This window comes from Alteromonas sp. 4NH20-0056 (genome assembly GCF_057539655.1).
Map to the genome: position 1 here is coordinate 1 of NZ_BAAJLS010000014.1, position 57,671 is coordinate 57,671.

Sequence of the window (57,671 nt, forward strand, 5' to 3'; positions counted from 1 at the left end):
TTGGTGGCTAACGTGTTGATACATATAGGTTAGGTGCAGTATTAGCGGTGGGTGTCTTACAGAATTTAATGAGTATCCTAGTGTGAATAATAGCCAAAAGTGTGGGTGTCTACGTCTCAATTATGTTCGGCAAAAACAAAAAACCAGGTGTAATACCTGGTTTTAGTAATTTCAAATATGAATGCTAGTGCGACTTAAAGTGGCTTGAAACTTCCATTATCTGTTCCCTCATCCACATATGGGCATAATCATGATCGGCACTTACATGCCAATACAGATAGTATTCCACAGGGGGTAAATCAAAGGGCATTTCATAAATAGCCAAGTCGTAATGCTTCGCAAGGTGAAAAGGTAAACAGGCAATAAGGTCTGTTTTGACGATGGTACTTGGTACAGTAAGGAAGTGTTGTCCGCGCATTACTTCCTTTCTACGTTTCCCCATCTTATCTAACGCTACGTCTATCGGGCCTGCGCCAGACTTTCTTTGAGACACATTAATATGGCCAAGGCGTAAAAACGTTTCCAAATCTAAGCCGTTTTTAAGAGCAGGGTGGTTTTTGCGGGCAAGTACCACAAACCGGTCTCTAGCAATTATTTCTTTGCATAAATGGGGGTCGGTAAACGTGGAAGCGTCAGCGAAAAAGTCTAACGTTCCCGCGGCCATAGCAGATACCACTTGGCTTCTTGGTATTTCATAGTTCGTTAAGCCGATATTAGGTGCAAGATTTTGAAGTCTGGCTACTAGCCGGGGCATAATGCTTGCCTCCAGCAGATCTCGACTCGCGAAATTAAAAGCCTTTTCTGCAGTCAGAGGGTCGAATGTATGGCTCTCTTGCACACTTTTACGTAAAAGTGCTAATGCTTGTCTGGCTGGCACGATAATATTTTGTGCCACGGGAGTGGGTGTCATACTGTGTCCCGTTCTCACAAACAGTGGGTCGTTTAACATTTCTCTAAGACGGGCTAAAGAATTACTAACTGCCGGCTGTGTTATGCACAGTACATCGGCAGCTTTGGTCAAACTGCCGGCGGTGTATATCGCGTCGAATACAGCGAACAAATTCAGGTCGATTCTATTCAAATTCATATGCATTCCTTGTCTGACGAGTGTCAGTATGAAAACCTAGTGCCGAATGCTCAACGACACATATTTAAACGAAATATTTACCGTAGTGTAACAAAACTGTTTATAAATACCTATTATTAAAAGTTAATTGAATTATTCAACAGGTTGATAGTACATTGGCATCAAGCGACGCAAACAAGGAAAAGCGAATGAAGGCTCTCATTGACTTAAATATGGGCGATACATTGTCCCAAGAGGATTGGATTGAGGTGACTCAGCCAATGATAAATCAATTTGCAGAGGCTACCGGTGATCACCAGTGGATTCATTTGGATCAGGCTAGGTGTGAAGCAGAGAGTCCATTTAAGACAACTATTGCCCACGGTTTTTTAACAGCATCCCTAATGCCGAAGGCGTTTGCAGAGGTCATAGCGCCCTCAGATAGAATTGCATCAACCATTAATTACGGCATTGATAAACTGCGCTTTTTAGAGCCCGTAAAAAGCGGAGACAGTATAAAATATCAGTTCGAGGTTGTTGACATTGTTGATAAGCCACAAGGTAAGCTTTATCGCGTTCAAGCGCAGTGTTTATTAAAATCGTCTGGTAACCCAGCCCTTGTAGGTACTTTTTTAATGCTGGCTGTACTCGCTTAATAAATGAAAGAGCCGACATTCCGTCGGCTCTTTTTTCTATCAACTTTCACTGCAGTCTATTAATTAGAAGCTTCTTCGGCGCCTTCTTCAACCGCTTCCCCAGCGCTTTGAATATCTTTACCTGCGCCCTCAATGGTAGCGCAGCCTCCCACGAAACCTAAAAGCCCTGCTAACATCATTGCATTAAACGCGTTACGAAGTTTTTTTGATTCAATTAAATTAAGCATATTCAATTTCCTTGTTGTTAAAAATTGGTGTTATTCGTCGTTACCTGTTTCACTTGCATCACTAGACATTGTCTTGTTTCCACTGTGACTGTCCTGCTCCGAGTCGCTAGCCGACTGGTTGTCGCCTTGTTCAGATTCGTGGGCGTCTTTACTAGCGCTTTCTTTGCTGTTTGCGCTGCGCTCGGTAATCATGCTGTTAAGTTTTTCGCCGCCTTTTGCGTTGAAATCTAATGTCCTGATTGGGAATGGAATAAGGATATCGTGCTCATCTAAAACGCGCTTGACCGTGCACACAGCATCGTGTCGTACTTGCATAAAGCCAGGCTCGCCTGGATATCTTATCCAAAACCACAGCAACAGGTTTATGCTAGAATCACCAAACGACTCTGCATATACGGCAGTCTCGTCTTGCTTAATAACGTACGACTTCTCATTCATCGCATCTGTGATCAAACTCGCCGCTTTTTCAATATCATCCGCATATGAAATACCTACTGGTACTTCAATTCGTCTATGTCCGAGTGCTGAATAGTTGGTGAGAATATTTCGAAATAAAATTTTGTTGGGAATAACTTCTTGCTGACCATAAAACGTTTCAACGAGGGTGTTGCGTAGGTTTATTCCTTGAACAACACCAAATACGCCTTCTGCTTTTACTACATCACCAATTTCAAAGGGTTTTCTAATGCCCATCGCGATACCAGCAATGAAGTTTTCTGTCATGTCTTGGAACGCGAAGCCAATCGCGAGGCCTACAATTCCTGCTCCAGCCAATAGCGATGTAACTGTGCCTTTGAGACCAACGAAATCGAGCGCAATGAAAATGCCCGCGAGTAGTATCAATGCTTTGATAATGGATGTGAGCAAACTAGCAATTTGACGAGACTCAAAGGTTTTGCGCATTACCGCGCCAACAAGATTTCCAATAACTTTTGCAGCAATACCGAACGCTATTGCGATGAGAAACGCGACAACAATGTTAGGGAGTAACTTTATCGCGCCTTCCATCCAACTCTCTAATTTACCGCTTAAGAGTTCATACGCGTCTTCGACCTTCGGGATTTTCATTCAATACACACTATGCTGCTACCTAATAATTCCTAACCTTCAAGAAGTATACCGATTAAATCATTTTCCAAATAATTGATTATTATTGATTTTTTATTTCATTTTCTCAGCATCAGGTTGTGTTTTAAGAAAGAATTACATGAGTAAGAAAAGAATACAGACTATTTCTTCACCAAAACTGGTTGGTCTTAGGTCTATCTGGTCTGACCATATGTGAAATTAATGTAAACATATTGTTCACAATAAATTTACAAACTGGTTTTTCAAGCATAACATGAAGTTGTGAGCTTAATTTGTAGGCTTGCTAACATAACAATGAGAAATCGTACAGCAATTTGCTAGCGGAATGTAAGGGTTATGCCGGTAGTGATGCGCCCAGATTTGGAATCACACTATGAAATTTAATACACGTAAAACCGCAGTCGCTGCTTTTGTAAGTTCTGCGTTATTGTGTTCAACGTTTTCTGCATTTGCGCAAGAGGCGGAGGATTCGCAAGAAGAAGCAAAGAAAAAGGATGTTGAGTTAATTCTCGTTACGGGTAGTTTTGTTCGCCGCAGTGAGAACTTTGAATCTCCGTCACCACTCGCCGTCGTTGATAGTGTCGCCATAGACTCTATTGGTGCAAAGAATATTGCCGACATCACGCAAACGCTAACGATAAACACCGGCGCTGAGAATAATCCCGATGCATTCACTCAGAATGCTACAGCCGGTACGTCAAATATTAACCTTCGAGGCTTAGGTGTTGCATCGACACTTGTGCTTCTTAATAATAAACGCCAAGTTGTTACCGCACAGCCGACTAACCAAGGTCTAAACTTCGTAGACACAAGCTCTCTTGTACCCATGATAGCCATCGATAGAATGGAAGTGGTAAAAGATGGTGCCTCTGCACTTTATGGTTCTGACGCCGTAGCAGGTGTGGTTAACTTCATTACAAAACGCAATTATGATGGTGCGATGGTAACCGTTGATTATCAAGACGGTGCGCATGGCAACAACAAAGAATATATTTTGCAAGGTTTGTGGGGAGCGTCGGGTGATAACGGTAACGTTATGGCCGCGATTAGCTATACCAACCGCTCACCACTTTTCTTAAGTGATCGACGTTTAAGCCGACCACAAGATGATACAAGTGCACTGGGTAACCCAGGTTCGTATTTCTTAAATATTCCTGGTGTAGGTGCGTTACCAATTATCGACCCCTATGGATGTGAAGAGCAAGGTGGTACACCAGATTTACGTGCACCTAGCGGCACTATCCCTGGCTTAGAAGTGGGTTTCTGTGGCTTCGATTTCGGTAAATTCTATTCTTATGTAGCAGACGAAAGCAGAATTAATACATATGTTAGTGCAAACTATGAGTTTGATAACGACATTACGTGGACGGCTGAAATCGGCATGGCGAGAAACCGTGCACAACGCGGCGGCGCGCCAAGTTTCCCAATCTTAACGTCACCTGTTGTACCTGATTACCATCCACAAAACCCGTTTGGTACGGGCGTTGCGTTCTTTGGGCGTGCAGAGGGTAATGGTTTCGATGGCGACCCAGCAAATACTGAATCAGATACCTTTAGATTCAGTACAAATCTTCAGGGCGTAACCGATTCAGGTTTCTGGGAAGTTAGCTATACTCGTGCAGTCAATGACTTCTTGTTCCAAGTTCCAGATGTATTAAATACAGAATTCCAGCTTGCGTTATTAGGTTTCGGTGGTTCAGATTGTAATCCGGTAACAGGAAGCCCTGGCGCTGGTCCATGTGAATTCTTTAACCCGTTCTCTACATCTTATAGTTCTGCGCCAAATTCGCAGTACGTAGTAGACTCGTTTACTGCCAAGCAGGTTATTGACTCGAAGTCTGACCTTGAAGTATTCGAAGCGTTTACTTCGTTTGACGTTTTTGAGATGGGCGGGGGCTTTGCGGCGTTGGCGCTTGGCGTTCAGTATAGAGAACAGCAATTATCTATCGATTACGATCCATTATCGAACCAAGATAGCTTTACGTTTGTTATTGGTAACCCAGACATAGATGGCAGTCAAGATGTATGGGCCGCGTTTGGTGAGCTTGCATTACCGATTAATGACGACTTAGACGTCCAATTAGCACTTCGTTATGAAGATTACGGCGGTGCAATTGGCAGTACGGTTGACCCTAAGCTAGCGGTCTCTTATCGCGCTACCGATGAGTTCTCACTACGTGGCTCAATTTCAACGTCGTTTAGAGCGCCAACCGTATTCTTAGCAGAAGGTGGGGCGACTACGCTTCAGCAATTACTTGACCCTGTGCAAGGCGCTGTTGCGTTTGTAGCGGTAAGAACATCAGGTAATGAAGATTTAAAACCGGAAGAGTCTACTGCTTACAACGTTGGTTTCTCTTATGAACCGTTTAGAGACTTCTCTATTGAACTAGACTATTGGAACTTTGAGTTTGAAGATCTAATCATTCAAGAGAACGCACAAGCGGTACTTAATTCAGGCCCTACTGATCCCGACCGTGTTATTCGTGCAGGCGACCCATTAACTGGTCCAGTGTTACAAATTAACAATACTTACGTGAACGCGAGTTCGCTTGAAACGTCGGGTGTTGATTTCGTAACTAGCTACAAAATGGAAACGGAACTGGGTAACTTTACGCCAACATTAAACGCTACTTACATTACTAAGTACGATCTCTCTGACCCTCAAGCAGGTGATATTGACGGAGCAGGGCGCAGAAACTTCAACAACATTGGTACATCGTCACCTGAGTTGAGAATGAACTTAGGTGTCGCGTGGAGAAATGATATTCACGCTGCGAACGTATTCGTGCGTTATATCTCTTCATATGATGACGACCAAAACTGTGCTGACGGTTCGGCCAACGTAACTGGATGTGCAAACGGTTTCTTTGAAGTTGATAATCATGTAACGGTAGATGCGCAGTACAACATCGACCTAGGCGCAATGTTCGAAACTCAACAGAGTTATGTACTAACGGTTGGTGGTATTAACTTGTTTGATAGAGATCCACCGCGTTTGTTTACTAACAGTGGTTTCGATTCAAAAGTACATGACCCACGCGGTCGCCAAGTGTACGCAAGGCTTGCGGTTGAATTTTAAATAACCTCAAGGTAATCCAATACAAAGGTCAGCGTATGCTGGCCTTTTTTTTTGTAAACATTTCTCACCGCAACACTTTTCTTGTTTATGGGCTAAAGCTGACCTCCTACGTAATCTTCGGTACAGTTATTCGTATTAAATAGTGAAAAAGGCGTAATTATGACAACCAAACTGAGTAATCCAGAAATTGAATCAAAACTCTCACTGTTGAATGAAGCATTGGCTGATGAGGAGAAGTGGGTTCTTGAAGGGAATGCAATCAAGAAAACATTTATGTTTAAAAGTTTCATTAGGGCGTTTGGCTGGATGTCACAAATGGCGATTTGGGCAGAAAAGCTTAATCACCACCCGGAATGGTTTAATGTTTACAACAAAGTGGAAGTAACACTAACCACTCATGATGTGGGTGGATTAAGTGAATTGGATTTTAAATTTGCAGATAAAATGGAAAAGTTTAAGCCATAATCGACATTAGACGACTCGTTCATCTGAACTTAAGGAGATTTCGTTATCTTTATTACGGGGTAAATAGGGAATAATCGTTGTTATTGTAAGCAGGTTGAACAATAAACCTGCAAACAGTCAATAAAATGAAATATTTCGTCAATCATCGCTTGTGTTAGAAAAGTCCCTATGTATAATACGCCCCACGTTGAAGGGGAGAACAACAACTTCTCAGTAAACGGTAATTTTCTGGCGCGGGATGGAGCAGTCTGGTAGCTCGTCGGGCTCATAACCCGAAGGTCGTAGGTTCAAATCCTGCTCCCGCAACCACAGAAAATAGCGTTAGAATTTTATTGGCTTGTGTTTAATACGTAAGTTAGCAACAGTTCAGGCGCGGGATGGAGCAGTCTGGTAGCTCGTCGGGCTCATAACCCGAAGGTCGTAGGTTCAAATCCTGCTCCCGCAACCACATTCAAGCCTCAGCATTAGCTGGGGCTTTTTTGTTTTCATAGCAGTAAAAAATTACGGCTTCTGCTTTACGCCACCTCATTACTTTTCTCAGTATGTTTTCTTGTTCTTGCTTTCTACAGCCCCTTTTTGGTTTTCAGAAAAATGTAATAAAAGGAGCCATGCCACCAAGCATCTATCCGTACAAAAAAGCGCATCAACGATGCGCCATTAAATATTTAGCAACTGCGTCATAGGCTGGCAGCGATGTCGGATCGATAAAACCGTTTTGGGCCTTTGGATAAGAAGCAAAACGCACTAGTACCATGTCAGCGGTTGGGTCGACATAGATTGTTTGTCCATGCACGCCTCTTGCCGCAAACGCTTGATGTTCGTTATGAAACACCCACCATTGACTGGTATAGCTTCCGCCTTTTAACGTCGGAAAACCATCGCCAAATTTTTGTTTATCGCCGCCTTTGCGGATATTAGCGACTACTTTAGGCGCGAAAAGCTGTTTGCCGTTGATTTGACCATTATTTAACATCAGTAAGCCTATTCGTCCTAAATCTCTTAGCCCAGCAGTTAAACCTCCGCCGGCGAACGGAACGCCTTTGCCATCGACTGTTTGATAGGCGCTTTGCTCAGCTCCCATCGGCCGCCACAATACGTCAGATGTAAGTTGAGTAATTGATTTGCCGGTAACACGACTCACTATCCAACCTAGCATATCTGAATTGATGGTTTTATAATGAAACTCCTGACCATGCTCTCCATCACGCTTCACTTGCTGCAGGTACTCCCAGTATCCATTCGGACCGACATAGTCTGCAGGCTTTGGCAATGGGCTAGCTGCTGCCGAATACAACCAGATATCGGCATTGGGATCAGCATAGTTTTCGGAATACTTTACGCCGGTCGTCATGTCCATAACTTGTCTTACAGTAGCATCGGCAAATGCACTATCGCGAATTTCTGGGATAATATTTTTTACCAAAGCATTTTCGTCTAGCTGATTATTTACAACGAGTATTTCAGCCAGCAAACCGGTGATCGATTTAGTCATCGACATTGCTGCATGCTTGCCGTCCTCTTGCAGACAGCCAAAGTACCTTTCATAAACCACTTGGTTTTTATGGATAATGAGCATTCCATCAGTATAATTCTCGTAAAGAGACTGTTCCCACGTCATCGTTTGGTTACTACGCATTGGTGTGAATGCTATAGCATCAATCTTTTGCCGCAAATCTGCAAAATCAGCCGGTGAAACATAGTCAAGGGGCATTGGTGCTTGTATACCACGGCTTATTTCTTCAGTAGGTAAAAACTCACGTAAATGGCAAACTGACCAACGTAACTTAGGAAAACTGAAATAGTTCGAATCGGGCTGGGTAATTAATTTATCTTTTGCGGGAGGAAATCCCTGCATCCAGCCCATCACTTTCGGATCGGATTGCGCGGCAGTAAGAGTGTCCACCTGTGTGGTGCTGAAACTTGGTGTAGATTCAAAAGTAGCAAACTTGCCATTTTCACCATAAAGTATCAAAACTGCGCCATTAACCTCATACCTTTGTACTTTAGGTAAAAATTGCAAAAAGGCATCCTCAATCGTCATATCCGGACACATCATTTTGGTTGAACCGAGATTAGTTATACTTAGCAAGTCATTGTTAATTTCATACTGACCAAAGAAATTGTTGCAGCCACTATTCCCTATTAATTTTCTGTCTTCGGATAGGAATTGAAAAAATACATTCTTTTCAGATGTAATATCAGGATGTTCCCCCAGTTCCTTTAGCATCCATTTTGTGTTGTATATAGATGCGGGCGTGTTGGGAGGAGTTTCTGTTTCAGTGCAGCCGGAGAGCCAGAGTAAACTTATGAGAAAACATATAGTGGATAAAAGGCGAATAGCTATACATGTATTAGAAACGGCAGGGATTTTTCCAAAGAGCATTACCATTTATCCTTTTCTTTAAAGTCTTTAACCGAGGTCATTTAAATAAAAGTGTACGACACCAATGTCAAAGTTGTATATAGATTGAACGATATCTTTTGGTACGAGAGTCAACTTTCTAGCTCAAAATGCTTTGAACAAGCACAACGCTCTCATCAGATATGTATCTAACAACTATTTGGCTTAATAGAAAACCCTTGTTGCTTAATGCGTCGCCAGAAAGTATACTATGGCCAACACGTGATGGAAGCGGGCTCCCTCTATGTTTAGGAAAGTAACGCTTTCATTCATTAGCAAGCTGTCACCTGTTGGTGGCTTTACCCATAAGTTTGCAACTGCCTACATAGTAGGTATGGGTTCAGAATTTTAATAAAAAGCCCCGCTAGTACGGGGCTTTTTGTTGTATTAAAACTTGGAGTCAGCCTTGCTGGCCTAGGTGATGACAGGTGGGCTTTAGGCCCTTTTTTCGTTTTTGGAGGTTTGGATTGGCGAAACTTGAAGAAAAACTAACGGACATGCTAACGCCGGGTGTTGAGGCCTTAGGTTTTGAGTTAGTTGGCGTCGAGTTTGTAAGAGCGGGGAAACACTCGATTCTCCGTGTGTTTATTGATCACGAGAACGGTATATCCGTTGATAATTGTGCTGATGTAAGTCACCAAGCTAGCGCAATATTGGACGTAGAAGATCCGATAAGCACCGAATATAATCTGGAAGTGTCGTCACCTGGTATGGACAGGCCGCTTTTCAAAGAGAAGCACTACGAACAATCGATTGGTGAAATTGTTCAGGTTCGTTTATCAATGCCGATGGACGAGCGTCGTAATTTTAAAGGCAAGGTACTAGCTGTCGAGAACGGCATGGTTAGTATCGAAGTGGATGGCCAGCAGTTCCAGTTAGCTGTGGCGAATATCGAAAAAGGTAACGTTGTTCCCACATTTGACTGATGGAACAGCAATGCTTTCATCGAGGAAAGCTTGAGTGAGGCGAAAATGAATAAAGAAATTTTGTTAGTGGCGGAAGCCGTTTCAAATGAAAAACAAGTGCCTAGAGAGAAGATTTTTGAAGCGCTAGAATTTGCAATTGCAAGTGCAACTAAAAAGAAAAATGAAGGCGACATTGAAGTTCGAGTGAGCATAGACAGAGAGTCTGGCGAGTTCGATACGTTTCGTCGTTGGCAGGTAATTCCTGACGACCAAGTACAAGAGAATCCTTTTGCTGAAATTACTATTTCAGCGGCGCAGATTGACGAGCCAGAAATTCAGTTGGGTGATTTTGTTGAAGAGCAGATAGAGTCTATCGCGTTCGACCGCATTACTACACAGACTGCAAAGCAAGTTATCGTTCAGAAAGTACGTGAAGCTGAGCGTGCTCAGATGATCGCCGAGTACGAAGACAGAGTAGGTGAATTGGTAACGGGCACAGTGAAGAAAGTGAACCGTGACAACATCATCATCGACTTAGGTAATAACGCTGAAGGTGTTATCTACCGTGATGATATGTTGCCGCGCGAGACGTTCCGCCCAGGTGACCGAGTACGTGGTCTTCTTTACGTTATTCGTCCTGAAGCACGTGGTGCACAGTTATTTATTAGCCGTACACACCCAGACATGTTGGTAGAGCTCTTCCGTTTAGAAGTACCAGAAATTGCTGAAGAAACGCTAGAAATTAAATCGGCTGCTCGCGATCCTGGTTCACGCGCTAAAATCGCTGTGAAGACCAATGATAAGCGTCTTGACCCAGTGGGTGCGTGTGTTGGTATGCGAGGTTCTCGTGTTCAGGCAGTATCGGGTGAGTTAGGCGGAGAACGTGTTGATATCGTACTTTGGGACGAAAACCCAGCACAGTTCGTTATAAACGCGATGGCACCGGCTGAAGTTGCTTCAATCGTTGTTGATGAAGACAGTCACATGATGGAAGTGGCGGTTGAGCAAGATAACTTGGCACAAGCCATTGGCCGTAGCGGTCAAAATGTTCGCTTAGCGAGTCAGTTGACTGGCTGGGAACTTAATGTGATGACGGTTGAGGACCTCAACAAGAAACACGAAGAAGAAAACGCGAAAGTATTGAACGTATTTACTACCGGGTTAGATATCGATGAAGAATTTGCGTCGGTATTGGTAGATGAAGGGTTTACTACCTTGGAAGAAGTGGCATACGTGCCAGTAAGCGAACTTCTTGCTGTTGACGGTTTGGATGAAGAAACCGTTGAAGAGTTGCGTTCACGTGCACGTGCATTCTTAACAACACGTGCATTAGCAAACGAAGAAACGCTTGAGGGCGCAGAGCCCACCGAAGCCTTACTAGGCCTTGAAGGAATGAGTAAGCACGTGGCCTATGTGTTGGCCAGCCGCGGCATTACTGACCTTGAAGCACTGGCAGAGCAAGGCACAGATGAAATTAGTGATATTGAAGAACTAAGCGAAGAACAAGCCGGCGCCCTAATCATGGCAGCGCGTAATGTGGTTTGGTTTAGTGAAGAAGAATAAGGTCAACAGGGGGAAAAATACGTAATGGCAGATGTATCTATTGAAAAGCTCGCCAGCGACATTGGTACGACCGTTGACCGATTGGTTGGCCAGTTTAAAGACGCGGGTATCACAAAGAGTGCCGGCGCTCAGGTAAACGAAGAAGAGAAAAAGAAACTGTTGGATCATTTAAGTAAGCAACACGGTAGCGCAAGCGAGCCGCAGCGCATGACGCTGAAGCGAAAGACTACTAGCACTATCAATGTTGGTAAATCTAAAGAAGTAAAAGTAGAAGTACGTAAAAAACGTACTTACGTGAAGCGCACGGATGCTGAAGAACAGCAGCGCCAAGAAGAAGAGGCTAAACGCCTTGAAGAAGAAGCGCGTCTTAAGCGTGAAGCGGAAGAAAAAGCACAAGCTGAAGCGAAGAAAGCCGCTGAAGAAAAAGCGCGTAAAGCTGAAGAAGCCAAGAAAGCGGCTGATGCAGAACGTGCTCGTCGTGCTGAGCAAGCGAAGAAAGAAGCTGAAGCACGTAAGAAAGATGAGCCTAACTTAACTGCTGAAGAAAAAGCGGCACAAGACGCTGCTCGTCAAGAAGAAGAGCGACTTCGTAAAGCGCAGGAAGAAGAAGCGCAGAAGAAACTTGAAGAAGACGCTAAGAAAGCGGCTGAAGAAGCACGTAAGCTTGCTGAAGAAAACGAGCGTCGCTGGAAAGAAGAAGCGGAAGCGCGCAAGAAAGCGGAAGCAGAAGAAGTACATCTTCATTCAAACCGTTATGCGCAAGAAGCGGAAGACGAACAAGATTTACAGGTAGAGCGTTCTTCACGTCGTCGTCGTAAATCTAAGAAAAACGCGGGTGAGCATTTGAAGCAAGGCTTTAACAAGCCGGCTCAGCCTGTTGAACGTATTGTTAAATTAGGCGCAACCATTACGGTTGGAGAACTTGCAAGCAAGTTGGCGATTAAGTCTAATGAAGTTATCAAAACCATGATGAAAATGGGTGAGATGGCAACCATTAACCAAGTTCTTGACCAAGATACAGCAGTACTTGTTGTAGAAGAAATGGGTCACAAGTTCGAGTTGGTTAACGACAATGCGCTTGAAGAAGAATTGTTAGCTGATGATGGAACAGGCGGTGACAAAACGTCACGTGCACCTGTAGTAACCATCATGGGTCACGTTGACCACGGTAAAACGTCACTACTTGACTATATCCGCCGTGCAAAAGTGGCCGACGGTGAAGCCGGCGGTATAACGCAGCACATCGGTGCATATAAAGTACAAACCGACAATGGCGAAATCACGTTCCTTGATACGCCAGGACACGCGGCGTTTACTGCAATGCGTGCACGTGGTGCTACGGCAACCGATATCGTTATCCTTGTTGTCGCTGCTGATGACGGCGTAATGCCGCAAACGAAAGAAGCGGTTCAGCATGCTCGTGCAGCTGGCGTACCTCTTATCGTAGCAGTCAATAAGATGGATAAAGAGTCTGCTGATCCAGATCGTGTTAAGACTGAGCTTTCTCAATTAGAAGTTATTTCAGAAGAGTGGGGTGGAGAGCACCAGTTCTGTAACGTTTCTGCTAAAACAGGAATGGGCGTAGAATCGCTTCTTGAAGCTATCGTTTTACAAGCCGAGTTACTAGACTTGCAAGCGGTTCCTGAAGGTCCTGGACGTGGTATCGTTATCGAGTCACGTCTTGATAAAGGCCGTGGCCCGGTTGCTTCTGTATTAGTACAAGAAGGCCAACTTCGCGCTGGTGATATCCTTCTTTGTGGCGAAGAGTACGGACGTGTTCGTGCGATGCGCGACGAAAATGGTCAAGAAATGAAGGTGGCTGGCCCATCTACGCCGGTAGAAGTACTAGGTTTGTCTGGTGTTCCTGTTGCTGGTGAAGATGCAGCGGTAGTGAGAGACGAGCGTAAAGCCCGTGAAGTTGCTGCTAAACGTCATCAGAAGAAGCGCGAGCTCAAACTTGCACGTCAACAAAAAGCTAAGCTTGAAAACATGTTTGCGAACATGGAATCAGGCGACGTTAGCGACCTTAACATCGTACTCAAAGCCGATGTACAAGGGTCTGTTGAAGCTATCTCTGAATCATTGATTAAGCTATCAACGTCTGAAGTTAAAGTTAATATTGTAGGTAGCGGCGTAGGTGGTATTACCGAAACTGATGCTACGTTAGCTGCGGCTTCTGGTGCTATCGTACTAGGCTTTAACGTTCGTGCCGACGCTACTGCACGACGTGTGCTTGAAGCAGAAGAAATTGACCTGCGTTACTACAGCGTTATCTACCACCTAATTGATGAAGTGAAGGCGGCCATGAGTGGTATGCTTGCACCAGAATTCAGGCAGGAAATCATTGGTCTTGCCGAAGTACGTGATGTGTTTAAGTCACCGAAAATTGGTGCTATCGCTGGTTGTATGGTTACTGAAGGTGTCGTGAAACGTAGTAATCCAATCCGCGTACTACGTGACAACGTAGTAATTTACGAAGGTGAACTTGAATCACTTCGTCGTTTCAAAGACGATGTACAAGACGTTCGTAACGGGATGGAATGTGGTATCGGCGTTAAAAACTACAACGATGTAAAAGTAGGCGACCAAATTGAGGTCTTCGAAATCGTTGAGGTTAAGCGCGAAATTTAATCGCCCTGGTTTAACGGCAAATTAAAAGCGGGGGCCGTATGGCTCCCGCTTTTGTCTATATAGCCGTTATCATTTTGGGAAAAGGAGAACACAATATGGCTCGTGAATTTTCACGCACCGACAGAGTCGCTCAGCAAGTTCATAAAGAAATTGCCAGCATTCTACAAAATGAATATAAACATCGCGTAGGCGACATGCCACTTGTCACGGTATCTGAAGTAGAAGTAACGCGTGATTTGGCGCATGCCAAAATCTTTGTGACTATCTACAATAGCACCGAAGAAGAAAGCAAGGTGCTAATGAAGCAGCTTGTAGAATTTAAAGGCTTTATTCGCAGTATTTTAGCCAAGCGCTTGCGTATGCGCTCCGTACCGCACCTTCATTTCTTTGAAGATAAATCGATTATTGAAGGTATGCGAATTTCTAACCTTGTGTCGCAAACGGTCGCCAAAGATGAATCTAAGCGCGAGAGCGATAGCTCGGATGAGCAGGAATAAATGGCAAGGCGTCGTAAAGGCCGTGATATAAACGGCATTGTTTTGCTAGATAAGCCACTTGGTGGTTCATCTAATCAGCTGCTTCAAAAAGTGCGATGGCTGTATAAAGCGTCTAAGGGCGGACATACAGGCGCTCTAGACCCGCTAGCTAGCGGAATGTTACCGCTTTGTCTTGGTGAAGCGACAAAGTTTTCACAGTTTCTGTTAGATGCTGAAAAAACCTATGAAGTGACCGCAAAACTCGGCATTCGTACTACGACATCAGACGCTGACGGTGACGTGGTAGAAGAAAAGCCAGTTAAGGTAAGTGAAGAAGACGTGCGTAATGCCTGCCTGGCTTTTTTAGGTAAAAGTAAACAAATTCCATCCATGTTTTCTGCGCTCAAACACGAAGGTAAACCCCTGTATCACTATGCTCGTCAAGGTATAGAGATTGAGCGTGAACCTCGTGATATTGAAGTGTATGAGCTTGATGTACTGCGTATTCAATTACCTTTTGTAGACATGCGCATCAAGTGTAGCAAAGGCACCTATATCCGTTCTATTGTGGATGATTTAGGTCAGAATCTTGGTTGCGGGGCTTACGTTACCCGATTGCATAGAACTGAAGTGGCTGACTATCCAACGGACAAAATGGTTCCGCTAGATACGCTTATTAGTATTCAAGAGCAGTTAGACGAGGGCGATTTCGGGGCCCTTGACGCGTTATTGATCCCCATAGACACTGCGGTAAGTCGTTTGCCATATATCACGATTAACGATGCACAGCGTTCTCGTTTTGATAATGGACAAAGCGTGGTAGGTGACAGCGAAAATGCGTTAGAAGTAGGTGTAGCATATCGTGTTTATCATGGCGAAGACGAGAGCGGTTTATTTCTTGGTGTAGGCGAGGGCGTATTGAATCCAAAAGATCAAAAGGTCTCGGCGGATACAATATTTGTTAACCCTAAGCGTCGCGTTGTTTATAGCTAAACAAATTTACGCTTTCCCTTGCCAAACGGCGCGTCGTCATTATAATACGCGCTTCATTCCGTTCTGCTGAATTAGTGATCGGCGGGACATAATTTAGGAGAATGTTATGTCACTAACTAAAGAACAAACTGCAACGATCATTGCTGAGTATGGCGTAAAAGAGGGCGACACTGGTTCACCTCAAGTGCAAGTTGCTTTGCTAACTCACAATATCAACAAGCTTCAAGGTCACTTTGCTGATCATAAGAAAGATCACCACTCACGTCGTGGTCTTCTTCGCATGGTTAGCCAGCGTCGTAAGCTTCTAGACTACCTTAAAGGCAAGAACGCTGAAGCGTATCGTGACCTTATCAAGAGTCTTGGCCTACGTCGATAAGACGAGCCTAAATGAAAAAAGCGCCTTAATGGCGCTTTTTTTATGTCTTCTCGTTTACGGTTACGTATTCGATGTTTTAGTGGAATGTTTTACCGCAGCGGTTAGCTTATTCAATTCACTGGCGGTAAGATTTCTCCATTGCCCTGGCTTTAGTGAGCCCAGTTCTAAATGCATGATTCGGGTGCGTTTTAGTTTTATCACTTCATACCCTAAAAACTCACACATACGGCGAATTTGTCTATTTAAACCCTGAGTAAGAATAATACTAAACTTGTTTTTTCCCATGGGTTTTAGCGTGCAAGGTTTGGTGACCGTACCTAATATAGGAACGCCTTTTGCCATATTTTGTAGAAAACGTTCACTAATGGGTTGGTTAACTGTCACTTCGTATTCTTTATCGTGAGCATTCTCGGCGCGCAGTATCTTATTAACGATATCGCCATCGCTGGTAAGAATTATCAAGCCTTCTGACGGCTTGTCTAAGCGCCCAACAGGAAAAATTCTCTGTTTATGGCGTATAGCATCAATGATGTTGCCTTTTACATGACGCTCAGTAGTACAGGTAATGCCGATAGGCTTATTATAAACAATATAGACGCGGTCAGATTTATCATTAGCAACGGCTTTCACCACTTTTCCGTCTACTTTTACGGTATCGTTGGGCTCTACCTTTGTACCGAGCTCGGGCAGTTTGTCATTAATGGTAACGCGATTCTGCTCAATGAGTTTGTCCGCTTCTCTACGCGAGCAAAGGCCCGTATCGCTGATGTATTTATTGAGTCGTTTTGATGTATCGCCCGTCATGCCCTGTTCCTGGTTAACGTCTAATTCGTGAGGTGTTACATGTAATCACTAAAAAAGGGGCGAATATGCCCCTTTTTGTATTCTGGTTTGTGTCTAGTTTGCTGGTAAAGATGATGGTTCAGATGAAGGTGGTACACCCGTTCCACTGCTAGACACCACCTTTGTGGCAATGTCTCTTATATCATTCTCTAAACCCGACACTCTGCCAGACAATGCGGTGTTGCGCTGTTCTAAAATTTTAAGCTTATCAGTTAATGCCCTGACGTTTTGCTCACTTTGCTCGCGCGCGTTGCCTGCTTGTTCCAATTGAACATTAAGGGCTAATACTTCGTCTGCCAATGACGCTAATTGGTTCTTTACCGAGCCTATTTCTGCATTTTGTGCTTTGACGTCGTCAGCAACGTTGGATATAGATGCGTTAATGGCGTTTTGAACATTACCTACTCGCGCCCCAAGGTCGGCAATTTCTTTTTGGTTTCGTCTCCACGCCGAGGCCCACAGCTTATCCATTTGCTCCCATAACTCGTTAGTTCTATTCGACAGCTCTGTCACTTTCACTTGCAGTGCGACAGTTGACTCGCCAATTTCTTCACCGGTTGCAGAAAGCTTATTTTCTAGCTGTGCAATACGTTGTTCAGCAGCGCTTGCCGCGTTACGCTGCTGCTCTAACAATGTGTATAAGTAGTAACAGCCGCCACATGCACTTAATGCGAAAAGCGCAATAAGTATTATCCATAATCCGTTGCCGCTTGCACTTCCAGCGTTTGAAGACGCAGGAGGGGGAGTGGAAGGGGATGATGAAACATTACTTGCCGTTGGGCTTGGTTGACGTTTCTTCTGGTAGTCGCGACGGTCTTCATCATCCAACCGAATGGTTGGGAAGTCATCGTTCTTCGAATTGTTAGCCATAATTACTCTGTTACTCTTATTGCATAACCAGCGTAACGCCTCGATGATTCTTGAGGCGTTCTTCGGTATTATCGTTAGCGCTAATGAAATGGTATCTTGAAATGCAGCGAAATACCATTGCGCTGTTTAGCTATCGTTGTTACCAATCCACTCCACGCGATATAAGTCTCTGCGTCGATCAAGATAGTTTCTTACCGAACCTTCATTTTGCAGCTTGGTAAGTTTATCTAAATCGAGGTCAACAATAAGCGTCATTTCTGTGTTAGGAGTCGTTTCTGACACAATAGCATCATGGGGGAACGCAAAATCACTGGGAGAAAATACGGCAGTTTGCCCGTATTGAATATCAACGTTATCTACCTTCGGCAAGTTACCAACGCTGCCAGCGATAGCCACATAACATTCATTTTCAATAGCTCGAGCCTGCGCACAACGCCTTACTCGCAAATAACCATTTTTGGTGTCTGTCCAAAAAGGAACGAATAAAATCTGCATTTCTTGATCAGATAAAATACGCGCTAATTCAGGGAACTCAACGTCGTAACATATCAAAACGCCGATTTTACCAAAATCAGTATCGAAAGTTTTAAGGCTATTACCGCCTTTCATTATCCAATCGGCTTTCTCATGTGGAGTAGGGTGCAGTTTGTACTGGCTTTCAATCGTGCCATCTCGTTTACAGATATAACTTACGTTGTAGAGCTCTTCGTCTTCTACTATCGGCATTGAACCTGCGATAATCGTAATATTGTAAGACACCGCAAGGTGAGATATTGCCGTGAGGATCTCGTCTGTATACGTGGCTAAATGCCATATCGCATCGATTGATGAATCCGATGGGCTCAAGCCCATGAGAGGAGCATTGAAGAACTCCGGAAACAGCGCAACATCACACGAGTAGTCAGACAGCGCATCGACAAAATATTCAACTTGCTGAAGCATTTCTTCGACGTTGTTGAAATAGCGCATCTGCCACTGGATACAACCAATACGGGCACTAGAGCGACGCCCTTCGATAAGCGATGGGTTGTTAGGCTCGTAATAAATATTGTGCCATTGCAATAACGTAGCATATCCCTTAGAGGCTTCATCTTCAGGAAGATAAGCCTTCATCACCTGCTTAACTTCAAACCCATTAGAGAGTTGAAACGTTAAAATAGGGTCGTAGATATCTTTTGTTTTTACTTGCTCGATATACTCATATGGCGATAACTCTTCGGCGTAGTTCTTGTAATTCGGAATGCGGCCGCCTGCCATAATCGATTTGAGATTAAGGTTACGGCATAGCTCTTTCCTTGCTTCATAGAGCCTTCTTCCTAATCGCAGCCCGCGATATGCCGGAGATACTATAACTTCTACACCATAAAGCACATCGCCGTTTGGATCGTGCGTGGTTAAGTATGCATCACCGGTAATTTCATCATAACTATGCTTATCGCCGAACTGGTCATAATCGACGATGACAGAAATGGCAAAAGCTACTACTTCGCCTTTGTCTTCGATACAAATTTGGCCATCGGGAAATGTGGATACTTGTGCTTTATAGTTCGAGTATGGCCACGCCCCGCCGACGTTAGCGTAGACATCGTTCATTAGTGCTTTAATGTCGTTGTAATCATCTAGACGAAGATTACGCAACGCAAGATGGTGTTCCGTTTCTTCAATTTGTGTTTGATCTTGTGACATGCGTTATGTTTCCTCTCAACATGGTCAACACGTACAAGTAGTGTACCTATTTATAAGTCCATCAACATCTTAAATTAACAGTAGGCGATGTATGTACTGCGAAAAATGCGAAGGGATAAACTTCGTAAGCGTGGAGAAGCAATATTCGTGCTAACTACTCAATCGTAGGCACCCGCGATAATCGCTAATGTGTGACGGCATTTATATTATCGACGCATAAATTCAGTTGAGTAAATATTACAAGTAAAGCAGTAAGTTAGTGTCACTACCGGCCATTGTTCACAAATAGCTTACCTGATGAACGGTAATATACTGGCGTAAAAAGATTAACTAATGCTAATATCTAATAGAACGAAAGTATAATGTTTCTCTATTGCTCGACGAAAAACAGCGCTTTCAGCGTTCGAGCAGCACAACTTATGGAAAAGAAGTAATAAGTGACTGGCCAAATAACGGGTAAAATCCCTGCACCGACTTCACGCGACGATATTCGAGTTCTTGTTATCGATAATCAAGGGCTCGTTCATGACGCGATATCCTCTGCACTAAATGAAATCGGTGTAAAACAAGTTTCAAGTGCGTTTAACGCATTCCAAGCCATCAGAATGTGTGATGAAAAGCGATACGACTTCGTGTTTCTTTCATTTAACGTAAGCCATGATAAAGATGGCTTTCACTTGTTCGAAGAACTTAAACATCTCGGCCATATTAATGATACGACAACGGTTATTTTTCTCAGTGCAGAGACGTCTCCCGAACTTGTAAACTGTATCGTTGAACTTCAACCCGATGATTTTTGGGTTAAGCCGTTAAGCACTGCGCATATCGAAACCCGTTTCGACTACATGCTGCAAATTAGGTTTAAATTGCACAAGATGTTGTATTGCATGCAAAGCGGCGATTATTCCACTGCGATGTATTACGCTGAACGTCAATTGAAAGACGAGTCGTTGACAGAGTATCACCCGCGCATACGGCGTTTAATCGGTGATTGCCTATTTCAGTTGAGAGACTATGAAACCGCCGAAGCGTATTACCGAACCCTGTTACAACGCTATGATCACGCATGGGTTCATATTGGATTGGCTCGCGCACTATTAAGACAAGACGAATTGGAAGAGGCGCAATTGTTAGTGGACGACTTATTGCTTCGACCTGACACACGCTTTTTGACTTATGATTTGTTAGCACAATACTTTATTGAAAAAGAGATGTTCGACTTGGCGTACGCCCAAATCAAAGAGGCGAGTAAGCTGGCACCTCGAAATATTGAGCGTAACAAGAGGTTGTGGAATCTGGCTCGTTTGAATCATGATAAAAAAGGTCAGCTTGCCGCAGTACAAAACATGGCGAAATACGCAAAGAATTCAATACATGATTCGCCAGAACTGTCGTTGAACGTCATTCGCTCGACGATTGATTTAGCCACCAGTCTTGGTGAGGCCGAAGGCAGTAAGTTCATTAGCAAAGCTGAGTCAGATTTAGAAGAGCTAAAAAACAAAAAGGGCGTACAAAAGCTGCTTGACCAACAAATGGTAATAACAAAAGCGCGCATTTTATGTTTGAAAAACGACAAGAAGGGCGCTGAAGATATCATGAAAGGGTGTCGTCCTGATGCGAGTGACGTAACAATGGAAGACAGCCTAGATAAAATGAAAGCATTTCACGAGTTAGGAATGCGAGAAGAATGTGTGAAGTTGCTTGATAAACTACGTAAACACATTGAGGGCGATACGTTTTCATCGCAGGTGGTCGACGAGTATCTTAAGCAGGAGTCGATTGAACGTACTGAAATTCAATTTACGACCAAAGAACTGAAAAGCATGGCAACGACGAATTACAAAGAAAATCGTTTACAGCCAGCATTTAACAATCTGCAGCAGGCCTTCACGATTTCACCGAACGACAAGCAAATTGCACTTAGCCTGCTAAAGGTTGTTCATCAGATATACATAACAGAAAGTTTGAACGAAGAGCAGTTACAAACTGCGCTAAAGGCGTCTACGTTCTTAAAAGGTGAAAACTTGTCGCCCACACAGGCTGAAAAGCGCGATCAATATATTGAGAAGCTTGGTTTGTTGGAAAGCGAAACGCCAACAGAGGTAGGGGCCACGCTGGTAGCAGCTCGCTAGTTACTCATAAAAAAAGCCCCATTTAGGGGCTTTGTCTTAATAATGTTTGTCAGCTATTGGCTAACGCCTACGCCTTCGCGCCAATACGACGGCGAAAGGTGGCAACTACCGCCATTAAGCCCAATATAAAGCCCATTGAGCCGCCAGAGTCGTTGTCGTCCTCTTCAGGCGCTTCAACAACAGGTGCATCGGCCTCTAGGTTGAACGTTGCAACGAACGGGTCATGGTCTGAACTTCTAAACGGTCCAACATCGGTAAATGCGTAACCGTCTTCATCAGGGTAGAAACGAAGTGCCTGATCGTATTGAAGTTGATATGCTTCTATTGAGTTAATATTCCAATGTGTTCCGTCTACTGCGTTCTCAAGCATGGCATCGCTCGCCAGTACGTGGTCTAAACTTCCCACTTGCTCTGAACCAAAGAACCAATAAGAAAAACCGCCCTCGTCAAAATTTTCAGCAAGGTTGTGATAGCCAAAACTTGTTTCAACATCTACAGCCGCGCCGTCATTCATACCCGTATTCATTGCCGTTTGTATGGTGTAACCACGATTTTCAGGCGTGTAATCTGTCAGAACGGCAACAGGGTCTTCTGCGCTGTAGGCATTTAAGTCACCTAGAATAACAATACGCTCTGGTAGTGTATCTACGCTTAGCGCTTCTCCAAGAGTTATTGAAGCTGATACACGAAGGGCATTACAGCTACCTTGAATGACATCAGAGGAAGACGTTGTATCGAGTAGGTCTTCAGCACAGCTTCCACCTTTTGATTTAAAGTGGTTAACCGCAACTGCGAACGATTTGTCTGATGCAACGTGTGTAAATGCTTGAACAAGCGAAGGGCGCATACGTGCCAAACGATTCTCATCAATTTGTTGCTCAGGCATATCTACAATAATAGCGTCACCAGATGGCGAAACGATTGACGCGCGATATAAAAGGCCAACAGTAATGGCGTCAGTACCTATTGCTGTTTCATCGCTTGTGGCAACAAAGGTGTATTGGTCTTCATCGCTTAATTCACTGTTTACCGCGCTAACGAGTGCAGCTATTGCACTGTCGTCGGCGAAACCGTCGTTCTCAATCTCCATTAGGCCAACAACATCGGCATTGAGTGCAACTAATGCTGCAACAATTCGTGATTGCTGTAGGGCGAACGCTTCCTCAGAACTGGCACCACGATTATTATCATAATCAAAGGTGACTTCACCGGTATCTGTCGCTTGACCATTGAAATAATTCAATACGTTAAACGTCGCGATAGATAGGTTGCCCTCAGTTAAAGTGGGGGTAGCATCGCGCACGGTATTAACCGCAATAATTTCTGTTGGATTAACACGGAATGTGCCGAAGCTATAGTTTAATGGACCGACCGCTGATACGGTGTCGCCAATACGAATAGGGTTGGCATAGCTAAAATCAGGGAAAAAGCTTACCGCATCTGGGTAGCGACTGCCGCTGTTATCTTCAATAGTAAGCAAGCTGGCTTCTGCTAGCGCTTCGGCCTCTACGTACTCGTCAGAAAGTGGGGCTGCAACATCGCTTGGTTGACGCTTTATTGCATCGCTAACAACGATTTCGCCATACTGCCATAAGTTTGCAGTGCTCGTTACCGTCGCATCGGTCACTTCTACAATCATGCCTTCGACATTCTCTAAAGAGCCGCTGTATGGCATGGTAACCGCCGTAACTAATGCGTCTTCATATACGCCACATTCTAGCGCTTGAACGTCGTCGTCCATTTCTATCGTGGTCATACCGAAGTTTTCTTTTACGTCGCCATATAAACGAATAACGTCATTAACACTTAAATCTGTACTGCCTTTTACGAAGATACCTTCAGACGTCGCGTCGTTATCGTCCATATCGACAAGTTCTTCTTGAACAAAGAAACCGCCAGCGCGAAAGCCCGTGATAACCGCTTCGATGATGTGACCGTTGCCCACTTCTGCAGACGCGTCACCTTCACCTTGAATGGCCGAAAGTAATGTGGCTTCTGCGCTACACTCACCTAAAACGATAACAGGCGCTTCAGGCGGCGTGACAACCTCACCACCACCTTCGGTAGTGAAGGTTTCTGCAGGGAATGGTGTAGTTGCTGTTGCATTGTCACTTGCCCCGTCTAGCGCGTTGACGCCGCTAAATGTCCAATTGTCAGCAACAAAGCTGCCATTGTTGGCAGTTGCATTCGTATTTCGATAGGCCCACCCATCTAAATATTCCCATGCTGTTCCACTACCGTCAGTATTTATGTCACCGAACGTGTCGATAACGCCGCCATCATGGAAAAGCTCAACAGCGTCATCACCATTGATACCCATTGAACCGGTTTCAAAGTCAGGTGCGTTTCCAAAAAATGCAGTAAACCCTTCTGTTTCCGACGCTACATAGAGGTAGCTACCCGCCGTGACGCTTTGCGATGGAAAGGTAAATTCTTCACCATCACTGCCGCCACCGTTATTTGCCGATCCAATACCATATTGCGATAAATCAGCGATATCATTGACTACGTAGAGTTCAACCGCTTTGGGGACGCCACCACTGAGTGGGCCGTCTATTACCCCACTGATCACTAGGTCGCTTGCGTTAGCCGTAAATGCGCTAAGAATACCGGCACTTATCAAAGATAGAGATGCTTTCACGTTATTGTTTCCCTTTTTTGTATTTTATTTTTTGTAGTGCTATTTGTAGCTTTACTAGCGTAAGGGGTATTAAATTGAGTAAGAAGGTGTCGACTGGGATTTAGTTTTATTTATGCAAAAAGTATAAAAATCATAGGGTTAGAATTTTAAAATAAGTTTATTTTAAGCATTAAGACTATTTTTTTGTCCATAGTAAACAAATAAGCTTATAAATAACGCTATTGTTTTCAAAGTATTAGCTTTCTTGTAGGTACTCTTTAAAGAAGGCATGATCTTCTATGGTTAGGTCTGCATAGCGGTTAGCTGCTTTGATTAAAGCGGGTGTAGCGGCTTGGAATACGGGCGCTGCTTCGGATGCAAATCGGACGCTTCGCCTATCGCCACGACAATGTGCCAAGGCCAGTGTGTAGCCACATAGTTCAGCGAACTCAATAAAACTTCCGGATATCGCTTTATTACCGATACCGATATCTTCTGGTGAAATCCCAACTTTTGCATGATGGCGTGACCGAATTAGCCAATGAGCGTTGTTCCAATACACCTCATCAAGAAGCAGATCTGGCCTGCGCTGCATCCGCCGCTGGCTTCGCGCGGTTAAGTGAGCGGGGTTCAGTCGATTAACCGGGCATAAGTGCTTAAAGTGATAAAGCGGGGCGGCTTCACGCTGCTGTTTTATCTCAACGATGTGGCAATGCGAAAAACTATGTTCACTATGGGGTTTTGCCGGACCTACAAGGCAATAATACCGCAACATGTTTACAGAACCCGTTCCTGAGTTTTCTCGCTGGACGATATCTACGACCGCGTCGTCCATAAAGGGGGAAAATGTATCGGCAATTAACGCGTAGTCAATATCACTTAATGGGGTAAGCTTATCGACGATGTGTTTAAAAGAGAGGCCGTCATCGTCCATAAAGACGGCCTTTGCTAGCGCACTTTTTGTTGTAAATTCTTCTCCCATCGCAGCGCGCCTAACGGCTTTGTTGTACATTTTCTGAAGCTTGCCGCTAGGGCTTTCTTCCATCGCTTCGTTAATGACGGTTGCATCATGTGTTACCCGTGAACAGGTCTCAATGTAGCGAGTTAAGAAAGCGTGCTGAGCGGATTTCACGTGTTTGTTATTAATTATCGGCTTTTTTTCATTGGCCATAGAGGCCTTGTTCTTCACTTCATCACAATGGGCTTTTACCAGCGAAAGCGATGTAAGAAACCTGATGATATCCCAATGGGCATAACCAACACAGGCATCATCGAAATCGTTTGGCGCTAATATGACGGTATCTCCATGCGACCCTTCTTCTGTTAAAAAGCCAAAGTTGGAGGTGTGGCAATCACCCATTACGCTAGTAAGGGGAACCGAGAAACATGCTGGTGGAACTTGTATAGTATGGCTTGCAAGGTCGGAGTAAAAAAGTTGAGCACATCCGCGAAAAAAGGTGAACGGGGTATTTGCCATTTTTATATGTTTAGCAACATGGCGAGAGGGAGCTTCCCCGTCTATTCGTTCAATGTCGCTTAAAATTTGATGTGCTCTTGTCATCGATATTATCAGTTTTTACGTTTTCACCACCTTACCTTGTGCACTGTAAATTATCCAATGTGTCAGCGCGTGTCTCTAGCGTTAATTAGTTAATTACAAAAAATAAACAATGCCTAATTAGGTTATTTGATTAAGCCGTTCAGAATTACCAATTAGTTTTTTGTAATTAGTCGCGGTATTCTTTACACCAAGTTAAGCGAACTTACGTTTTTACGCTATTTTAGTAAAACCAAGTCGCATCAAATAACGTAACGTTTATACTCGCACGTAAAATACGTACGAATTAATAACAAACCTAAATGGAGAATTAAACATGGCACTAATCAATACCGCTATTAAGCCTTTCAAAGCAAATGCTTTCAAAAATGGCGAGTTCATCGAAGTAAGCAACGAAGATATCAGTGGCAAATGGGCTGTATTCGTTTTTTACCCTGCTGACTTCACTTTTGTGTGCCCAACTGAGCTTGGCGACATTGCTGATAAATACGAAGAGCTTCAAGCTCGTGGTGTAGAAGTGTTCTCTGTATCAACTGACACTCACTTTACTCACAAAGCATGGCACGATGCGTCAGACACTATCAACAAAATTAAGTTTGCAATGATTGGCGACCCTACGGGCGAAATCACACGCAACTTCGATTGTATGCGTGAAACAATGGGCCTAGCTGACCGCGCTACATTTGTTGTAGACCCGGAAGGTATTGTTCAAGCAATGGAAATCACGTCTGAAGGTATTGGCCGTGACGCAGACGACCTAGTGCGTAAAATCAAAGCAGCACAGTACGTAGCAAACAACCCAGGTGAAGTTTGCCCAGCTAAATGGAAAGAAGGTGAAGCGACACTAGCTCCATCTCTAGACCTAGTAGGCAAAATCTAAGCTGGTTCACAGCGAATGATTGAGGGAGCGAGTCTTCGCTCCCGATTAATAAATTACCCATTTCCGCTGTAGTTGTTAGCCTGAAAAATGGTTGGCGGGGATCGGCGTGTCGAAAATAAGGCAGAATATCGTGTTAACTAAAGAAATTTTACAAGCGTTGAAAGGCTATGCCGAGTCAATGCAAAAAAACGTAACCTTTGTCGTACAAAATGGTGAACACAGCAAGCGCGAAGAGCTTGTATCGTTTCTGTCCGACATTGCTGGTGTAAGCGACAAGTTATCGGTAGAAGAGCGTGACACTAACGGAACGCTTCGCAGCGCAATCAGCTTTTTGCTAGAGGCAGATGGCGAAGATACAGGTATTCGTTTTTCAGGGATCCCAGGCGGCCACGAATTTAACTCGTTAGTACTTGCCATGCTGCATGCGGCAGGAACAGAGCTTAAATTGGATGATAGCGTTAAATCCATCGTAAAAGCAGTAAATGAGCCGCTAAATTTTGAAGTATTTATCAGCCTTAGCTGCCACAACTGCCCAGAGGTAGTGCAGGCACTGAACCAGTTTGCGTTGCTAAACCCTAATATTACGTCTGAAATGATTGACGGTGGGTTATACCAAAACGTTATCAGCGAGCGAGACATTCAAGGGGTACCAAGCGTTTATTTGAATGGCGAATTGTTTGCTAACGGTAAAGTTGATGCTTCGGTGCTTATTAACAAGCTACTGGAACGTGATGCATCGCTAAAAGACGCCAACAAAGGTGAGTCTTTACCGCTTCAAGATGTAACAGTAATAGGTGGCGGCCCTGCGGGTGTGGCATCAGCCATTTACAGTGCACGAAAAGGGCTGAAAGTCGCTGTGGTTGCCGAAACTTTCGGTGGTCAAGTGAAAGACACTATGGGTATTGAAAACCTTATCTCAGTACCAAAAACAACCGGCCCTGAGCTTGTTGGCAATCTAATGGAACATGTTCGTGATTATGACATCACATTGAAAGAGCACGTCCGTGTGGACAGCATCGAGCAAGGTAACGTAAAAACCATTACGTTGTCTTCTGGTGAGCAAATCAGAACCCGTTCAATAATTGTGGCAACCGGTGCACGTTGGAGAGAACTCGGTGTACCAGGTGAGAAAGAGAACGTAGGTAATGGCGTGGCGTATTGCCCGCACTGCGACGGTCCTTTCTTCAAAGGTAAAGATGTTGCTGTAATTGGCGGCGGAAACTCAGGTATCGAAGCCGCACTAGATTTAGCCGGTATCGTTAAGTCAGTAACCGTGTTTGAATTTATGCCCGATTTGAAGGCTGACCAAGTGCTTATTAATCAAGCTGAAAAACGCGATAATATTACGATTATTAAGAACGCGGCAACCAAGCAGATCACTGCATTAAATGGCAAAGTGAACGCCATTGAGTATCAAGATCGCAGTACCAATGAAGTGCATACCCGCGAGCTTGCTGGTGTGTTCGTACAAATCGGGCTTATCCCTAACAGTCAGTTTATGAAAGGGACAGTAGACATGACGCAATACGGTGAAATTATCATCGATGATAAGTGTCTTACTTCTGAGCCAGGCATTTTTGCGGCAGGCGATGTGACAACGGTACCTTATAAGCAAATTGTTATCTCGATGGGAGAGGGCGCTAAAGCCTCACTTGCAGCGTTTGAATATTTGTTAAGTCATGAAGTCATTGAAACTGAAAAAGAAAGCGAGAAAGAAACAGAAGCTGCGTAATGCTTTGATAATCTCGCTGCATTGACTTACGTTCATGCAACAGCAGAAACCGGTGTGGATGCCCTATCTACGCCGGTTTTTTGCCTCGTAGGCTGTAAGAAAACGACCGTTTGCCTTAAAACTATATAGTGTATTGCCTCTAATCCATTACCTTCGGTGGCTTTATCAATTGGGATAATAATGGCAGTATGATTAGAATTACGCATTAGTTTGATATAAAAAAGCGCAAGAAAGGCTTTTTTGAGAGCATAGATGTAAGGCTGATATGCATAGAACGATTACCTTGTCGGAGTACGTTAAAAAGCGCAATGGCGTAGCGCTTGGCTCGCCTGGCTCAATGAAGAATATGCTACAACGTTCACTAGGCGCTAGTTCGTTCTATTTGTTTTGGCAGTATTGGAATCCAATATGGGGTTACTATCTATCTGGCAAAATAATGAAGCCACTAAGCAATGTGTTGCCAATATGGTTAGCAATTATTATCACTTTTTCTGTTAGTGGTGCCTTGCACGATATAGCGATATCTCTGGTGAAGTTGGAGCCAACGATTTTCTTTACACCGTGGTTTTCATTAATGAGTTTGATCGTTATAGCAACTAAAAAGTTTGGCGTGTCATACGATAGATATCATTGGCTAGTTCGAGCATCTATCAATGTGTCATTCATAACGTTATGTTTACTGTTAACGCGGCAATATTTTTAACAGCGGCTAAAAGTTAGCACGTTTAACCATGGTCTCGAATTATTTCACATTCTAAACGTTACTAATCTGTTGTAGCGCTATGTATATACGAAATAAATAAGCGAATAACATTAATGGAAGATTTATGAAGAGTTTGCAAACACATTTATTCGCAGTGTTTTTTTCAATAGCGCTGTTGGTAGGTTGCAAAGCCGTGTCTGACGAAGTAAGTGAGGCGGAGCCTGAAAGTCTAGCAAAGGCAAGACTTAGCGAGTTACCAGACGCCCTCACGTCGAGCGAGCTGTTTGACACCACTATTCTTAAACCCACCCAACTATTTGATAATTTTTATTTTGTCGGATTTGTCAGCGTTGGTAGTTTTGTTATACAAACCTCCGATGGAATTTTGCTCATCGACTCGATGTGGACGCCAAAGGATGCCCAAACGGTAATAGTGCCAGGAATGATAGAACTTGGGTTAGACCCTAAAGACATCAAGTTCGTTTTGATAACACATGGGCATAGCGATCACTATGGTGGCGCTCACTATTTTGAAAAGGAATATGGGGCCAAAATACTAATGCGGGAGCAGGAATGGCGTTTTATTCACAACCCAGAGGCACCTGTATTAACAGATCCATTTGGCAACTACTCTACAGAAATACCCACTCCAACGACCTACACACCTGTGGCCGATAAAGACATTTTAAATTTCGGGGATACCCAAGTAACCATTCTTGCCACACCGGGGCACACACCCGGCGCAACATCGCTCATTATTTCGGCTAAAGATGGTGGGAAAAAACATACTGTAGCGTTATGGGGTGGAACAGGATTACCAGATACATTGGAGGCAAATAAACGTTACCTTCAATCCCTAAACTACTTTCAAACAGTTGTTAACGAAAAGGGAGCCGACGTCACTATTTCAAATCATCCGTTTTCAAATAATTTGATAGAGAAAATGAAATTATTGAACCAACAGGAAACGTCTATACCAAACCCGGTGGTGGTGGGCAGTGAAGCTATCAACGACTACATAGACAACGAATTAAGAAATAATGTGAAGGAAAAAATTTCATCATTCGATTAGCTATTGCGTTGCCTTAATTGACCTGTAAGCGTATCAGTTAAGATGATCGATTAAGGTGACTGTCCGAAAACTAGCGCCAAAATGCGCCAAGAAGGTGCGTGTAAAAGAGGCGTTTCAAACAACCTAAAACGCCTGCTCAGTTACTTAGATACCAAGAGACCTATGGCATTCCAGCGCTTGCGTTGTTCACTAATTGGAATACACAAACAGGCCTCATTTTTTTCGCTTGGTAAAATCTGACACACAACATTTGCGCTTTCAAACTCTTGCGAAAGTTTTGCTGCAAATACTTTAGTCACGCCCTCTACAAGTATAAATTCGTTTTGCTTACCTAAAGCTGCTGCCAACTCCTCCACCGCTTTTAATGAAAGCGGCCATAGAGTGCGAAGCACCCTTAGCGATGCAACTGAGGTAATATCGCCACCTTGAATTTGTACTTTGTACGTTGGACTGTTCATCTATTGTTTTCGCTTCTTTCATTTCCAATTCCTTGTTGCGATTAGCTTTCATTCGAAGCAACTACAAAATAAGAAATAAACGTTAAGATAGAAACTGTTCAATGGATGAGTTTTGAAGAACGCGCGGGCTAAAGCATCGTCCAGAATGTTTTAGGTCGTTCTTTCCTACTCTTGTCTACCAACAACATAAACGCTTTGCAGATAAGTTTTCACGACGTATTACTCGCATTTCGAACGCGAAATAATACGTCGTTGTTACTACCCCACGGATGACAGGGTTTAGGTGTTCGTATTCTTTTTACGTTACCTATTTATTACTTTAATAAAACTTAGTGCTTATCCGCACGGCTCTGAAACTTTCGTTCTTCGGTGTTAACTTTAATCCACTCACCGGTGCTGATGTACTCGGGCACCTGAACAACCAGGCCAGTTGACAGTGTGGCAGGCTTAGTACGGGAGGTTGCTGATGCACCTTTGATTGACGGGTCGGTTTCAACCACTTCTAACTCTACACTCACTGGTAAATCCAGAGCGACAGGCACTTCGCTTACCACCAAAACCTGAATACCATCAGTGTCTTCGTTAATAAATAGCGCTTCATCAGCAATGTTGTCTTTATTAAGATGGTAAGGCGTGTAGTCTTCTTTATCCATAAATACGTATTCATCACCGTCGATGTAAGAAAACATAGCTGGGCGACGAACCAGATCTGACATTTCCAGCATGTCAGAATCTTTAAAGGTTTCGTCGTATTTAGCGCCAGTTACCACATCGTACATGCGCATACGGTAAATGCTGCCACCCGCTCGGCCTTGGGGCACCGAACGGTCGATATCACGGATAATGCAAGTCTTTCCGTCGAAAATAATAGTATTATTCTTTTTAATTTCACTTGCCTTGGGCATGGCGATTTCCTGTAATGATGATTCAGACGATTAGCCTGATGAGAATATTCGACGATTATTCTCTTCGATTTTTATTCGATTAGAAAGCGATTTAACGTATAAATAAACCGAGAAAAAATCGGGGCCTAGCGAATCAAACCTAACCGGCTTCTTTATGGTCTATTTCTTGTGGATCTGAATCTTACCACGTTTAGCGTTAACAACAGAAAGCTAGTAGATTTGGTAACGAAGAGTAACGCAGGAACGCCAACGTCAACGCCATTAATTTATCCGGTAAACTATCGTTGCTAATCTAATTAGACCGCAAATCTACCCTGATTGAGTGTTGTACGGCGAATGTAAATGTTGGTCAGTTCAGTTTCTGTTAGAAAATGCGCGTTGTAATATCGCCACCATGAAGTCACCAAACAACGCTTCGGGTACTGAACGATTTGCCCGCCTTATTTGATAAGATTCGTCGAGACAGTGCTGTAAGTGTGTATTAGCCACTTCTGCACTATTGGTTTCTATTTGATCAATCTGCTCAATACATTTTTCAGTATGTACCATGCTCGTAGTACTACAGCCTACTAAAGCAAAGATTGTTGAGAGCAGAACAAAAAGTACCTTCACGTTTTTCATGGTTCACCTTTCCTTAGCACACAATGAAGATTAATAAGTATAAGATAGAACAACGCCATAGCAAAGTTTGGCCGAACCATTGTTAATGCGTTTTCTCGTTGTCTGGATTTAGCCTTCGCTATCATTCGGACTATTACTTTCGAACTGTTTTTTTACCGCTTACGACGTTCTTATGAAATTGAGGATGATATAACGAGATAGTGTGCAACCAGCAATTCGCTATTGCTACTAATTGCGTTTGTTTTGCTTCCACGTGCCGCCGTATTCGTAACCTATTTCGGTTTTTGTCTTCATTTGACACGCTTTACAAATAAGATGCCACGACGCATTGCCTGCGGTTCGAACTCGAAATAATACGTCGCTTTCAATACCGCACTGATTACAAGGTTTAGGCGCGCGCACTCTTTTTACTTTTCCCATAAGACGCTCTTATTCATTCCTTCCACGTGCAGCGTGTTCGATAGGGCTATTTATATCCTTTTCGCAACGCTCACTGCGACTTTAGAACCGTTATCAACCATCGCTCCCCACATTTTCATTACCTTATTTGGCGGTCGTGTCATGGCGTTCAATGCTTCATCTCGGTGGTGTTGCTCTTCTTGCTGGCATTGCCTAAACGTGGTTACTACAACACGATACTGCGCGCCAAGCGTGGTGATGTGGGTGCATTGAGACTCATAATGCTCATCCACAAAACGTTCTACGCAATAAATAGTGTAATAGAACCAGTTTGCACTTAATAGGGTAGGTAAAAAGCCCGTTACAAACCCCGCTACTATCCAAAACAAAAGAAGAAAACTGCCTCTGAAATGCGGCAACTCGTTTTCAAGCAATGCCACATGAGACTGTTCTGTTTTAAGGTGCTGGGTTGCGAATGACTGTAACCTGCTATAAGTGCTGTTACTGCGAAATGGCTTCATTAGAATGTTTGCAGCTAATGCGCCTCTGTAAATAAAGACAGCGCCGGTTTCACCCGCGTGACTGGCGCGTAGTTCTTGGTCTAGTTGCTGTGTTGCGCTATCACGTTTTACGTGTGCTCCTGCCTTCATACCCTCTCCACTGCTCCTGTTTATACCGTAATGGGCAAACATAGTTACGCTACAGGTGCTGATAAACGATGACTTATTACTGATTTTTAATGTATTAAGCCTACGCTGTTTACGAGAAGAGGAACGGCGCTATTTGCGCTGAAGCATGCCCTTACTATTAATGTGGGTGTCAGTTAAGCATTAGCATTAGAAAGTACACATGGTGCGTGTATCGTGTTATTTGTTGATGATGTGTTTGGAATGATGAATCTACTATGCGTGCAATACTTATTATTATGTTAGCAGGGCTAGCGTATCTTTTAATTTGGCCTGTGCCCATCTCGCCCGTGGCGTGGCATGCGCCAAAGTCTTTAGGGTACGAAGGCGTGTTTGCGCCTAACAATAAGTTAGCCGATATTAGCTTTATTCCGATGCTGGCCGGCACGACAACCTATGGGCCAGAAGATTTTGCAAAGCGCGCTGACAATAGCATAGCGGTGTCTAGCCACACTGGAGACATATTAACTAAATTGCCATCGCAAGATGCGTTTACGGCGTGGGTAAATACTGGTGGACGGCCATTGGGTATTGAATACGATCACGCTGGTAACCTTATTGTCGCAGATGCGATAAGAGGCTTGCTGCAAATAGCGCCTGACGGTGACGTAACCGTGTTGGTCGATGAGGTCGACGGAAAGCCCTTGACGTATGCTGATGACCTAGATATCGCAAGCGATGGCATGATTTACTTCACCGATGCGACTACTGCATTTTCCTCTTCTGAATATAAAGGCACGCTGTCGGCTAGTTTACTCGAGATTCTTGAACACAAAGGAAATGGACGGCTTATTCAGTATAACCCTGCGACCCATAAAGCAGCGGTGCTTATGGATGGGTTGGTGTTCGCTAATGGCGTGGCACTTAGCTCAGATAACCGCTATGTGTTGGTTAATGAAACCGGTAGCTATCGTGTACTGCGGTATTGGCTTAAAGGCGAGCGGGAGGGTACGCACGAAGTGTTTATAGACAACCTTCCTGGGTTTCCTGACAATATAAGCCGAACGCGCAGTGGCAACTTCTTCGTTGGGCTTGCATCACCACGTTCTGCGGTGGTCGATCGTTTATCACCTTTCCCATGGCTACGGAGTATGGTTCAGCGGTTACCTGCTTTTATGCGACCGGCTGCGAAAGCATACAGTCACATAATACGGCTTAGCGAGGGCGGTGATGTGCTAGAAAGTCTGCAAGACCCAGCGGGCCGATACCCTTTCACAACCGGTGCGATAATGACAGACGACGGTATGTATATCAGTAGCCTTACCGCCAAAGGAGTTGGCTTTTTACCGCATAATCCACATTAAATCTGCGTTATTTTTTACCCATTATGCTTTGCTTATAGTAAAACAGTAACAAAGATGTTCTAGTTTAGGGACTGTGAATATGGCAAGCTTTTGTATCTGGTTATGTAAGTGCAGCGTTAGAATAATAGTGTATTAAAAGGATGTTAATAATGAAAATGACCAAGTTAGGAATTGCTATTGCAGGAATAGTCTCGGCAACGCTCATTACTGCATGCGGCGGGGGAGGTGCGTCAAATGACACCACGCCAACAACCCCTTTAACGCCCACACCGCCAGCTACCCCAACTACGCCTACTAGCCCTGAGTGGGAACAAGGCGTGTTTGAACCCGCATCAAATTTCATTGCGAAATGTGAGGTGCCCAGAACCGGTATCGATCCGTTCTCAGGTAGTGCGTATCCGGATTCCAGCGGTAGCGCGTTAGACGAGAAGTTGTGGTTGCGGTCTTGGACAAACAATACGTACCTTTGGTATGACGAAGTGGATGACAATGATCCTGAAAACTTCACGGTAGTTGATTACTTCGCACAGCTAAAAACCACTGCGTTAACCGCCAGCAATACGCCTAAAGATAATTTTCATTTTTTACAACCCACCGACGAGTACAACACACTCACCCAAACGGGTGTGTCGTCAGGCTATGGCGTGTCATGGGAATTTGAAAATGCCTCGCCACCACGCTCGCTAATTGTGCGTTACACAGAGCCAGGATCGCCTGCTGCCACGATGGGCATACCGCGAGGAGCGCGCCTTACGGGGGTTAACGATATCGATTTTGTGAATGACAATACACAAGTAGGCGTAGATGCAATTAATGCGGCTTTATTTCCGGACGAAAACGGCGTTGAAACCCGCTTTACGTTTGAATTGTTAGATAACACCGAGCTTTCGTTATCAATGACCTCATCGAGTATCGAAGTCTCTCCAGTGCAAAACGTGCGTGTGCTGGAAACAGAGAGCGGCAAAACAGGTTATTTTCAATTTAATACGTTCATTCGAACGGCGCAAGATGACTTAATTGACACGTTTAACCGGTTTACGAACGAAAACGTCACTGAGTTAGTCATTGATTTACGGTATAACGGCGGCGGTTTGCTTGCGTTAGCGTCCCAGCTTTCTTATATGGTAGCCGGCCCAAATCAAACCAATGGTGCCACGTTTGAAACGCTGCAATTTAATGACAAACACCCTACGACTGACCCAATAACAGGGCGAACGATCACGCCTACGCCTTTTTACGCCAACGAAATTGATTATGGTGCAGGACGTTTGTTGTCGGCTTCACTACCTAGCCTCTCATTGACTCGCGTATATGTGCTAACGACTGACAATACCTGTTCAGCAAGTGAAGCGGTAATGAATGCGCTTCGTGGAATAGACGTTGAAGTCGTTCAAATTGGCGCTTCAACCTGTGGCAAACCTTACGGTTTTTATCCAACTGACAATTGCGGCACTACGTATTTTACTATTCAATTCCAAGGCGTAAACCAAAAGGGGTTTGGTGATTATGCAGACGGGTTTATGCCAACGGCGTCACCAAATTTTGACTTTGAACTACCTGGGTGTAGTGTAAATGACGATTTTACTGAAGCATTAGGCTCACCTGAAGAGTCAATGCTGGCCGCAGCGCTTCAATACTCCTCCTCGGGTACTTGTCCGGCGATAGCGTCCACATCACCTCAAGGGCTAGAAGATACGCCAACTAAGGTGTATGACGGGCCGTTACTATCAATTGATACGCCCGATACTATTACGCGTACGTTAATTCTTAATAATAAAATTAATACCATGGTTATTAAGAAAATGGTTATTAAGGAAAATGAATAATGCGCGCTTTACGTAAATTAGTCGTGGTGCTTAGCGTATCGGTATGTCTAAACACGGGGTGTACGTTATTTGAAGAAGCACATGCGCAGCACGCCGTGTTAGTGTCAGACAACGATGTGCAGCAGGCGCAGCTTGCGACAGTCATTGGGCAGTGGTTTGGTGGGATGGATATTACGTTAGCATCAGATGCCTTTGTTAATGACTCGACGGTTGTTATTGAGCGTAAGGCCTTTTCTGATGGACGAGGTCTTCCTATTGATGGGCGGCATAACAATCCGTCACATTCTTTTACGTTATTAAGGTTAAAGGCCATGTGTCAGCTGCGTTATAACGAGAAAGGCGAAACGGTTGACCTACCCACTATCGACTGCGTTACACGCGCTCACTAAGCGCCAATGGAAAAGTGAAATAGAAAAGCGCCGTTAGAGGCGCTTTTTATTTATTTTTTATGTGCGGATTTTCGGTTGGCGTTTTTCGGCGCCTCTTTATTACCGCCTTTTCCTTTTCGTTGAAAGGTAGGGGGCAAACCCGTATGTTTGGTCAGTGCGCGCTCACCACGGCGGCCTTTTGTCGCCTTTTGGCGTTTTTCATTTGCCGTTTCCGGTGGTACTAAATGCTGAGGGCCTCGACCAATAAGGTCTTCTCGTCCCATCTTCACTAACGCATCGCGTATTTGCGCAAAGTTTTTCGGGTCGTGATAACGCAACATCGCCTTATGTAAACGTCTATGTATTTCACCTTTCGCAGAAGGTACTTCTTCACTGTCCTTGGTTACTTTGCGAAGCGAGTTTACTTCGGTATGGTACATGGTAGTCGCCGTTGCCATGGGCGAAGGATAAAAGTTCTGTACTTGGTCAAGTTTAAACTTGTTCTCTTTTAGCCAGATGGCTAAGCTCAGCATATCTTCATCTGTCGTACCCGGATGACTGGCGATGAAGTAGGGGATAAGATATTGCTTCTTACCCGCTTCTTGAGAGTACTTATCAAACAGTTCTTTGAATTGATAATAACTGCCCATTCCCGGCTTCATCATTTTAGTAAGCGGGCCGTCTTCGGTATGTTCTGGGGCTATTTTTAAGTAGCCGCCTACATGGTGAAGCGCTAATTCTTTTACATATTCAGGATCTTCAACTGCAAGGTCGTAGCGTACGCCCGACGCAATCAAGACTTTCTTTATACCCGGTAAGTTTCGTGCACGACGATACAAATCGATAGTCGGTTTGTGATCGGTGTCCATGTGAGCACAAATGCTGGGGTATACACATGATGGGCGACGACATGTTGCCTCTGCTTTCGGGCTTTTACAGCGCAAGCGGTACATGTTTGCAGTAGGGCCGCCTAAGTCAGAGATAACCCCAGTAAACCCTGGCACGGTATCGCGAATTTGTTCTATTTCACGAATAATAGAGTCTTCAGAACGGCTTTGAATAATTCTCCCTTCGTGCTCAGTAATAGAGCAGAACGTACACCCGCCATAGCACCCACGCATGATGTTTATACTAAAACGAATCATGTCATACGCTGGAATTTTAGCGTCGCCGTAGACGGGGTGAGGCACACGCTGGTACGGCAAGTCGAATACTGCGTCCATTTCTTCCGTTTCTAACGGCATGGCTGGTGGGTTAATCCAAATGTGTCTGTCGCCGTGACGTTGCATTAACGCTCTGGCACAACCTGGGTTCGTCTCTTGATGCAAAATACGAGAGGTATGGGCATACAAGGTTTTGTTGTCTTTTACTGTTTCATAAGCGGGGAGTTTTACGTAAACATTTTCCCATGGTTTACGTTTCTCAGGCGGCTGAATAACAATAGGTGCCGCTTCAGGCGCTTCTGAGCTTTTTGGATCTTTATCTTGAGAATCGCACTCAGGTTCCATCTGGTAGGGGCTAGGAATAGGGTCTATTTTTCCTGGTCTATCCAGCGACGTTGAGTCCACTCCTTGCCATTCTGGCAGCGCTTCTTTTACGATTATGGCCGTACCGCGAACATCGCGAATGTCGGCAATGTTGTCGCCCGCGGCTAAACGGTGTGTAACTTCAATTAGTGGTCGCTCTGCGTTACCAAAAAATAGCATGTCTGCTTTTGAATCGAACAGTACTGAGCGGCGTACTTTTTCGCTCCAGTAATCATAGTGCGCAATGCGACGAAGGCTTGCTTCAATACCACCTGCAATAACCGGCACCCCTTTAAACGCTTCTCGGCAACGCTGAGAATAAACGTTTACCGCTCGATCCGGACGTTTTCCGCCTACATTTCCTGCGGTGTAAGCGTCGTCGTGGCGAAGCTTTTTATCAGACGTATAACGGTTAATCATGGAGTCCATGTTGCCAGCCGTTACACCAAAATAGAGGTTAGGCTTGCCTAACTTCATAAAGTCGTCTTTGCTCTTCCAATCTGGTTGAGAAATAATACCGACTCTAAAGCCGTGCGCCTCTAATACGCGCCCAATAACCGCCATACCAAAGCTGGGATGGTCGACATATGCATCACCCGTTACCAGTATAACGTCACAGCTGTCCCAGCCGAGCGCATCCATTTCTTCTTTTGACATGGGTAAGAAGGGCGCAGTGCCGTAGCAGTGCGGCCAATATTTTGGATAAGAAAATAGACCGCGTTCGGCCTTTATGGTGGCTTGCATAACATTCACACATTGAAAAAAAGAGTTGGGTCTGTGGGATAGCCCATGTAAAAAACGCGTTTTGTTAGTGCGCAATGCTTACATGAAGAACCAAGACAAGATTCAATATTATAACAGTTCAATCAATATGACGGTATAGTGGTATCAATAATTTAATCTGCTTGTATACTTGGGCAATTAACGTTTAACAACGTACTGATACGCATAGCAATTTAGAGATAAACATGAACTATTGGTTGTTTAAAACAGAGCCTGACACGTTTGGCATTGACGATTTAGCATCAAGACCTAATCAAACCGAACCCTGGGATGGGGTAAGAAACTACCAAGCGCGTAATTTTTTGCGTGATGATGTGAAAGAGGGAGACTACGTGTTTATCTATCATTCTAGTTGCAAAACGGTAGGTATTGCTGGGGTGGCTAAAGTAGTGAAAGAAGGTTACCCAGATAGTGAACAGTTTAACCCTGAGTCGAACTATTTTGATCCTAAGTCGAGCCAAGAACAGCCTCGCTGGTTCCGTGTCGATGTGAAGTTTCAGGAAAAGTTTTCATCGGTACTGCCGCTTAAGGTAATTAAAGCGATGCCTGAGATAACTGAGTTAGGACTGGTTAAGCGGGGTCATAGGCTGTCAATTATGCCGGTAAGTGAACAAGAGTGGCAGCAGCTTTACGCTGCCGCGACTCAACACTAGTTTTGGCGTTATTTGCCTAAGGTAAAGCGGGTATCGGCTTCGCGTAACAAAAATAGCGCAAAACACGCCCCCCACATTGGCCATGCGGCAAAAAAGAGTAGGTTGTTAAATGCGTCTAGGTATTGTGGAAAAGACGATAACGTCGATGCACCGTGTAGTATAAATATAGCGCCGTAAGTGTAACGTTTTGCAAGGCCGGCTAAAAACGACAAAACCAATGCAAGTTGAAGGGCGCCAAGAAGGTAAACCGCCATTTCAGGTACGCCTGAAATACCATAGAAAACTTCAAAAATTTTCATGCCGTGGGCTGGATTAACAAATTTATCCAGTGTCCATACAAACATAACAATGAAAATTGTTATGCGAAGAGAAAGTAGTGCCCAGCTAAGGCGTGTTGTTAAGGCGGTCGAATGTTGCATGTATGCTCCGTTTGTCTTTAGTTGAACCTATATGAACGGTCGTTCATGAATTAAATTTCATAAGAAAATATTTTTATGAAAAAAAAGATGTTCTGAAATTTTTTTTATAACGTATCGGTCTATTCAAACAAGAAATAATAATGATGGAAGTGGTAATGAAAAAAGTAGTTGTTCTCGCTGTGAGTTCACTCGCGCTAGCGGTAAGCCAAGGTATTTATGCACAAGACAGTGCAGAGCGCGATATTGAAGTTGTTGAAGTTACTGGCAACAAAACGTCACTAAGTGATTTAAACCCCGGCGATAATGTTTTAAAAGGTATTTTCGGTGCAGGGCTATCTGCTGCTGACACGCCTCGCTCGGTGACATCACTATCCTCTGAAGCAATGGAAGCGTTTAATATTGTCGATTTGCATGACATTGTAAAAGCGGCACCTAATGCTTATGCATCGAGCGGCTTCGGTACACCCAGCTTACCCAGCATTCGTGGGCAGTTAGGCGAATTATTCCAAGACGGCGTTCGCAGACAAGCAGGGAACAATGGTTTCGGTCTTCCATTATCGTTTAATAGCGTAGAACAGATAGATATCGTAAAAGGGCCGTCGCCGGTGCTTTTCGGAAGTACGCAACGCAATGGCGGTTTTGTAAACTTGCAAACGAAAGTGGCGCCAATCACCGATTCATCAGGCAAAGTAACGTTGCGGGCCGGTCGGTGGGATCAGTACTCTGCCCAAGTTGATTACGGCACAGCAATCGACGAAGGCAAAAGCGGTATACGCTTTAGCGCTGAATACCTCGACCATGGCAGTTTTTATGACTTCGCAGAACGGGAAAGCACCAATGTATTTATTGCTTACCGTTATGCACCAAGTAATGCATTGACGTGGGACATAAGCGCTGAGTATTACGATACAGATTACCCCGACAATGCGGGTATTAACCGCCCGACACAAAACCTGATTGATAACGGTCTTTATATTACTGGGCAAGGCGTGCAGCCTAATGGCAGTCTGGTGCCAGGAGCGGGTGCGGTTATTTCACCAACGGGTGAAGTGCGTATTCCCCGTAATCGTGTATTCACGAATCCAAACGATATCAATGGTGCAGAAACAACAGTATTACGAAGCAGTGTGGATTATCAATATGCCGATAATGTAACCCTAAGAAATATTACTTATTATCAGTACCTTGAACGCGAAGAAATTGCACAAAACAGCTTTGTTGAAATCATCGATGGTGCAGATACATTTGAAAATCGTACCGAGGTCGATTACAAGTGGTCAGACGAACAAACCACATCATTTGGCCTGGCATTTCGCTACAACGACGTGTTGGGTTATAGCCAGTTCACTACTGAAGCCGATAACCCTATTGATTTAACTGGGCCGTTGTCTAACAGAGAGATTCCACTTACCGATGCGCAAAAAGCGCGGTTGATTGAATTACGACCAGGCGTATTTGTATCGCCGGGTGCACAATACGACCTCGATGGAGATGGCGCAGGTGACTTTAATTTGTCAGATACGACAGACTCAACATCATGGCAGACAGGATTCGCTGTACAGCAGCGCTCTAACTGGACAGACAAACTGTCGACCATAGCGGGAGCGCGTGTTGACTATTACGATGTGGAAGCGCGCGATCCGTTAGCCCCTGAGGGCGTCGATGCTGCGTCTGATAGCTACAGTGATACGCTTACTAGTATTCAGTTAAGTGCGGTATATAAGCTCACTAACGCCGTCAATATTTATGCGGCGTTCTCAGAAAATGACGCTACGTCAAACAGTATGGCAGGCGGTACTGTATTAGGCGGTAACAACGAAATAAATCCACTTAACTTCGCGACCGAAAATACGCTATATGAAGTTGGGGTGAAATATGCGCCAAACAGCACATGGTATGCTGAAGCGTCTGTGTTTGATCAGACCCGTAGTTTACGTAATCGCGATGGCAGCAACAGCGGCGTGAAAACGCAAGGTGCTGAACTGCAATTGTTTTATCAAGGTGATGATGTGTGGGTGAATGCTGCATACAGTTACCTTGATGCACGATTCGATAACTCCGCTGCGTTTCAAGGGACAGCACAGGTGTCTGACGCGTTTGATAATAGCCGTCCTGATATTATTGTCGGATCAGGAGTAGGCTCACCTTCGTTCGCTGCGTTTGCGCCTTCGAATAGTCGTGTTCAAGGCATACCGCCACAAATGGTATCGTTAAATGCGGGTTGGCAGCTAACAGACGATCTTCAAGTTGGAGCCAGTGCGCTTTACACGAAGTCATTTCCACTGGACTTTCTACAGACGGTTAATATTCGCGATCAACACTCAATTGACGTGAATGCCGACTATGCTGTTAATGATCAATTGCGCTTGCGCCTTGATATTATTAACGTAACGGATGAAGAGAACTGGCAACCGTTGTTTGAGGGTGGATATTTTGGTGCGACGTTGGTTATGCCAAACGTACCACGTCATGCTCAAGTCACCATGCAATACGCATTTTAAGCGCTTAGGATAAATATTATGATAAGAAAACTCGCGCTATTAGCGGTTATTGCTTCAGCGATATTTGGCTTTTTTTACTTCGACCTAAATACGTATTTAACGTTAGAGGGAATGAAAAGTTCCCTTGATACTTTCCAATCGCAAATAGCGGCAAACCCGGTACTGAGTATCGGTACTTTTTTCGCTATTTACGTTGCGGTTACTGCACTGTCGCTGCCTGGTGCAGCAATTCTAACATTGGCGGCGGGCGCACTATTTGGCCTGCTGCAAGGTTTAGTGATTGTGTCGTTCGCATCTAGTGTCGGTGCAACGTTGGCGTTTTTAGTCTCGCGCTTTATTTTACGAGATACGGTACGCAATAAATTTAAAGAAAAACTAAAGAAAATTGATGAAGGTGTTGAAAAACAGGGCGCTTTTTACCTGTTTACGCTACGGTTAGTACCGGTATTCCCCTTCTTCTTAATTAACCTTTTAATGGGCCTAACCAGCCTAAAAACCTGGACCTTCTATTGGGTTAGCCAAGTAGGTATGTTGGCAGGCACCGTGGTTTATGTGAATGCGGGTACGCAGCTAGCGCAAATCGAAAGTTTGTCAGGCATTGTTTCACCAGGTCTTATTCTTTCATTTGTTTTACTTGGTATTTTCCCTTGGATAGCGAAAGCGATTGTTGGGTTTGTTAATCGTCGTCGGGTTTACAAGGGGTATACAAAACCAAGCAAATTCGACCGTAACCTTGTGGTTATTGGTGCTGGCGCCGGTGGGCTTGTCACTAGTTATATCGCTGCTGCCGTAAAGGCAAAAGTTACACTCGTTGAAGCTGGCGAGATGGGAGGCGATTGTCTTAATTATGGCTGTGTGCCAAGCAAAGCGATTATTAAAACCGCAAAAGTCGCAAAGCAAATGCGCCATGCTGACGATTATGGTTTAGATGCCGTTGAACCCACGCTTTCATTTAAGAAAGTCATGGCGCGTGTTCATGAGGTTATTGCCGCCATTGCGCCAAATGATAGCGTTGAACGCTACACCAACTTGGGTGTGGACGTTGTAAAAGGCTATGCAAAAATTATCGACCCTTGGACCGTTGAAATAAAAACAAACGATGGGGCTGTTCAAACCTTAACGACGAAAAATATCGTGGTTGCCACTGGCGCCAGCCCTTTTGTGCCTGAATTACCGGGTATTGAGGGCAGTGGCTATGTTACCTCCGATACCCTGTGGACGAAGTTCGCAGAATTAGACGACGCGCCTAAAAAGCTCATAGTGCTTGGCGGTGGTCCAATTGGATGTGAGTTAGCGCAAGCCTTTGCCCGTTTAGGCAGTGAGGTTATGCAGGTAGAGCGAACTGCACGTTTAATGGGGCGCGAAGATGCCGACGTTGCAGAATTTGCTGAGTCGGTGCTGCGAGAAAGTGGTGTGAACGTACTTACACAACACGATGCGCTAAGGTTCGAACAACGAGATGAAAAGAAATTCCTTGTCGTAAGTAAGGAAGGCATAGAAGTTTCGCTTGAATACGACGAAGTCATTATTGCAGTAGGAAGAAAAGCGCGCTTAAACGGCTTTGGATTAGAAGAATTAGGTATTCGTTTTGACCGTACTATCGAAACCGACGAGTACTTACAAACGTTGATGCCCAATATATTTGCGGCAGGCGATGTGGTTGGGCCTTATCAGTTTACGCATGTTGCGGCACATCAAGCTTGGTACGCTGCCGTTAATGCACTCTTTGGTACGTTTAAAAAGTTCAAGGTAGACTACAGTGTGATCCCCTGGACGACCTTTATCGACCCCGAAGTTGCGCGCGTCGGTCTCAATGAGGCGGATGCTGCTGAGCAGGGCATTGAAGTGGAAGTAACCCGTTACGAGTTTGCTGAACTTGACCGCGCGGTGGCCGAAAGCGCACGCAAAGGGTTCATCAAAGTATTAACGCCTCCAGGCAAAGACAAGATATTAGGTGTAACAATAGTATCGGAACACGCTGGCGACTTGCTTGCAGAGTTTGTTATTGCCATGAAGCATGACTTAGGACTCAATAAAATATTGGGCACCATTCATACTTACCCGACGTGGGCTGAGGGAGCAAAATATGCAGCCGGCAATTGGAAACGTGCTAACGCCCCTGAGAAGCTTCTTAGCTATGTTGAGAAGTTCCACACCTTCAGGAGAGGCTAGTTATGTCGCTAGGTAAAAAATGCATAGTGCGCTGGTGGGGGAAGGGGCTGCTCGCTTCTTCTCTGTTGCTGGTATTAGGTATGTCGCATGCGAGCGATAAAATGCATGCGCCTTTCACTGCGTTACTTAACGAATACGTGGTAACCATTAACAATGGTGCTAGCACACAAATAGACTATGCAGGGTTTAACGCGTCTAAGTCTTCACTTAATACGTACCTTGCTACACTCGCATCGGTAAGTCAGGCAACCTTCGATAGCTGGGATAGCCATACCCAATTGGCATTTCTTATTAATGCTTACAACGCCTATACCATCAATTTTATTTTAACCCGTTATCCTGATTTGGACTCTATTCGTGACTTGGGAGGTTTTTTCTCGTCACCGTGGAAGCAAGAAGTTGCGCCACTACTTGGCGACACGCGAACCCTTGATGAAATCGAACACACTATGATTAGAGGGGGAAATAAGTACAACGAACCCCGTATTCATTTTGCCGTAAACTGTGCCAGTGTAGGGTGTCCTGCTCTGCGCGAAGAGGCTTATCTTGGCAGTATGCTTGAATCGCAGCTACACGAGCAAACTGTTCGATTTTTGTCTGATGCATCGCGCAATTATATGAAAGGTGACACGCTTTATATCTCAAAAATCTTTGATTGGTATGGCGACGATTTTTCGACCGGCTGGAAGGGGGCGAACTCGCTTAACGACTTTCTCTTGTTGTATAAAAATGCGCTTAATCTTACTGAAAGTGAGCAAAAGCAATTCGCTGATGATGAGGCTGATGTTGAATTTTTAGACTACAACTGGTCGCTTAACAGCACATCTAAGTAGCGCCTTGATGAGTAAGAAGTGGCTTCTCCCTAGTAAATATGCCGTCGTAATGACCTTGGTGGTAAGCGCTTTGTTAGTAGGCGGGAAAAGCCACGCTGACACGGTACGTTTTCATGCGTGGGGGGGAAGTGCCCAAGTAAATGGTTACCTGCAGTGGGTCGCCAACCAACTTAGTGAACAAGGCATTACGTTACAACATGTCAAGCTTGCCGATACCAGTGATGCGGTGTCGCGGGTGCTGGCTGAAAAGGCGGCGGGGAATACGAATAGTGGTAGTGTCGACCTCATCTGGATAAACGGTGAGAACTTCGCTGCCATGAAAAAACATGGGCTATTACGACCAAACTGGGTGCCTAATGTACCTAACTTTGCGTTGACAAACCCCGCCCATAACCCCGCGATGCAGACAGATTTTGGCGAGCCCACACAAGGCATGGAGGCGCCTTGGGGTAAGGCCTCTATGGTGTTTTACTATAGAAAAAATCACTTGAATGAACATCATATTACGCCTCCCACCACTGTTACCTCATTGTTATCGTTTGCGAAGGCAATGCCAGGACGGTTTACCTATCCGCTTCCAAGCGACTATTTGGGAATTAGTTTCTTGAAATACGCGGCAGTGGCGCTTAATCAGAGTGATCGTGATGTATTTTATAAACCGGTGTCTACAGACGCATTAAACCTGATTACGCCGTCGTTATGGGCATACCTCGACACACTGCACCCGCTAATGTGGCGCAGAGGCGAATATATGGTTCGTCAAGCTTCTCAGCTACAGCGTTTGGTTGGTAATGGAGAGCTTTCTTTGAGTTTTTCCTTTACCGCTGCTGAAATACCCAGCGCTGTAGAGCGATTTGATTTGCCGGTTGATATACGTACCTATGCCATGCAGGACGGAAGCCTTGCCAACGTTCATTTTATTGGTATCGCGTTCAACACGCCTCATTTTGATGCGGCGAAGCAGGTAGTTGATTTTATGTTATCACCCCGTGCACAAGCTCAGAAAAAGACATTGACCGTGTGGGGAGATGACACCGTATTAGACATGACGGTGCTTACGGATGAGCAACAGGCGCTATTTACTCAAAACCAAATACACCCTTCTGCTATTGCGCCAGATTCAACAGGCCCCCTTATTGCAGAGCCGCACAGCAGTTGGTCCGATGCATTGCGACAAGCTTGGTTTGCGCGTTACGGAGCCCGTTACTAGTGGATACTTTTTCATTTAGCACGGTAACCCGTATAGCAAAGTGGTGCCTCGTGCTTATGCTAAGCGCTCCTGTCATCGCCGGGACGTTGGGGGCTGTGTTTCCTGCACTAGGCTATTTTCCAGCTATTGGCGAATCACAATTTGGTTGGCATATTTTTGTTAGTCTTTTTGAGATACCTTCGTTATCAACAATGGTTTTGCTCTCTTTATTTACTGGGCTATTGTCTACGTTGTTGGCAGTGGGCGGTGCGCTGGTTTTACTAGCCCGCTTTTATCGCTCTTCATGGTTACAGTCGATTCAAAAGTTATTGAGTCCGTTTTTAGTTTTACCTCATGCAGCGGCTGCAATGGCGCTTCTATTTATAGCAAGTCCTTCGGGTATGTTGTCCCGCGTTTTTACATCGCTGTTTTCAAACGACGCCATACCAAGTGCGGGCTGGTGGTTTCCTTATGACAGCGCAGGTCTCTGCGTTATATTGGCCTTGATTTTAAAAGAGCTGCCTTTTATTTTGCTTATGGCATTGAGTGTGCTGGCGCAGCCACAAACGGCACGCACCACAACGGGGTATTATCGGATTGGGGCCGCACTAGGTTATTCGCGTACTGCGATATTTTTTAAGCTCATTGTGCCTCATGTATACCCTCAAGTGAGGCTTCCTATTTTAGCGGTTTTAGTTTTTGCAACGTCAAGCGTTGAGATCCCAATGTTACTTGGCCCCAATAGCCCTAACACGTTGGCGGTAGCAGTATTGTATTGGTTTAATCATATTGATTTGTCGATGCGAATGATTGGCAGTGCGGCTGCATTATTGCAGGTAGTGGTGTCGATGGTTGCAGTCGGTGCCTATATCGTGATTGAACATGCGGTGGCATGGTATGCGCGGCGTCAGCGACAGTCGGGGCGAAGACATAGCGCCGACACCGTTGTTAACGGTGCAGGATATGTCATCGTCGCACTGTATAGCGTCTTGTTTGTTGGAGTTATGGTTAGTGTTGTTATGTGGTCTGTAGCGCAGCATTGGGCGTTTCCCAAGATTGTACCAGATGGCGTAACGTTGCTTCATTGGCAGACCGCCATTGCCTCAGTTAGTGCGCCACTGACGAATACGCTCCTGCTTGGGGTTGCAGTGGGTCTTTCTTCTATCACGCTTGTGCTGTTAACACTAGAGTCGTTAAGTAATGCTCGTGGCAATCGGTCGAGCATCGATAAAGCCCTGCCTTTTACGCTATTTTTACCGTTACTTATCCCCGGCGTTGCATTTCTTTATGGGTTAGTTTGGCTTCAGCAAATGCTTACCGGTAATGCTATTTGGCTGAATACCTTCATTGCCCATATGGTTTATGTGCTGCCTTATGTGTATATATCGTTAGCAATAGCCTATAAAAAGTTTGATGTGCGATATGTGAAGGTGGCACTTAGTTTAGGCAAAACTCCAGCAGAAGTGTTTTTTAAGGTTAAGTTGCCCCTTATGTTTTCACCTATTGCAGTAGCGTTTGCGTTAGCCTTGGCGATAAGTTTTAGCCAGTATTTACCTACCATTTTGCCAAGTGGTGGTGCACTTCCGACATTAACCACCGAAGCAGTAGCATCGGTATCGGGTAGCAGCGAACGGCTTTCTGCGGTTTATGTGTTTTTGCTTGCCGGGTTACCGTTGCCTGTATTTGCACTTGCATGGTACTTGCCAAGAATACTCTTCACACCTCGACAAAAACCAATACTTTCCCGTAACAAAGGGGACAAACATGGCGCTTAAGCTAGACAACGTCACAATTAAACGCTCTGATAGAACGCTGTTGTCTATCAACGCAACCGTTAATAATGGTGAAGTATTATGCATAATGGGCCCCAGTGGTTCGGGGAAGTCAACGTTACTTAATGCCATTTCAGGCCAATTAAGCGCGCCCTTTACCCTTCACGGTCGACTGTCCCTTGATACATGCTTAATAACGGATACACCCGCGCATGAACGAGGTGTTGGTGTGATGTTTCAAGACGCATTGTTGTTTGATCACATGACAGTAGGACAAAACATTGTTTTTGCTATGCCAGAAGGTATGAGCGCAAAAGAAAAGAAACACACCATGATGGACATGCTGTCAGCGGTAGGGCTGGATGGCTTAGAAAATAGAGCGCCAAGTGCGTTGTCTGGTGGTCAGCAAGCGAGAGTATCGTTGCTGCGTACCCTTGCAGCACAGCCCAAAGTGGTATTGCTTGATGAGCCGTTTAGTCAGTTAGACACCCACTTACGCGCGCAAATACGTACGTGGACCTTTGAACAGCTCTCGTCGCGCCATATTCCGTCTATCTTAGTGACGCATGATAAAGATGATGCAATGGCGGCTGGTGGCCAAATAGTCGAGTTATCATCATGTTAGATGCAAAAATTACTCCGTTCATTAAACCCGTTTTACGCCCGATAATAAGAACGTTAGATGGCATGAATGTGAGCCCGAATCACGTTACCGTAGTCGGCTTTTTAGTGGGGCTAATAGCGGTTCCGTTCATTATCATGGGATATTGGCACAGTGCGTTGCTATGCATTATCTTGAACCGCATTTTCGATGGTATTGATGGTGAATTGGCTCGATATCAGCGAAGCAGCACGAGTGCAGGGGGCTTTTTAGATATTTGCCTCGACTTTTTGTTCTATGCATCGGTACCTTTAGCATTTGGTTTGGCGAACCCTACCGAGTGGGGCGCACCTGCTTTGATATTACTCGCGGCCTTTATCGGAACAGGCAGTAGTTTTCTAGCGTTTGCTATCGCTGCTGAAAAATTCAATATTGATAGGCCGCAATTCGCAAATAAAAGCTTTTACTACATGCACGGTTTAACAGAAGGTACAGAAACTATTTTGGTGTTCATCGCATTCTGCCTGTGGCCTCAGCACTTTTCAGTAATGGCATACCTTTTCGCGGCAGCATGCGCATTAACCATAGTAACTCGCGTGGTAGGTGGGTTTCTTACGTTAAAACGTGTGGAGTCTTAACAAAATCACTCTAGGGTAATGATATGGAAGCAGTAAGCACTATCCGCATCACGGCATTTCTGGCGATATTCGTATTAATGGCGTTATGGGAGGCGTACTGGCCTGCCCGAGGTGCGTCGATATCGCGTATTGAGCGTTGGCGCGCTAACCTGTGTTTAGTGATCATTGGCGCGGGTGTCTCTCGCGTATTATTGCCCGCCAGTTTGTTGGGTGTATCGTTGTGGGCGGCCGAAAATCAAATAGGGTTGTTTCACTCATTCACGCTACCGTCTTGGTTAGCTATTGTTATTGGCGTACTAATTCTTGATATCGTTATCTATTGGCAGCACCGACTGTTTCATCGAATTCCGTTGTTATGGCGAGTGCATAAAATGCACCATGCTGATAGTCATGTCGATACCACCACAGGCTTACGTTTTCATCCAATCGAGATAGCTATTAGTTTATTGGTCAAGGCCAGTGTAGTAATTGCATTAGGTGCACCCGTAGTGGCAATCGTAATTTTTGAAGTTGCGCTTAATGGTTTTTCACTGTTTAACCATGCGAACATCAGGTTGCCACAAAAATGGGACAATAGGCTTGCGTTTTTTGTTGTAACTCAACGGTTGCATCGTATTCATCATAGCCAGCGCATGAGTGAGTCTAATAGCAACTTTGGATTCAGTGTAACGTGGTGGGACAAACTATTTGGAAGTTACAAATCTCAGGCAAAAGAGAGTGATGAAGTACTGCCAATTGGCCTTAAATCTTATCCTCCAACCTCGAATAATGCCTCACTAACAACGCTGCTAAAAATGCCTTTCGATAGTGCGGACAAATCCTAGCCCATATCGATAAGAAAGATTTTATTGAAAGGCGGGAAAACAGACTATCTATCATACATTTAAAATAGCGTTTTCATGAAAAGGTGCTACGCTCTAACTAGTTGCGGTATTTTTTTGGTATAAATTTGTTTGTAGCAGACGTCATTTCAGTCTTACGTCATGTTCCCTCGTGTCTTTTAGTTAGGCGAGAGCAAGACAATGAATGTTTTTCAAGCCATGGTTTTAATAGTCAGTTCGGCCTGCCTGAGAGTGTTGACAGTGTAAGTCACGACCTGTGCTTTTTTAGTTCAAATGGAAAAAAACAACTTACGGGCAGCGCTCACCCTTTAGAGGGTGAAAATTGCGATGATGTTGGGCAATGGTTATGTATTCAAGTTAAGGGAGTACAAACCCGTTGTTTTATCAAAAGCAACGCCATTAAATGTTCTGATGGGGGCGTTGTTGTATATGATGTGCAATGTGAAGCCTTAGAGGCATCTCATATAGATTCTCCACTTAGCCGCCACTTTACCTTTTCACAGTTACTAGCAACACTTTCCTCAAAGCTCATTAATGTTAAATCAGATGGCATCGATCCTATTATCGATAGAAGCCTTGCGGCATTTGGAGAGTTCTGTGGTGTTCACCGCTGTTATTTGTTCGCATTTTCTGATGATAGGAAGCATGCCTCAAATACACATGAGTGGGTGGCAACGGGTGTTACACCTTATAAAGATGAACTACAAAACATGCCATTAAGTCATATTTCGTTTCTTATGAAAATATTGAGACACGAGAATGTATTTAAGGTTAATGATGTAGCGTTACTACCCGAAGAGGCAGAAAAAGAGCGTGAGGAGTTTGAGCGTGAACATATCGCGTCGATACTATGCATCCCTGTTTTCGTAAACGGAGATATGTTTGGCTTCGTAGGCTGCGACATAATTGGTAAGCCGTATGCGTGGCAAGATTACGATATCACTTACTTAAAGTACATAAGTGAGATGCTAGGTAACACAATAGAAAATGAGAATAACCGATTAGCATTAAATAATGCACAGCAAGCACTTATCGAAGCAAATAAGAAATTAGAGCGGTTGGCCAATATGGATGGCTTAACCGGTATTGCCAATCGACGCTTGTTTGACAGCACCCTTGAACGCGATTTGGCGCGGTATCAGAAGGCTAACAAACCACTCAGTTTACTTTTACTGGATGTTGACTTCTTTAAAGGTTACAACGACACCTATGGTCATGTTGCAGGTGATGAAGTGTTAATTAGTATTGCCGAGACACTAACAAAGAGTTGCACAGGGCCTGATGACTTTGTTTCAAGATTTGGGGGAGAAGAGTTTGCGGTTATTCTACCATCAACCGAGGAAAGCATTGCTGTAAGGGTCGCGCAGCGTATTGTAAATAATGTGATTAACCTTAATATTGACCATGAATGGTCTCCGTTTAACCAAAAACTTACGGTTAGCATTGGTGTCGCTTCGCTCAGTGTGCAGCCCTGTCCAGAGGCGGTTAGTTTTATTGAGCAGGCAGACACCGCGTTGTACCTTGCTAAATCGCAAGGAAGAAACTGTGTAAGCGTTGTGAAGGCGAGCTGAATTCTCTCGCCACTGCTCTAAGCGCGTTGATTTACTTCCTTTGCTCTTTTTTAATTGATTCTTTCCGCTCTTCACTCCATAGCAATCATAGCCTTTATCTGTGATGCAATAAGTTCAGGGCTTCGCTTGTGTATATTATGGGATACAGTATCAATTATTCGATGCTTGTGCTGCTCACTACCTTGTACTAGCTTAGCATGTAGAGCCAACCACACAGGCTTACCCTGTTCGGTCTCATTAATAGAAAATGGCTCAGAGCTGGCGTTACCCGCAGAAAACACAACGGTTGGAATATCCGCGGGAATGCCTTGCACCGTATCTGAAGCTCGCTCCATGTGCTCAACGATAATAGAGTATTGCGCGCCTAAGTGGGCTGGCAGATACGACAAAATCATCTCGTCCTCTTTGTGCACAAGTGCGGCATCGACCTTAAGAAAGTGCTTGCGTTGTGCTTGAGTAGCCGGCTCAATCATTATCATACCGCTTAGTTCATCTGGATGTGTTTGAGCATATCGAGCTGCAATCATGCCACTGTATGAATGTGTCACATACAGAATAGGCACATCAATTTCTAGCCTATCCAAAAGGCCTCGTAGATCAGCCAGGTGTTCTTCAACTGTTCTTACCCCTTTATCCTCATTGACGGGATTAAGTTCAGAGCGCGAGTAAGTAATAGTACGAATATTCATAGGAAGTCGGTTGATGACTGACTGCCATACCGTGCTTTTGGTGCCAAACCCAGCGTCAAAAACCACGACCTGCTGGCCCATACCCGTGTCTTCATATTCTAATTCAACACCATTTATATTCAGCCTTATTGTGCTTGAGAGAACACCTGATTTGCGAAAAATCACATCGGCATCTTCCATTATCAATAATTGTTGAATAGCATTTTCTTTGTTAGCACTACTATCGTAGAAATGCTCTGCAATTTGACTGCCAATCCAATAGCCCATGTCTGCGGGCTGCCCGCTTGCTGATGGCTTATACAGCCAAGACGCGTAGTGTTTATCATGTTGGTTGGCGACGAAACTGCGCCATACTGATAATGCATGAGTTTCTCCCCAGACATTACGAGGATGTTGTAGCATTGATTGCTTATTTAGATACAACGAAGAAATAAAATCTGCGGTTCCTTCAATAAGCGACATTTCAAGTAAATTGAAGGAAAAGCTGGTTCGTTGTGTTAATTGATACTGTGCTACATGTACCATTTCATGGGCAATATATTCGAGTAGAACGGCTTTGGCATGTTCTACATCTCGCGTTTGCTGACACAAAGTTTCGAAGGCAAGAATGATCCCATTTGGTGTAGCCGTCGCTGCCACGTTATTTGCACCAAACACAATGGAAATAAACTGTGCAGGTTTTGTATTGGTACCGTGTGCTATTTTAGATACCATGTCTATCGCATCCGATTTAATCGCCTTGACCGCAGGAAGACACACACGGATTGCGCGTTCGTAGTGCTCAGATGCACGATTGATTGATTCGCTCATCTTTTGAGATGATTGGATGTTACCCATAATATATTTAACGCCAAGACCTGCTTTCTCGATATAGTTTTCTTGCAACGTATCAGCGCTAATAAACTGATTTTTATCAAACAATAGAGCAAACCGATCGGCGTCGCTGGTATCCAAAGTTGTGGCTTGTGCTATTTGGCAGCAACACAGTATTGAGACCAACATGACAATTAGATTAGAAAGACTAGCGGGATTGTTCCCCATATTTATTCCTCGTGGTTGAATGCTGCGACATTAGCCAATTTGTCTTTTGAAATGACATGCTAAACAAGCGCATACTAATAAAGCGTTAAGCTTACTGGAACGGGAAGATATAACGTCCAAACTGATAAGTTAGGACGTAAAAGATGGAACTTCTAAGCGTGAGCATTCATTGAAAAGTGAATAAATTTGACCATTACCCAATAGGTATCCTAGAAAACAAGGTTTATTTTTTTTGGGAGTGATTTGCTTGCCCTCATAATTGCTGAACGCTCAACAATCGAAACATCATACTCTCCCATTCGCATTTTTGGTGCGTTAAAGGGGAGGGGTCACCAAAGATTTATATTGTGTTGGTGTTTTGCCAGTAAGCTTTTTAAACACCGCATTGAAGGCACTTTTTGAAGAAAAACCACTATCCATTGCCAAATCTAACAGTTTAGAACTAGGATTTTCTTTTAGCTGCTTACAAAACCATTGGACCCTAAAGTTATTGACATACTGATGGAAATTTTGACCGGATACTGCGTTGATAGCTTCAGACACGCAGTGTTTACCCAACCCCAGTTGATCACTCAACGACGTAAGACTTAATTTGCTATCAAGATACGGTTGCTGTTCGCGCATGAAAACATCGATTGATTGAAAAACTTCTGCCAATGTCTCGTCCAGTAGAGCAGAGCTATCGTCTTTCTTTTCGCCATTATGACTTTCATCCGGTATTTTTTGCCCATGAGTTACACTAAAAAAATGAGGCTCTTTCCAGTGCAATAACCCTAAAAAGCACAAAAATAAGGTAAAGAAGATATCACTGGCTAATGCGAGGAAATAAACGCCGCTGTATAATGCTGACAAAATCTCTAACAACCACAGGATGAGATTTACACCAATAATAACGGTAAGCCCTTGAAAAACAGCTGGTTGAAAATTGGATAACTCGGACTCAGTTTGCTGTTTATAGCGAACTATAAGCCTGAAGCTTTTAGCAAAATAATAGAATGCCTGACCATATAGAAACACCATAGCTATTTGATGTTGTATATCGAACTCAACACCTCTATTACGAAAATCAGCCAATTGAACTTCTGACATAAACGCATAGTCCGCGTTTAGCAACAAACACACGACTAAGGGGATGAATTTTATAATATCCCGCTTCAAAAGTGCGGTTCTTCTTATTGATAGTGAGAGATATAAATACATCAATGCACCAAATGAAGCCGGAAGCCAAAGGGCAATGATGTGAAAAGCACTCAAAAAACTAGCGGGAGCGTTAATGAAGATAAGGGGGCTAACAGCGTATATGGACCATGCCAAAAGCCATATTACCAGTACTTTACCGGCTGGATTGAGTTTGCCAGAGAAAAACAAGACGACACTCAGTAACAGCGCATTAAATGCACCTATTGCATGAAAATATTGAAGCAAAACCCCCACAATTCCCACCTCTCTAAAGCAACGCTAGACGCAGCACCTGCAGGCTCATTATCAACACTACTTCAATAGAACAACAGCACCGCTCAAGCCCTCGAGTTGTTACTTTAAGCTGTCTCACCTATATGGATGAAGTATAAAAAAAGGGCCTGTTAGAAATAAGGCCCTTGCTCACTTAAGTAGCGTATTAGAATCTAAACGTTCCTAACAACGTAGCCGAGCCCAACTGATTCTCGTCGGTATCATAACCTAAGCCAAATTCGATAGATGAATGCGGGTTGAACCAGTAGTGCGTACCTAATTCAATAACGTTGTCAGAGCCTACTACTTCATTGCTTTCGTGAATGTAGGTCACTCCCACGCTCCAATCAGGACGGAAGAAATAATCTGTATCTAGCTCAACAGAGAACTCACCATCAAACTGTGTTGCTTTCAATTTGGTATCCCACCCCGGAGAAAACTTACCAGAACGTTGTCCAAAGCTCGTATATCTTGCAAATGCACTGTAGCTGAATTCTGAATCAGAACGCTTTTCGCTAACGCCAGCATTGATGGAACTGAAAAGCTCTTCATTAAGGTTAAAATACTCAACGCCAATGCCATATTCCCAATTTTGATTCGCGAAGGTAGACACTTCTACAGCATAGCGATTTAACGTTTCGTCAAAGAATCTACTATCGTTGGTTACACGCCCATAGCGACCTCGAATAACTAACGCGTCTGAGTAAAACCACTCACCTCGTACATTCATACTGTCGATATTATCAATACCAAAATAATCAACAGAAACATTGTTCGTTCTTTGAAGATAAGGGCTAATCGACCAAGGTTGCTGGTCAATGTTCACTGATTCGAAATAGTAGCGGTAGCTCGCTCCAATAAAATTGTCGTCGGCATCACGTACATCAGAAAACCCTAACGCAACTTCATGCTGAATATCTGTTGGTTGGGCAAAAACAGGAAGGGTTGAAATAGCGAGTAAACACGCGCTTAAGCGTAACATTAGGCAATATCCTTATTTTTTATGAGCATCCAAAAATGCTTTTTTAGTAGGGCGGTGAAATTAAATTAAAACGTCGTGTAGTGCAATACCTGAAAGCACATCGACATATTTTGTGACAATTAGTAAGGCCAATTAGTCCAGCACGCATATTGAATTATTAAACAGGCACAACACGACGATATCAAAACTGTACCGCAGTACACTTTCTCTAAGTTAGTTTGCTATTCACACTGTTACAGGAGTAAACCAACGTTAAAAAGTCCTGATGCCTAAGGCCAGAAAGTCGCAAATTAGTTTATTAGATACACCATATTATCACTGTGCTTTTCGCTGATATTGGCGAAAACGGCCACTTCCTGTTAAAACAGGTGGCGGGTAATTTTTCTGCCGATGATGAATTAAATTCGGCGTTACACTAGGGAAATTACTATTATCTGCAAGCGTTGAATCGTTGTAAGGCGATTTAAGAAAAAAGCGTTAATTAATCCTACTCAATCCGTGCATTTAGCACTGGTTGTACGATACCTACTTAGTTTAACTAGCGTTGATTAAAAGAGCTCTATCAACGCTGAGAGGCTATTAGTGCCAGTAGTTGCCGTTCACGCGCTGGCATTGAAATAGCAGCGGTTTTCTCGTGTAGCGGACACTGGGGAACAACGGAGTTTGTAAGCAAAAATAGCATTATTGTTTAATCATAAAATTTTGATTACACTTGTAATCAACTTCGCCGTCAGAGTTCATGAATGAAAATCTTAAAACATACTTTGGTTTTCTTCGTGCTTTTATTATCGGGGTGTGCGAGCAAAACTACCGTTCATGTTTATGCAAAATACCTAGATAACACTCAAAGAGACGAAATTAGCAACGCTTTTGATTCGTCTCAAAGATATCGCGTTCAACTGAATGAATTCGACTTTCCCGCGAGTGTTACCGAAAATACTCTTCTCTACTCATTAATTTTACTTGAACCTGAAGCTATTGATATAGCCTCTTACATATCAGCTACTGCCGGCTTCACAATACAGCGAATTGAAGGTTTGAGTAAAGGAAATCATTGGTATACAAAAAATTCAATGGCTCTATTTCTATTGCCCAAAAACAAAGACGATAAACGAATGTTTTTCCAACAAGATTTAGTGAACGAATACAAGGCTAAAGACTGCGGTGAAGCTACTTCTTTATATCTTAATAAGGATGGCTCTTTCACTCTTGAAATGGCTACAAAAAGCACGGGCACTGACATGGTTATTGGTGTGTGGAAATATAGGCAGTACCCTTTTTTAGAATTGAAAAAGAAAGGAGTTACTTATGCAGACTATTATTTTGAAATAAAGCGGTTTAGGGACGCTGACAAAGTAAGTGAAATAGATTTTATGGAGCTGGTGTCTTTAAATGCGGGGAGCTTGCCCGAGAACTG

Annotated in this window: 47 protein-coding genes and 2 tRNA genes (1 of these 49 running past the window's edge); 30 read left to right on the forward strand and 19 right to left on the reverse strand. The window is 44.1% G+C overall.

Annotated elements, in window-relative coordinates:
- Nucleotides 1-184: 184 nt before the first annotated feature.
- Nucleotides 185-1,087 (reverse strand): LysR family transcriptional regulator, encoded by a 903-nt coding sequence (locus AC27EZ_RS17265; RefSeq protein WP_421131676.1) that lies wholly within the window; start codon nt 1,085-1,087, stop codon nt 185-187.
- Between the two features lie 188 nt (nt 1,088-1,275).
- Between AC27EZ_RS17265 and AC27EZ_RS17270 the strand changes: the two genes are divergently transcribed.
- Entirely contained in the window at nt 1,276-1,722 is a 447-nt protein-coding gene (locus AC27EZ_RS17270) for a MaoC/PaaZ C-terminal domain-containing protein (protein WP_487136516.1), read from the forward strand.
- Between the two features lie 59 nt (nt 1,723-1,781).
- On the opposite strand, the gene AC27EZ_RS17275 is transcribed toward AC27EZ_RS17270, so the two are convergent.
- A complete protein-coding gene (locus AC27EZ_RS17275; RefSeq protein ID WP_487136517.1) occupies nt 1,782-1,949 on the reverse strand; it encodes an entericidin A/B family lipoprotein in 168 nt (55 codons plus the stop codon).
- 30 nt (nt 1,950-1,979) lie between these two features.
- A complete protein-coding gene (locus tag AC27EZ_RS17280; protein WP_487136518.1) occupies nt 1,980-3,017 on the reverse strand; it encodes a mechanosensitive ion channel family protein in 1,038 nt (345 codons plus the stop codon).
- A gap of 394 nt (nt 3,018-3,411) precedes the next feature.
- On the opposite strand from AC27EZ_RS17280, the gene AC27EZ_RS17285 reads away from it, so the two are divergent.
- The 4 genes from AC27EZ_RS17285 to AC27EZ_RS17300 all read left to right on the forward strand — a co-directional run bounded on the left by AC27EZ_RS17285 (nt 3,412) and on the right by AC27EZ_RS17300 (nt 7,030).
- Nucleotides 3,412-6,117, forward strand: a complete 2,706-nt coding sequence (locus AC27EZ_RS17285) for a TonB-dependent receptor (protein ID WP_487136519.1) — start codon at nt 3,412-3,414, stop codon at nt 6,115-6,117.
- A gap of 159 nt (nt 6,118-6,276) precedes the next feature.
- Nucleotides 6,277-6,582: a 4a-hydroxytetrahydrobiopterin dehydratase gene (locus tag AC27EZ_RS17290; protein ID WP_487136520.1), complete on the forward strand. Its 306-nt coding sequence runs from the start codon at nt 6,277-6,279 to the stop codon at nt 6,580-6,582.
- Nucleotides 6,583-6,814: 232 nt separating this feature from the next.
- Nucleotides 6,815-6,891: transfer RNA gene (locus tag AC27EZ_RS17295), tRNA-Met, on the forward strand.
- Between the two features lie 62 nt (nt 6,892-6,953).
- A tRNA-Met gene (locus AC27EZ_RS17300) sits at nt 6,954-7,030 on the forward strand.
- 195 nt (nt 7,031-7,225) lie between these two features.
- Here AC27EZ_RS17300 and AC27EZ_RS17305 read toward each other — a convergent pair.
- Complete coding sequence (locus AC27EZ_RS17305; protein WP_487136521.1) at nt 7,226-8,965, reverse strand: serine hydrolase; 1,740 nt, start codon at nt 8,963-8,965, stop codon at nt 7,226-7,228.
- Nucleotides 8,966-9,450: 485 nt separating this feature from the next.
- Between AC27EZ_RS17305 and rimP the strand changes: the two genes are divergently transcribed.
- From rimP to rpsO, 6 genes are all read left to right on the forward strand, one after another.
- Nucleotides 9,451-9,909 (forward strand): ribosome maturation factor RimP, encoded by a 459-nt coding sequence (gene rimP / locus AC27EZ_RS17310; RefSeq protein ID WP_487136522.1) that lies wholly within the window; start codon nt 9,451-9,453, stop codon nt 9,907-9,909.
- A gap of 45 nt (nt 9,910-9,954) precedes the next feature.
- Complete coding sequence (nusA, locus tag AC27EZ_RS17315; protein WP_487136523.1) at nt 9,955-11,451, forward strand: transcription termination factor NusA; 1,497 nt, start codon at nt 9,955-9,957, stop codon at nt 11,449-11,451.
- Nucleotides 11,452-11,475: 24 nt separating this feature from the next.
- Nucleotides 11,476-14,082: a translation initiation factor IF-2 gene (infB, locus tag AC27EZ_RS17320; protein WP_487136524.1), complete on the forward strand. Its 2,607-nt coding sequence runs from the start codon at nt 11,476-11,478 to the stop codon at nt 14,080-14,082.
- Between the two features lie 95 nt (nt 14,083-14,177).
- Nucleotides 14,178-14,579, forward strand: a complete 402-nt coding sequence (rbfA, locus tag AC27EZ_RS17325) for a 30S ribosome-binding factor RbfA (RefSeq protein WP_487136525.1) — start codon at nt 14,178-14,180, stop codon at nt 14,577-14,579.
- Complete coding sequence (gene truB, locus AC27EZ_RS17330; protein WP_487136526.1) at nt 14,580-15,551, forward strand: tRNA pseudouridine(55) synthase TruB; 972 nt, start codon at nt 14,580-14,582, stop codon at nt 15,549-15,551.
- 106 nt (nt 15,552-15,657) lie between these two features.
- Complete coding sequence (rpsO, locus tag AC27EZ_RS17335; RefSeq protein WP_421131664.1) at nt 15,658-15,927, forward strand: 30S ribosomal protein S15; 270 nt, start codon at nt 15,658-15,660, stop codon at nt 15,925-15,927.
- A gap of 60 nt (nt 15,928-15,987) precedes the next feature.
- Here the strand turns inward: rpsO and rluF are convergent, their stop codons facing one another.
- The 3 genes from rluF to AC27EZ_RS17350 all read right to left on the reverse strand — a co-directional run bounded on the left by rluF (nt 15,988) and on the right by AC27EZ_RS17350 (nt 19,326).
- The gene (gene rluF, locus AC27EZ_RS17340; protein WP_487136527.1) at nt 15,988-16,731 is read right to left on the reverse strand and encodes a 23S rRNA pseudouridine(2604) synthase RluF; all 744 of its coding nucleotides are present in this window, start codon (nt 16,729-16,731) and stop codon (nt 15,988-15,990) included.
- A 93-nt stretch (nt 16,732-16,824) separates the two neighbouring features.
- Entirely contained in the window at nt 16,825-17,640 is an 816-nt protein-coding gene (locus AC27EZ_RS17345) for a hypothetical protein (RefSeq protein ID WP_487136528.1), read from the reverse strand.
- Nucleotides 17,641-17,766: 126 nt separating this feature from the next.
- Nucleotides 17,767-19,326, reverse strand: a complete 1,560-nt coding sequence (locus AC27EZ_RS17350) for a GNAT family N-acetyltransferase (RefSeq protein ID WP_487136529.1) — start codon at nt 19,324-19,326, stop codon at nt 17,767-17,769.
- 449 nt (nt 19,327-19,775) lie between these two features.
- On the opposite strand from AC27EZ_RS17350, the gene AC27EZ_RS17355 reads away from it, so the two are divergent.
- Entirely contained in the window at nt 19,776-21,458 is a 1,683-nt protein-coding gene (locus tag AC27EZ_RS17355) for a response regulator (RefSeq protein WP_487136559.1), read from the forward strand.
- Between the two features lie 67 nt (nt 21,459-21,525).
- Here AC27EZ_RS17355 and AC27EZ_RS17360 read toward each other — a convergent pair whose 3' ends face one another.
- Together AC27EZ_RS17360 and AC27EZ_RS17365 are read right to left on the reverse strand one after the other, a co-directional pair.
- Complete coding sequence (locus AC27EZ_RS17360) at nt 21,526-24,099, reverse strand: ExeM/NucH family extracellular endonuclease (protein ID WP_487136530.1); 2,574 nt, start codon at nt 24,097-24,099, stop codon at nt 21,526-21,528.
- 235 nt (nt 24,100-24,334) lie between these two features.
- Nucleotides 24,335-25,639: a DUF2252 family protein gene (locus AC27EZ_RS17365; RefSeq protein ID WP_487136531.1), complete on the reverse strand. Its 1,305-nt coding sequence runs from the start codon at nt 25,637-25,639 to the stop codon at nt 24,335-24,337.
- Nucleotides 25,640-25,952: 313 nt separating this feature from the next.
- Here AC27EZ_RS17365 and ahpC point away from each other — a divergent pair, with 313 nt between their 5' ends.
- The 4 genes from ahpC to AC27EZ_RS17385 all read left to right on the forward strand — a co-directional run bounded on the left by ahpC (nt 25,953) and on the right by AC27EZ_RS17385 (nt 30,023).
- Nucleotides 25,953-26,516 carry an alkyl hydroperoxide reductase subunit C gene (ahpC, locus tag AC27EZ_RS17370; protein ID WP_487136532.1) on the forward strand — a complete coding sequence of 188 codons (564 nt, stop codon included), beginning with the start codon at nt 25,953-25,955 and terminating at the stop codon, nt 26,514-26,516.
- Nucleotides 26,517-26,646: 130 nt separating this feature from the next.
- Nucleotides 26,647-28,248, forward strand: a complete 1,602-nt coding sequence (gene ahpF, locus AC27EZ_RS17375; protein ID WP_487136533.1) for an alkyl hydroperoxide reductase subunit F — start codon at nt 26,647-26,649, stop codon at nt 28,246-28,248.
- A 265-nt stretch (nt 28,249-28,513) separates the two neighbouring features.
- Entirely contained in the window at nt 28,514-28,951 is a 438-nt protein-coding gene (locus AC27EZ_RS17380; RefSeq protein WP_487136534.1) for an acyltransferase, read from the forward strand.
- Between the two features lie 124 nt (nt 28,952-29,075).
- Nucleotides 29,076-30,023 carry an MBL fold metallo-hydrolase gene (locus AC27EZ_RS17385; protein WP_487136535.1) on the forward strand — a complete coding sequence of 316 codons (948 nt, stop codon included), beginning with the start codon at nt 29,076-29,078 and terminating at the stop codon, nt 30,021-30,023.
- A gap of 140 nt (nt 30,024-30,163) precedes the next feature.
- Here the strand turns inward: AC27EZ_RS17385 and AC27EZ_RS17390 are convergent, their stop codons facing one another.
- The 5 genes from AC27EZ_RS17390 to AC27EZ_RS17410 all read right to left on the reverse strand — a co-directional run bounded on the left by AC27EZ_RS17390 (nt 30,164) and on the right by AC27EZ_RS17410 (nt 33,056).
- A complete protein-coding gene (locus AC27EZ_RS17390) occupies nt 30,164-30,481 on the reverse strand; it encodes a hypothetical protein (RefSeq protein WP_487136536.1) in 318 nt (105 codons plus the stop codon).
- A gap of 329 nt (nt 30,482-30,810) precedes the next feature.
- The gene (gene efpL / locus AC27EZ_RS17395) at nt 30,811-31,386 is read right to left on the reverse strand and encodes an elongation factor P-like protein EfpL (RefSeq protein ID WP_421131654.1); all 576 of its coding nucleotides are present in this window, start codon (nt 31,384-31,386) and stop codon (nt 30,811-30,813) included.
- A gap of 354 nt (nt 31,387-31,740) precedes the next feature.
- Nucleotides 31,741-32,007 (reverse strand): DNA ligase, encoded by a 267-nt coding sequence (locus tag AC27EZ_RS17400; protein WP_487136537.1) that lies wholly within the window; start codon nt 32,005-32,007, stop codon nt 31,741-31,743.
- Nucleotides 32,008-32,235: 228 nt separating this feature from the next.
- Nucleotides 32,236-32,427: a hypothetical protein gene (locus tag AC27EZ_RS17405; protein ID WP_487136538.1), complete on the reverse strand. Its 192-nt coding sequence runs from the start codon at nt 32,425-32,427 to the stop codon at nt 32,236-32,238.
- 50 nt (nt 32,428-32,477) lie between these two features.
- On the reverse strand, nt 32,478-33,056 hold the full coding sequence (locus AC27EZ_RS17410; RefSeq protein ID WP_487136539.1) for a demethoxyubiquinone hydroxylase family protein: 579 nt from the start codon (nt 33,054-33,056) through the stop codon (nt 32,478-32,480).
- Nucleotides 33,057-33,310: 254 nt separating this feature from the next.
- Here AC27EZ_RS17410 and AC27EZ_RS17415 point away from each other — a divergent pair, with 254 nt between their 5' ends.
- The 3 genes from AC27EZ_RS17415 (at nt 33,311) to AC27EZ_RS17425 (ending at nt 36,611) form a co-directional block, all read left to right on the forward strand.
- On the forward strand, nt 33,311-34,396 hold the full coding sequence (locus tag AC27EZ_RS17415) for an SMP-30/gluconolactonase/LRE family protein (RefSeq protein WP_487136540.1): 1,086 nt from the start codon (nt 33,311-33,313) through the stop codon (nt 34,394-34,396).
- A 149-nt stretch (nt 34,397-34,545) separates the two neighbouring features.
- A complete protein-coding gene (locus AC27EZ_RS17420; protein ID WP_487136541.1) occupies nt 34,546-36,222 on the forward strand; it encodes a S41 family peptidase in 1,677 nt (558 codons plus the stop codon).
- Complete coding sequence (locus AC27EZ_RS17425; protein WP_487136542.1) at nt 36,222-36,611, forward strand: hypothetical protein; 390 nt, start codon at nt 36,222-36,224, stop codon at nt 36,609-36,611. The genes AC27EZ_RS17420 and AC27EZ_RS17425 overlap by 1 nt, the downstream gene beginning before the upstream one ends.
- Before the next feature lie 50 nt (nt 36,612-36,661).
- Here AC27EZ_RS17425 and AC27EZ_RS17430 read toward each other — a convergent pair whose 3' ends face one another.
- Nucleotides 36,662-38,860 carry a YgiQ family radical SAM protein gene (locus tag AC27EZ_RS17430; protein WP_487136543.1) on the reverse strand — a complete coding sequence of 733 codons (2,199 nt, stop codon included), beginning with the start codon at nt 38,858-38,860 and terminating at the stop codon, nt 36,662-36,664.
- Nucleotides 38,861-39,084: 224 nt separating this feature from the next.
- Between AC27EZ_RS17430 and AC27EZ_RS17435 the strand changes: the two genes are divergently transcribed.
- A complete protein-coding gene (locus AC27EZ_RS17435; protein WP_487136544.1) occupies nt 39,085-39,552 on the forward strand; it encodes an EVE domain-containing protein in 468 nt (155 codons plus the stop codon).
- Nucleotides 39,553-39,560: 8 nt separating this feature from the next.
- On the opposite strand, the gene AC27EZ_RS17440 is transcribed toward AC27EZ_RS17435, so the two are convergent.
- On the reverse strand, nt 39,561-39,971 hold the full coding sequence (locus AC27EZ_RS17440; RefSeq protein WP_487136545.1) for a hypothetical protein: 411 nt from the start codon (nt 39,969-39,971) through the stop codon (nt 39,561-39,563).
- Between the two features lie 155 nt (nt 39,972-40,126).
- Between AC27EZ_RS17440 and AC27EZ_RS17445 the strand changes: the two genes are divergently transcribed.
- The 9 genes from AC27EZ_RS17445 to AC27EZ_RS17485 all read left to right on the forward strand — a co-directional run bounded on the left by AC27EZ_RS17445 (nt 40,127) and on the right by AC27EZ_RS17485 (nt 52,090).
- On the forward strand, nt 40,127-42,472 hold the full coding sequence (locus tag AC27EZ_RS17445; protein ID WP_487136546.1) for a TonB-dependent receptor: 2,346 nt from the start codon (nt 40,127-40,129) through the stop codon (nt 42,470-42,472).
- An 18-nt stretch (nt 42,473-42,490) separates the two neighbouring features.
- Entirely contained in the window at nt 42,491-44,644 is a 2,154-nt protein-coding gene (locus AC27EZ_RS17450) for an FAD-dependent oxidoreductase (RefSeq protein ID WP_487136547.1), read from the forward strand.
- Between the two features lie 2 nt (nt 44,645-44,646).
- Complete coding sequence (locus AC27EZ_RS17455; protein WP_487136548.1) at nt 44,647-45,477, forward strand: DUF547 domain-containing protein; 831 nt, start codon at nt 44,647-44,649, stop codon at nt 45,475-45,477.
- 7 nt (nt 45,478-45,484) lie between these two features.
- Nucleotides 45,485-46,687, forward strand: coding sequence for an ABC transporter substrate-binding protein (locus tag AC27EZ_RS17460; protein ID WP_487136549.1), 1,203 nt, complete (start codon nt 45,485-45,487; stop codon nt 46,685-46,687).
- Entirely contained in the window at nt 46,687-48,441 is a 1,755-nt protein-coding gene (locus tag AC27EZ_RS17465; protein WP_487136550.1) for an ABC transporter permease, read from the forward strand. Before AC27EZ_RS17460 ends, AC27EZ_RS17465 begins: the two co-directional genes overlap by 1 nt.
- Entirely contained in the window at nt 48,431-49,063 is a 633-nt protein-coding gene (locus AC27EZ_RS17470) for an ATP-binding cassette domain-containing protein (RefSeq protein WP_487136551.1), read from the forward strand. The genes AC27EZ_RS17465 and AC27EZ_RS17470 overlap by 11 nt, the downstream gene beginning before the upstream one ends.
- The gene (locus AC27EZ_RS17475; protein ID WP_487136552.1) at nt 49,057-49,677 is read left to right on the forward strand and encodes a CDP-alcohol phosphatidyltransferase family protein; all 621 of its coding nucleotides are present in this window, start codon (nt 49,057-49,059) and stop codon (nt 49,675-49,677) included. Before AC27EZ_RS17470 ends, AC27EZ_RS17475 begins: the two co-directional genes overlap by 7 nt.
- A 23-nt stretch (nt 49,678-49,700) precedes the next feature.
- Nucleotides 49,701-50,501: a sterol desaturase family protein gene (locus AC27EZ_RS17480; RefSeq protein ID WP_487136553.1), complete on the forward strand. Its 801-nt coding sequence runs from the start codon at nt 49,701-49,703 to the stop codon at nt 50,499-50,501.
- Nucleotides 50,502-50,626: 125 nt separating this feature from the next.
- Nucleotides 50,627-52,090, forward strand: coding sequence for a sensor domain-containing diguanylate cyclase (locus AC27EZ_RS17485; RefSeq protein ID WP_487136554.1), 1,464 nt, complete (start codon nt 50,627-50,629; stop codon nt 52,088-52,090).
- Between the two features lie 71 nt (nt 52,091-52,161).
- On the opposite strand, the gene AC27EZ_RS17490 is transcribed toward AC27EZ_RS17485, so the two are convergent.
- The 3 genes from AC27EZ_RS17490 to AC27EZ_RS17500 all read right to left on the reverse strand — a co-directional run bounded on the left by AC27EZ_RS17490 (nt 52,162) and on the right by AC27EZ_RS17500 (nt 56,254).
- The gene (locus AC27EZ_RS17490) at nt 52,162-53,820 is read right to left on the reverse strand and encodes an alpha/beta fold hydrolase (protein ID WP_487136555.1); all 1,659 of its coding nucleotides are present in this window, start codon (nt 53,818-53,820) and stop codon (nt 52,162-52,164) included.
- Between the two features lie 315 nt (nt 53,821-54,135).
- Nucleotides 54,136-55,254 carry a helix-turn-helix domain-containing protein gene (locus AC27EZ_RS17495; protein ID WP_487136556.1) on the reverse strand — a complete coding sequence of 373 codons (1,119 nt, stop codon included), beginning with the start codon at nt 55,252-55,254 and terminating at the stop codon, nt 54,136-54,138.
- 184 nt (nt 55,255-55,438) lie between these two features.
- A complete protein-coding gene (locus tag AC27EZ_RS17500; RefSeq protein WP_487136557.1) occupies nt 55,439-56,254 on the reverse strand; it encodes a putative porin in 816 nt (271 codons plus the stop codon).
- A gap of 743 nt (nt 56,255-56,997) precedes the next feature.
- Between AC27EZ_RS17500 and AC27EZ_RS17505 the strand changes: the two genes are divergently transcribed.
- On the forward strand, nt 56,998-57,671 hold the 5' portion of the coding sequence (locus AC27EZ_RS17505) for a hypothetical protein (protein WP_487136558.1). The gene runs 28 nt beyond the window's last position; the window shows 674 of its 702 coding nt (coding positions 1-674); the start codon lies at nt 56,998-57,000; its stop codon lies off the right edge, out of view.

Coding starts and splice junctions, on each gene's coding strand:
- AC27EZ_RS17345 (WP_487136528.1), bottom strand. CDS start 17,640: ATGGCTAACAATTCGAAGAACGATGACTTCCCAACCATTCGGTTGGAT.
- AC27EZ_RS17290 (WP_487136520.1), top strand. CDS start 6,277: ATGACAACCAAACTGAGTAATCCAGAAATTGAATCAAAACTCTCACTG.
- AC27EZ_RS17475 (WP_487136552.1), top strand. CDS start 49,057: ATGTTAGATGCAAAAATTACTCCGTTCATTAAACCCGTTTTACGCCCG.
- AC27EZ_RS17440 (WP_487136545.1), bottom strand. CDS start 39,971: ATGCAACATTCGACCGCCTTAACAACACGCCTTAGCTGGGCACTACTT.
- AC27EZ_RS17265 (WP_421131676.1), bottom strand. CDS start 1,087: ATGAATTTGAATAGAATCGACCTGAATTTGTTCGCTGTATTCGACGCG.
- AC27EZ_RS17275 (WP_487136517.1), bottom strand. CDS start 1,949: ATGCTTAATTTAATTGAATCAAAAAAACTTCGTAACGCGTTTAATGCA.
- AC27EZ_RS17420 (WP_487136541.1), top strand. CDS start 34,546: ATGAAAATGACCAAGTTAGGAATTGCTATTGCAGGAATAGTCTCGGCA.
- AC27EZ_RS17350 (WP_487136529.1), bottom strand. CDS start 19,326: ATGTCACAAGATCAAACACAAATTGAAGAAACGGAACACCATCTTGCG.
- AC27EZ_RS17455 (WP_487136548.1), top strand. CDS start 44,647: ATGTCGCTAGGTAAAAAATGCATAGTGCGCTGGTGGGGGAAGGGGCTG.
- AC27EZ_RS17365 (WP_487136531.1), bottom strand. CDS start 25,639: ATGACAAGAGCACATCAAATTTTAAGCGACATTGAACGAATAGACGGG.
- AC27EZ_RS17415 (WP_487136540.1), top strand. CDS start 33,311: ATGCGTGCAATACTTATTATTATGTTAGCAGGGCTAGCGTATCTTTTA.
- rluF (WP_487136527.1), bottom strand. CDS start 16,731: ATGACGGGCGATACATCAAAACGACTCAATAAATACATCAGCGATACG.
- ahpC (WP_487136532.1), top strand. CDS start 25,953: ATGGCACTAATCAATACCGCTATTAAGCCTTTCAAAGCAAATGCTTTC.
- AC27EZ_RS17445 (WP_487136546.1), top strand. CDS start 40,127: ATGAAAAAAGTAGTTGTTCTCGCTGTGAGTTCACTCGCGCTAGCGGTA.
- AC27EZ_RS17380 (WP_487136534.1), top strand. CDS start 28,514: ATGCATAGAACGATTACCTTGTCGGAGTACGTTAAAAAGCGCAATGGC.
- AC27EZ_RS17490 (WP_487136555.1), bottom strand. CDS start 53,820: ATGGGGAACAATCCCGCTAGTCTTTCTAATCTAATTGTCATGTTGGTC.
- AC27EZ_RS17425 (WP_487136542.1), top strand. CDS start 36,222: ATGCGCGCTTTACGTAAATTAGTCGTGGTGCTTAGCGTATCGGTATGT.
- AC27EZ_RS17405 (WP_487136538.1), bottom strand. CDS start 32,427: ATGGGAAAAGTAAAAAGAGTGCGCGCGCCTAAACCTTGTAATCAGTGC.
- AC27EZ_RS17400 (WP_487136537.1), bottom strand. CDS start 32,007: ATGAAAAACGTGAAGGTACTTTTTGTTCTGCTCTCAACAATCTTTGCT.
- AC27EZ_RS17435 (WP_487136544.1), top strand. CDS start 39,085: ATGAACTATTGGTTGTTTAAAACAGAGCCTGACACGTTTGGCATTGAC.
- AC27EZ_RS17305 (WP_487136521.1), bottom strand. CDS start 8,965: ATGCTCTTTGGAAAAATCCCTGCCGTTTCTAATACATGTATAGCTATT.
- nusA (WP_487136523.1), top strand. CDS start 9,955: ATGAATAAAGAAATTTTGTTAGTGGCGGAAGCCGTTTCAAATGAAAAA.
- AC27EZ_RS17270 (WP_487136516.1), top strand. CDS start 1,276: ATGAAGGCTCTCATTGACTTAAATATGGGCGATACATTGTCCCAAGAG.
- AC27EZ_RS17460 (WP_487136549.1), top strand. CDS start 45,485: ATGAGTAAGAAGTGGCTTCTCCCTAGTAAATATGCCGTCGTAATGACC.
- AC27EZ_RS17280 (WP_487136518.1), bottom strand. CDS start 3,017: ATGAAAATCCCGAAGGTCGAAGACGCGTATGAACTCTTAAGCGGTAAA.
- AC27EZ_RS17385 (WP_487136535.1), top strand. CDS start 29,076: ATGAAGAGTTTGCAAACACATTTATTCGCAGTGTTTTTTTCAATAGCG.
- infB (WP_487136524.1), top strand. CDS start 11,476: ATGGCAGATGTATCTATTGAAAAGCTCGCCAGCGACATTGGTACGACC.
- rpsO (WP_421131664.1), top strand. CDS start 15,658: ATGTCACTAACTAAAGAACAAACTGCAACGATCATTGCTGAGTATGGC.
- efpL (WP_421131654.1), bottom strand. CDS start 31,386: ATGCCCAAGGCAAGTGAAATTAAAAAGAATAATACTATTATTTTCGAC.
- AC27EZ_RS17285 (WP_487136519.1), top strand. CDS start 3,412: ATGAAATTTAATACACGTAAAACCGCAGTCGCTGCTTTTGTAAGTTCT.
- AC27EZ_RS17390 (WP_487136536.1), bottom strand. CDS start 30,481: ATGAACAGTCCAACGTACAAAGTACAAATTCAAGGTGGCGATATTACC.
- AC27EZ_RS17500 (WP_487136557.1), bottom strand. CDS start 56,254: ATGTTACGCTTAAGCGCGTGTTTACTCGCTATTTCAACCCTTCCTGTT.
- AC27EZ_RS17430 (WP_487136543.1), bottom strand. CDS start 38,860: ATGCAAGCCACCATAAAGGCCGAACGCGGTCTATTTTCTTATCCAAAA.
- truB (WP_487136526.1), top strand. CDS start 14,580: ATGGCAAGGCGTCGTAAAGGCCGTGATATAAACGGCATTGTTTTGCTA.
- AC27EZ_RS17410 (WP_487136539.1), bottom strand. CDS start 33,056: ATGAAGGCAGGAGCACACGTAAAACGTGATAGCGCAACACAGCAACTA.
- AC27EZ_RS17480 (WP_487136553.1), top strand. CDS start 49,701: ATGGAAGCAGTAAGCACTATCCGCATCACGGCATTTCTGGCGATATTC.
- AC27EZ_RS17450 (WP_487136547.1), top strand. CDS start 42,491: ATGATAAGAAAACTCGCGCTATTAGCGGTTATTGCTTCAGCGATATTT.
- AC27EZ_RS17470 (WP_487136551.1), top strand. CDS start 48,431: ATGGCGCTTAAGCTAGACAACGTCACAATTAAACGCTCTGATAGAACG.
- rbfA (WP_487136525.1), top strand. CDS start 14,178: ATGGCTCGTGAATTTTCACGCACCGACAGAGTCGCTCAGCAAGTTCAT.